At 61.5% G+C, this 55,539-nt stretch carries 57 protein-coding genes (3 of these 57 cut by a window edge); 29 read left to right on the top strand and 28 right to left on the bottom strand.

What is annotated here, in order from left to right; translation table 11 throughout:
- A protein-coding gene (locus ACQ4MM_RS22740) for a S41 family peptidase (RefSeq protein ID WP_431479494.1) crosses the window boundary here: on the top strand, positions 1–19 show its 3' portion. Its footprint begins 1,325 nt before the window's first position; the window shows 19 of its 1,344 coding nt (coding positions 1,326–1,344); its start codon lies off the left edge, out of view; the stop codon is at positions 17–19.
- Here the strand turns inward: ACQ4MM_RS22740 and ACQ4MM_RS22735 are convergent.
- A protein-coding gene (locus ACQ4MM_RS22735; protein ID WP_431479493.1) for an alpha/beta hydrolase family protein crosses the window boundary here: on the bottom strand, positions 1–1,457 show its 5' portion. It extends 22 nt beyond the left edge of the window; only the first 1,457 of its 1,479 coding nucleotides appear in the window; the start codon lies at positions 1,455–1,457; the stop codon falls past the left edge of the window. The genes ACQ4MM_RS22740 and ACQ4MM_RS22735 overlap by 41 nt on opposite strands.
- 326 nt (positions 1,458–1,783) lie before the next feature.
- Between ACQ4MM_RS22735 and ACQ4MM_RS22730 the strand changes: the two genes are divergently transcribed.
- Both ACQ4MM_RS22730 and ACQ4MM_RS22725 read left to right on the top strand, forming a co-directional pair.
- Complete coding sequence (locus tag ACQ4MM_RS22730; RefSeq protein WP_431479492.1) at positions 1,784–3,475, top strand: esterase/lipase family protein; 1,692 nt, start codon at positions 1,784–1,786, stop codon at positions 3,473–3,475.
- Positions 3,476–3,569: 94 nt separating this feature from the next.
- Complete coding sequence (locus ACQ4MM_RS22725) at positions 3,570–4,556, top strand: T6SS immunity protein Tli4 family protein (protein WP_431479491.1); 987 nt, start codon at positions 3,570–3,572, stop codon at positions 4,554–4,556.
- Positions 4,557–4,570: 14 nt separating this feature from the next.
- Here ACQ4MM_RS22725 and ACQ4MM_RS22720 read toward each other — a convergent pair whose 3' ends face one another.
- The 8 genes from ACQ4MM_RS22720 to ACQ4MM_RS22685 form a co-directional block, all read right to left on the bottom strand.
- On the bottom strand, positions 4,571–5,584 hold the full coding sequence (locus tag ACQ4MM_RS22720) for an L-threonylcarbamoyladenylate synthase (RefSeq protein ID WP_431479490.1): 1,014 nt from the start codon (positions 5,582–5,584) through the stop codon (positions 4,571–4,573).
- Complete coding sequence (locus tag ACQ4MM_RS22715; protein ID WP_431479552.1) at positions 5,581–6,714, bottom strand: 5-(carboxyamino)imidazole ribonucleotide synthase; 1,134 nt, start codon at positions 6,712–6,714, stop codon at positions 5,581–5,583. The genes ACQ4MM_RS22720 and ACQ4MM_RS22715 overlap by 4 nt, the downstream gene beginning before the upstream one ends.
- 35 nt (positions 6,715–6,749) lie before the next feature.
- Positions 6,750–7,247: a 5-(carboxyamino)imidazole ribonucleotide mutase gene (gene purE / locus ACQ4MM_RS22710; protein WP_431479489.1), complete on the bottom strand. Its 498-nt coding sequence runs from the start codon at positions 7,245–7,247 to the stop codon at positions 6,750–6,752.
- A 3-nt stretch (positions 7,248–7,250) separates the two neighbouring features.
- Positions 7,251–8,147, bottom strand: a complete 897-nt coding sequence (locus ACQ4MM_RS22705; RefSeq protein WP_431479488.1) for a phosphoribosylaminoimidazolesuccinocarboxamide synthase — start codon at positions 8,145–8,147, stop codon at positions 7,251–7,253.
- Between the two features lie 123 nt (positions 8,148–8,270).
- The gene (gene fba / locus ACQ4MM_RS22700) at positions 8,271–9,335 is read right to left on the bottom strand and encodes a class II fructose-bisphosphate aldolase (RefSeq protein WP_161023760.1); all 1,065 of its coding nucleotides are present in this window, start codon (positions 9,333–9,335) and stop codon (positions 8,271–8,273) included.
- 37 nt (positions 9,336–9,372) lie between these two features.
- Complete coding sequence (pyk, locus tag ACQ4MM_RS22695) at positions 9,373–10,842, bottom strand: pyruvate kinase (protein ID WP_431479487.1); 1,470 nt, start codon at positions 10,840–10,842, stop codon at positions 9,373–9,375.
- A 64-nt stretch (positions 10,843–10,906) separates the two neighbouring features.
- Entirely contained in the window at positions 10,907–12,100 is a 1,194-nt protein-coding gene (locus ACQ4MM_RS22690) for a phosphoglycerate kinase (RefSeq protein WP_431479486.1), read from the bottom strand.
- 130 nt (positions 12,101–12,230) lie between these two features.
- Positions 12,231–13,100 (bottom strand): helix-turn-helix domain-containing protein, encoded by an 870-nt coding sequence (locus tag ACQ4MM_RS22685; RefSeq protein ID WP_431479485.1) that lies wholly within the window; start codon positions 13,098–13,100, stop codon positions 12,231–12,233.
- Between the two features lie 160 nt (positions 13,101–13,260).
- Here ACQ4MM_RS22685 and ACQ4MM_RS22680 point away from each other — a divergent pair, with 160 nt between their 5' ends.
- Positions 13,261–14,211 (top strand): alpha/beta fold hydrolase, encoded by a 951-nt coding sequence (locus ACQ4MM_RS22680; RefSeq protein WP_431479484.1) that lies wholly within the window; start codon positions 13,261–13,263, stop codon positions 14,209–14,211.
- On the opposite strand, the gene ACQ4MM_RS22675 is transcribed toward ACQ4MM_RS22680, so the two are convergent.
- From ACQ4MM_RS22675 to ACQ4MM_RS22665, 3 genes are all read right to left on the bottom strand, one after another.
- Complete coding sequence (locus ACQ4MM_RS22675; RefSeq protein ID WP_431479483.1) at positions 14,208–14,576, bottom strand: VOC family protein; 369 nt, start codon at positions 14,574–14,576, stop codon at positions 14,208–14,210. The two genes, ACQ4MM_RS22680 and ACQ4MM_RS22675, sit on opposite strands and share 4 nt — an antisense overlap.
- An 87-nt stretch (positions 14,577–14,663) precedes the next feature.
- The gene (locus tag ACQ4MM_RS22670) at positions 14,664–14,993 is read right to left on the bottom strand and encodes an AzlD domain-containing protein (protein ID WP_431479482.1); all 330 of its coding nucleotides are present in this window, start codon (positions 14,991–14,993) and stop codon (positions 14,664–14,666) included.
- On the bottom strand, positions 14,986–15,723 hold the full coding sequence (locus ACQ4MM_RS22665; protein WP_431479481.1) for an AzlC family ABC transporter permease: 738 nt from the start codon (positions 15,721–15,723) through the stop codon (positions 14,986–14,988). Before ACQ4MM_RS22665 ends, ACQ4MM_RS22670 begins: the two co-directional genes overlap by 8 nt.
- Before the next feature lie 98 nt (positions 15,724–15,821).
- Between ACQ4MM_RS22665 and ACQ4MM_RS22660 the strand changes: the two genes are divergently transcribed.
- Genes ACQ4MM_RS22660 through ACQ4MM_RS22635 form a run of 6 tightly spaced genes read left to right on the top strand, consistent with a single transcriptional unit; the run spans position 15,822 to position 20,819 of the window.
- On the top strand, positions 15,822–16,010 hold the full coding sequence (locus ACQ4MM_RS22660; RefSeq protein WP_431479480.1) for a zinc-finger domain-containing protein: 189 nt from the start codon (positions 15,822–15,824) through the stop codon (positions 16,008–16,010).
- 21 nt (positions 16,011–16,031) lie between these two features.
- Complete coding sequence (locus tag ACQ4MM_RS22655; RefSeq protein ID WP_431479479.1) at positions 16,032–16,454, top strand: YybH family protein; 423 nt, start codon at positions 16,032–16,034, stop codon at positions 16,452–16,454.
- Positions 16,455–16,497: 43 nt separating this feature from the next.
- On the top strand, positions 16,498–17,460 hold the full coding sequence (locus ACQ4MM_RS22650) for a YheT family hydrolase (RefSeq protein ID WP_431479478.1): 963 nt from the start codon (positions 16,498–16,500) through the stop codon (positions 17,458–17,460).
- A 3-nt stretch (positions 17,461–17,463) separates the two neighbouring features.
- Positions 17,464–18,069 carry a DUF2946 family protein gene (locus ACQ4MM_RS22645; protein ID WP_431479477.1) on the top strand — a complete coding sequence of 202 codons (606 nt, stop codon included), beginning with the start codon at positions 17,464–17,466 and terminating at the stop codon, positions 18,067–18,069.
- A gap of 57 nt (positions 18,070–18,126) precedes the next feature.
- Complete coding sequence (locus ACQ4MM_RS22640; RefSeq protein ID WP_431479476.1) at positions 18,127–19,941, top strand: DUF885 domain-containing protein; 1,815 nt, start codon at positions 18,127–18,129, stop codon at positions 19,939–19,941.
- A complete protein-coding gene (locus tag ACQ4MM_RS22635; protein WP_431479475.1) occupies positions 19,938–20,819 on the top strand; it encodes a tetratricopeptide repeat protein in 882 nt (293 codons plus the stop codon). Before ACQ4MM_RS22640 ends, ACQ4MM_RS22635 begins: the two co-directional genes overlap by 4 nt.
- Here ACQ4MM_RS22635 and ACQ4MM_RS22630 read toward each other — a convergent pair.
- A complete protein-coding gene (locus ACQ4MM_RS22630; protein WP_431479551.1) occupies positions 20,816–22,273 on the bottom strand; it encodes a beta-barrel assembly-enhancing protease in 1,458 nt (485 codons plus the stop codon). The two genes, ACQ4MM_RS22635 and ACQ4MM_RS22630, sit on opposite strands and share 4 nt — an antisense overlap.
- A 135-nt stretch (positions 22,274–22,408) precedes the next feature.
- Here ACQ4MM_RS22630 and moaC point away from each other — a divergent pair, with 135 nt between their 5' ends.
- From moaC to ACQ4MM_RS22615, 3 genes are read left to right on the top strand one after another with little or no spacing between them, the layout of a single operon-like run.
- Complete coding sequence (gene moaC / locus ACQ4MM_RS22625; RefSeq protein WP_431479474.1) at positions 22,409–22,885, top strand: cyclic pyranopterin monophosphate synthase MoaC; 477 nt, start codon at positions 22,409–22,411, stop codon at positions 22,883–22,885.
- On the top strand, positions 22,885–24,105 hold the full coding sequence (locus ACQ4MM_RS22620) for an AGE family epimerase/isomerase (protein WP_431479473.1): 1,221 nt from the start codon (positions 22,885–22,887) through the stop codon (positions 24,103–24,105). The genes moaC and ACQ4MM_RS22620 overlap by 1 nt, the downstream gene beginning before the upstream one ends.
- A 57-nt stretch (positions 24,106–24,162) precedes the next feature.
- Positions 24,163–24,861: a flagellar brake protein gene (locus ACQ4MM_RS22615; protein WP_431479472.1), complete on the top strand. Its 699-nt coding sequence runs from the start codon at positions 24,163–24,165 to the stop codon at positions 24,859–24,861.
- Between the two features lie 189 nt (positions 24,862–25,050).
- Here the strand turns inward: ACQ4MM_RS22615 and ACQ4MM_RS22610 are convergent, their stop codons facing one another.
- The 10 genes from ACQ4MM_RS22610 to recA form a co-directional block, all read right to left on the bottom strand.
- Positions 25,051–25,530, bottom strand: coding sequence for a pilin (locus ACQ4MM_RS22610; RefSeq protein WP_431479471.1), 480 nt, complete (start codon positions 25,528–25,530; stop codon positions 25,051–25,053).
- A gap of 323 nt (positions 25,531–25,853) precedes the next feature.
- Positions 25,854–26,342 carry a pilin gene (locus ACQ4MM_RS22605; protein WP_431479470.1) on the bottom strand — a complete coding sequence of 163 codons (489 nt, stop codon included), beginning with the start codon at positions 26,340–26,342 and terminating at the stop codon, positions 25,854–25,856.
- Positions 26,343–26,699: 357 nt separating this feature from the next.
- Complete coding sequence (locus ACQ4MM_RS22600; protein ID WP_431479469.1) at positions 26,700–27,188, bottom strand: pilin; 489 nt, start codon at positions 27,186–27,188, stop codon at positions 26,700–26,702.
- Positions 27,189–27,552: 364 nt separating this feature from the next.
- Positions 27,553–28,041 carry a pilin gene (locus ACQ4MM_RS22595; protein WP_431479468.1) on the bottom strand — a complete coding sequence of 163 codons (489 nt, stop codon included), beginning with the start codon at positions 28,039–28,041 and terminating at the stop codon, positions 27,553–27,555.
- 188 nt (positions 28,042–28,229) lie between these two features.
- Positions 28,230–28,871: an FHA domain-containing protein gene (locus tag ACQ4MM_RS22590; RefSeq protein WP_431479467.1), complete on the bottom strand. Its 642-nt coding sequence runs from the start codon at positions 28,869–28,871 to the stop codon at positions 28,230–28,232.
- A gap of 63 nt (positions 28,872–28,934) precedes the next feature.
- Positions 28,935–29,816, bottom strand: a complete 882-nt coding sequence (sucD, locus tag ACQ4MM_RS22585; RefSeq protein ID WP_055933947.1) for a succinate--CoA ligase subunit alpha — start codon at positions 29,814–29,816, stop codon at positions 28,935–28,937.
- A 13-nt stretch (positions 29,817–29,829) separates the two neighbouring features.
- The gene (gene sucC / locus ACQ4MM_RS22580) at positions 29,830–30,996 is read right to left on the bottom strand and encodes an ADP-forming succinate--CoA ligase subunit beta (RefSeq protein WP_431479466.1); all 1,167 of its coding nucleotides are present in this window, start codon (positions 30,994–30,996) and stop codon (positions 29,830–29,832) included.
- A gap of 58 nt (positions 30,997–31,054) precedes the next feature.
- Complete coding sequence (locus ACQ4MM_RS22575) at positions 31,055–31,621, bottom strand: DUF2889 domain-containing protein (RefSeq protein ID WP_431479465.1); 567 nt, start codon at positions 31,619–31,621, stop codon at positions 31,055–31,057.
- Positions 31,622–31,752: 131 nt separating this feature from the next.
- On the bottom strand, positions 31,753–32,211 hold the full coding sequence (gene recX / locus ACQ4MM_RS22570) for a recombination regulator RecX (protein WP_431479464.1): 459 nt from the start codon (positions 32,209–32,211) through the stop codon (positions 31,753–31,755).
- A 110-nt stretch (positions 32,212–32,321) separates the two neighbouring features.
- Entirely contained in the window at positions 32,322–33,398 is a 1,077-nt protein-coding gene (recA, locus tag ACQ4MM_RS22565; protein WP_431479463.1) for a recombinase RecA, read from the bottom strand.
- A 131-nt stretch (positions 33,399–33,529) separates the two neighbouring features.
- Here recA and ACQ4MM_RS22560 point away from each other — a divergent pair, with 131 nt between their 5' ends.
- From ACQ4MM_RS22560 to ACQ4MM_RS22525, 8 genes are all read left to right on the top strand, one after another.
- Positions 33,530–34,222, top strand: coding sequence for a response regulator (locus ACQ4MM_RS22560; RefSeq protein WP_431479462.1), 693 nt, complete (start codon positions 33,530–33,532; stop codon positions 34,220–34,222).
- On the top strand, positions 34,219–35,733 hold the full coding sequence (locus ACQ4MM_RS22555) for a sensor histidine kinase N-terminal domain-containing protein (protein ID WP_431479461.1): 1,515 nt from the start codon (positions 34,219–34,221) through the stop codon (positions 35,731–35,733). The genes ACQ4MM_RS22560 and ACQ4MM_RS22555 overlap by 4 nt, the downstream gene beginning before the upstream one ends.
- Positions 35,705–35,977 (top strand): DUF4212 domain-containing protein, encoded by a 273-nt coding sequence (locus ACQ4MM_RS22550; protein ID WP_431479460.1) that lies wholly within the window; start codon positions 35,705–35,707, stop codon positions 35,975–35,977. Before ACQ4MM_RS22555 ends, ACQ4MM_RS22550 begins: the two co-directional genes overlap by 29 nt.
- A complete protein-coding gene (locus ACQ4MM_RS22545) occupies positions 35,974–38,010 on the top strand; it encodes a sodium:solute symporter family protein (protein WP_431479459.1) in 2,037 nt (678 codons plus the stop codon). Before ACQ4MM_RS22550 ends, ACQ4MM_RS22545 begins: the two co-directional genes overlap by 4 nt.
- A gap of 56 nt (positions 38,011–38,066) precedes the next feature.
- Entirely contained in the window at positions 38,067–38,516 is a 450-nt protein-coding gene (locus ACQ4MM_RS22540; protein WP_431479458.1) for a DUF4124 domain-containing protein, read from the top strand.
- 119 nt (positions 38,517–38,635) lie between these two features.
- A complete protein-coding gene (locus ACQ4MM_RS22535; RefSeq protein WP_431479457.1) occupies positions 38,636–40,636 on the top strand; it encodes an alpha/beta hydrolase family protein in 2,001 nt (666 codons plus the stop codon).
- Positions 40,633–42,615 carry an alpha/beta hydrolase family protein gene (locus ACQ4MM_RS22530; RefSeq protein WP_431479456.1) on the top strand — a complete coding sequence of 661 codons (1,983 nt, stop codon included), beginning with the start codon at positions 40,633–40,635 and terminating at the stop codon, positions 42,613–42,615. Before ACQ4MM_RS22535 ends, ACQ4MM_RS22530 begins: the two co-directional genes overlap by 4 nt.
- Positions 42,616–42,657: 42 nt before the next feature.
- A complete protein-coding gene (locus ACQ4MM_RS22525; RefSeq protein WP_431479455.1) occupies positions 42,658–43,872 on the top strand; it encodes a 6-phosphofructokinase in 1,215 nt (404 codons plus the stop codon).
- Here the strand turns inward: ACQ4MM_RS22525 and ACQ4MM_RS22520 are convergent.
- On the bottom strand, positions 43,869–44,669 hold the full coding sequence (locus ACQ4MM_RS22520; RefSeq protein ID WP_431479454.1) for a sterol desaturase family protein: 801 nt from the start codon (positions 44,667–44,669) through the stop codon (positions 43,869–43,871). The genes ACQ4MM_RS22525 and ACQ4MM_RS22520 overlap by 4 nt on opposite strands.
- A gap of 161 nt (positions 44,670–44,830) precedes the next feature.
- Here ACQ4MM_RS22520 and ACQ4MM_RS22515 point away from each other — a divergent pair, with 161 nt between their 5' ends.
- On the top strand, positions 44,831–45,406 hold the full coding sequence (locus ACQ4MM_RS22515) for a hypothetical protein (protein ID WP_431479453.1): 576 nt from the start codon (positions 44,831–44,833) through the stop codon (positions 45,404–45,406).
- A 151-nt stretch (positions 45,407–45,557) separates the two neighbouring features.
- On the opposite strand, the gene purM is transcribed toward ACQ4MM_RS22515, so the two are convergent.
- Together purM and ACQ4MM_RS22505 are read right to left on the bottom strand one after the other, a co-directional pair.
- Complete coding sequence (gene purM / locus ACQ4MM_RS22510; RefSeq protein ID WP_431479452.1) at positions 45,558–46,601, bottom strand: phosphoribosylformylglycinamidine cyclo-ligase; 1,044 nt, start codon at positions 46,599–46,601, stop codon at positions 45,558–45,560.
- 95 nt (positions 46,602–46,696) lie between these two features.
- Positions 46,697–47,713 (bottom strand): hypothetical protein, encoded by a 1,017-nt coding sequence (locus tag ACQ4MM_RS22505; protein ID WP_431479451.1) that lies wholly within the window; start codon positions 47,711–47,713, stop codon positions 46,697–46,699.
- Between the two features lie 119 nt (positions 47,714–47,832).
- Here ACQ4MM_RS22505 and ACQ4MM_RS22500 point away from each other — a divergent pair, with 119 nt between their 5' ends.
- The 7 genes from ACQ4MM_RS22500 to ACQ4MM_RS22470 all read left to right on the top strand — a co-directional run bounded on the left by ACQ4MM_RS22500 (position 47,833) and on the right by ACQ4MM_RS22470 (position 53,893).
- Positions 47,833–48,918, top strand: coding sequence for an AI-2E family transporter (locus ACQ4MM_RS22500; RefSeq protein WP_431479450.1), 1,086 nt, complete (start codon positions 47,833–47,835; stop codon positions 48,916–48,918).
- 51 nt (positions 48,919–48,969) lie between these two features.
- Positions 48,970–49,638, top strand: coding sequence for a DnaA regulatory inactivator Hda (gene hda, locus ACQ4MM_RS22495; RefSeq protein ID WP_431479449.1), 669 nt, complete (start codon positions 48,970–48,972; stop codon positions 49,636–49,638).
- Positions 49,638–50,309: an HAD family hydrolase gene (locus ACQ4MM_RS22490; RefSeq protein WP_431479550.1), complete on the top strand. Its 672-nt coding sequence runs from the start codon at positions 49,638–49,640 to the stop codon at positions 50,307–50,309. Before hda ends, ACQ4MM_RS22490 begins: the two co-directional genes overlap by 1 nt.
- Positions 50,302–51,798, top strand: a complete 1,497-nt coding sequence (pcnB, locus tag ACQ4MM_RS22485) for a polynucleotide adenylyltransferase PcnB (RefSeq protein WP_431479448.1) — start codon at positions 50,302–50,304, stop codon at positions 51,796–51,798. The genes ACQ4MM_RS22490 and pcnB overlap by 8 nt, the downstream gene beginning before the upstream one ends.
- Positions 51,798–52,274, top strand: coding sequence for a 2-amino-4-hydroxy-6-hydroxymethyldihydropteridine diphosphokinase (folK, locus tag ACQ4MM_RS22480; protein WP_431479447.1), 477 nt, complete (start codon positions 51,798–51,800; stop codon positions 52,272–52,274). Before pcnB ends, folK begins: the two co-directional genes overlap by 1 nt.
- Positions 52,275–52,506: 232 nt before the next feature.
- Positions 52,507–53,349 carry a 3-methyl-2-oxobutanoate hydroxymethyltransferase gene (panB, locus tag ACQ4MM_RS22475; protein WP_431479446.1) on the top strand — a complete coding sequence of 281 codons (843 nt, stop codon included), beginning with the start codon at positions 52,507–52,509 and terminating at the stop codon, positions 53,347–53,349.
- A 4-nt stretch (positions 53,350–53,353) separates the two neighbouring features.
- Positions 53,354–53,893 (top strand): UPF0149 family protein, encoded by a 540-nt coding sequence (locus ACQ4MM_RS22470; RefSeq protein WP_431479445.1) that lies wholly within the window; start codon positions 53,354–53,356, stop codon positions 53,891–53,893.
- A gap of 1 nt (position 53,894) precedes the next feature.
- On the opposite strand, the gene ACQ4MM_RS22465 is transcribed toward ACQ4MM_RS22470, so the two are convergent.
- Positions 53,895–55,388 (bottom strand): aldehyde dehydrogenase, encoded by a 1,494-nt coding sequence (locus tag ACQ4MM_RS22465; RefSeq protein ID WP_431479444.1) that lies wholly within the window; start codon positions 55,386–55,388, stop codon positions 53,895–53,897.
- A gap of 3 nt (positions 55,389–55,391) precedes the next feature.
- Positions 55,392–55,539, bottom strand: the final stretch of a protein-coding gene (locus ACQ4MM_RS22460) for an aspartate aminotransferase family protein (protein ID WP_431479443.1). It continues 1,235 nt past the right edge of the window; 148 of the gene's 1,383 nt are visible here — the last part of the coding sequence; its start codon lies off the right edge, out of view — the gene reads right to left on this strand; its stop codon occupies positions 55,392–55,394.

Genomic DNA, 55,539 nt, shown 5'->3' with positions numbered 1-55,539 from the left:
TGCCGCAGCAGCGAATTGAAGTAGTTGCGGGCAGCCAGCAGGCAAGGGGCGCCGGCCAGACGGGAGTGATAGCTTTCCATCAGGAGTTCGCCGGCACTGCGGCCGCTCTTGGCCGCTTCCTCTTCCGCCTTCTTCATGCTCTCAATACTGATCAAGGCGAAGCTACGGCGGGCCGTGCTGAATTCGTCCTGGGCGCCCTGCTCTTCCAGGTCGACCACCGTGGGCGGCGCGCCATGCTGGCTGAAATATTCGGCCGCCGCCGTCGCGTTAAAGAAAGGCACCGAAGGGTCCTTGCTGCCGCCGCACAGCAACAAGGGGCTTCGCGGCGTGTAGTTGCGCAAGTCGTTTTTCAGCATCCATTTGCGCAGGTTGTTGGCGGGCGTGCAATCACCGTCGTCGCAGGGATGCTGGGCCAGGTCTTGCAGGTAGGCTTCCCGGTAACTGGTGCGCACCAGGTGCGGATTGCTGAAGTAGATGGTGCTGCCGCTACCCTGCGGCTGCGAGTCAAGCGCGAACAGTGCCGATTTGGGCAGCTTGCCTTGCTTGAGCAGCTCCTTGCGCGTCATCTTGGTGGGGAACAGGGTTTCGATGCCGCTGGCATACTGCAGCTCGTACAGTTCTTCCGGCTTGCTGTAGATGGCGGCGCCGGCCCGCTGGGCGGAAGTGGCAATCAGCGGCAGGTAGATGGTAATGCCGGCATTCGGCTGGCCGCTGAATACCATGTCGGAAAAACGCGCCATGGCATACGGGCCGGACAGCCCGGCAGCGGCGGTGACCTTGAACTCGCTGCCCTGCTGCATGGCGCGCTGCGTGGCCAGCGTCACATGGCCGCCTTGCGAATAACCCGCAAGGAACAGCTGCGGCCCCGGCCTGACCTTCAGCATCGTCATCGCACTGCGGGCGGCGCGCATGGCGTCGACCATGTCGGCTGACTGCTGCTCGGCGTTCAGGTAGGGGTGGTACGCCAGCGAAGAGCCTTCGTAGCCGGCATAGTTGGGCGCGACAACGATATAGCCTTGCGCGGTGAACAAGGCAGCCACCAGCTTGGCCTCGCCGCGCAGGCGGGCCATATTGTGGTCCTTTGCGGTCGAGGTGCCGTGCGCGTACAGCAGCACTGGCCGCGGCCCCTGGCAGGCGGGGTCTTTCCCGGACGGCAGGATCAGCGCGGTGCTGGCGTCGGTAGGCTCGCCGCTGCCGCCGATGGTGCTGTAGCGCAGGCTGTAAGTGGTGATGGTGCAGCGCGGCCTGCCGGCCGCTTCGGCCAACGCGCTGCCGGCCTTCTCCAGCACTTCGGCCAGCATCTCGGGCTCGATGCGCTTGGAGGTGCTGAAGACGCCAGTCTCGATGCGGGACAGGGTCGGGCCAGACAGCAGCGTGCCGCGTTCGGGGACTGACAGCATGGACCGTGCGCCGGACGATTCAGCGGCAAAAGTACAAAGCGGAGATGCGATCAGCATGGTCGCAACACAAGCTGCAACTACCGGAATGCGGCACATTTTCAGCCTCCGTACTCACGTGGGGAATGCCACTTGAGCTGAGTACGCGGCATCCATGACATAAGCATACTCCTCCGGCTCAACGGGCCGCGCCACAAATCGTCGGGCTACCGTCAGATCGCCATGCACCTGCATGACGCCTTCACAGGCGCCAAAGCGCAACGTCGTAATTGTCGCCAAGAGACAACACTGCAGGTATACCTAGCGAACGCTGGCTTGTCGCACATCAAGATTCTCGGCCCCTTGGCATGCCACGATGGCCTCTCCCCCCAATAATGGAACCGCCCATGGCCACGCACCTGGCTGTTGATTTGAATTCCGGAGGTAGACGGACTGAGGGGTACGCGACCCCGAAGCAGGACAAGGCGCCGCAAGTAATGCGGGTGCCTCCAAAGCGAGTCATCCCGATCGTGTTCTTACCCGGGATCATGGGATCGAACTTGCGCTTGAGCGCAGAACGGCAGCAGCATCTTAACAAGGGAAACAACATCGCTTGGCGGCCGGATCGGCTGAATGAAGTGACTGAGTTTCTAGAGGCTGCGCCCATCCGACGCCAGTTACAGCTAGATCCACGTACGACTGAGGTGGATACCTACGACGACGGTCTGGCTGCGACAGGTAACGCGAGGGAAAGCTCGGGTATGCGCCAAGATCATAGCAAGATCAGGGTGGCGCTACGCTTCGAAGTGGACACTCCCCTTCTGTCCGACGATCCGCCTACCCGTACACCTCGCCGAACCAAAGAAGAGAAGGCGCGGGCGCGAGGTTGGGGCGAAGTACTCTTCAGCAGTTACCGTCATATTCTGGAACGCTGCGAACAGCATTTGAACCGCCCGAAACGTGACGGCTTTTGGGAGGACATCATCGACAAAAATCCAGCGATATGGGGCGCCGCAGCAAATCCAGCGCTTACGCCACTTACCGCAGGAGAACTCGAAGCTGCCACCAAGGGCTGCATGTTCCCAGTCCATGCCATGGGATATAACTGGCTGCAATCAAATGCCAAGTCGGCAAAGGTTCTGGCAGAAAGAATTCAGCACTTGATTCTTACTTACAACGGACAAGGCTTTACCTGCGAAAAAGTCATTCTCATTACCCATTCGATGGGCGGGATGGTTGCCCGCGCGTTGATTCATCCCAAGATGGGGAATCTCAAAGACCAAGTCCTTGGCATCGTGCATGGCGTGATGCCTGCGCTCGGGGCGCCAGCTGCGTACAGGCGGATGCGATGCGGCTTCGAAGAAGGTTCGCTAAAAATGAACCCGGCGCCAAAATTCTTGGGCAATTTTGGCAACGATGTAACCGCAGTTCTCGGAAATTCACCAGGCGGTTTGCAACTTCTGCCAAGTTGCGCATATGGAAACGGTTGGTTAGAAGTCCGTAAAAACGGCATTCTGCTCGATCATTTTCCAAAGAATGGCGACCCCTATCAAGAAATTTACTGTTTGCGTGGAAAATGGTTCGGGCTGCTTCGAGAAGAATGGCTGAACCCAGCCAACAACGCATATGCCGGACTTACGGCCACCATAGATCTCTTGCAGGATGCCCGACAATTCCATCTCGATATTGCAGATACTTTCCACGAACAGAGCTACGGGCATTATGGCGCTGATACGTTGCGTGCGTCGTGGGAACGCATCGTCTGGAATTTAAGCGGTTCCTTAGCGGAGTCAGCCTGGGCGGACTATCGCATCACCGATGACAGCATGCAGGGAAAACTTACTCTTGCAGGGACGACGGCCCGTGGCGGGAAAGTAGCGGGGATCCACGTTGAACTAGGTCCGTCGCAAGGTGCCGGCAATCAAACAGTCCCGTTACGTTCATCGGACAGGCAACTCCTGAGCGGACGCTTCAAGGCAATTTTTCGTCAGATAGGATATGAGCATCAAAATAGCTATAGCAGCACCGCAGTCTTACACTCCACTCTGTTTTCCATCGTCAGGATTGCCGCCACTATGAATTGGAAAGATGATGCGTGACTCACTCCGAGCAAAGACATGCTCTCTCTTAGCGTTGCTGCTTGTATCCAACCAAACGCTCGCGGCAGATAAGCGTAAAGCAATGGAGAAAAATATGACCGTCATCACAAATCGGATTGACCAGATCAAAGCCGAAAAACGAACCGTCTGCCTGGGCAGGTTCCTGATCGACGTGCCCCAAAATGCTGAAGTCGTTTATGGACCCGCGCGTGTGCCGGTTTATCTTTCACGGTTTGAAGGCGAAGGAAGAAACATGGAGGCTACCTTAAAGCGGGCTACAGCCACAGTTTCATCCCAACTGAAATATGCGGACGAAGAGCTGAACGGTCAATATTCGATGCTAGGCAAAATACTCGCTGGGGCCGGCGAATTTCATAAGATGGTCTTCGACGTCGACAAAGCTGTTGGCTCCTACTACAACGTTCGATCCTATATTCGCATTGGAAAAGATCTTTACCTACAAGAGTATCCGGTCAGTGGCAAGGGCAGCACATACCTCGAAGCGACCGACCTCTTAACAGAAGTTGCCCGTTCCTTGCGCAGCCGTGCAGACGATGAGATTCCGAATGAACCAGGCGTTTGTCTGGATGGAGCCTTCTTGCGCGAGCCGTCGCGCTACATGCTGGAAGAAGTCACACTGGGCATCCGTTTGAAGGAATTCCCTGACGTCCACATGGCAATCGAAATGACGAAGAAGGACATCTTCATCGAATCTGACGCCTTGGAGCCAAGGATGATTCAAGCGAAACAGGCCGCAATCAAGTCCGGTATGGGGAAGTGGTACTCGCAGATCAAATTTCTACGCAGCGGCTACCGCCAGCTAGGCGGTTGGCATGGTTTCGAAGTCCTGGCGCATAAGCCAGCGCAGAAGCATGAAGGCGAGAACCACGAGTTTGCCTTCCAAAGCCACGGCGAGCCCAAGAATCCATTGCTGCCAGTACTTCAGATTGAACTTCACACCGGAGTCAAAGGCAACACAACTGGCAGCACGAAGCCTTCAATCACCGATGAGGAAGCCATATCATTGTGGGATACCATAATCGGGTCAATCAGGCCTCGACCGATGGCAGTGCGTCCCTAGCCGGCATCGCCGGCTCAGGACTTCAGGAAACGCTCAATAATGCCGGTCGATCCGAAGGCGGCGCGGCGCAGGCGGTCGTTGACGCCCAGCCAGGCATCGTCGCTCGGCGGTGCTTCCACGAGGATCAGCTCGACCTGCTGCTGGTCCATCGCGCGCAACGCGGCATACACACCATAAGCATACCCTTTTGGCTCGGCCGGGAGCGCCACATTTGGTTGAGACAGCACAAACGGCGAGTAGTGGATCAGCGCGGCACACCGCCCACGCAGCTTGAGTTCCGCAAGGGTTTTTTCGATGTCGCCAGTCGGCAACAGTGCCACCGGCGCTTTCGGTGCGTAATGCGATTCCAGCGTACCCGACGCGCGCGGCGCGGCCTGGTCGGGCTGGCGCGGCATGGTGCCGATCACGTCGGCGATCTGCTGCGCGGTGATGTGGCCGGGACGCAGCAGCACCGGGCCATGCGTGGCCAGGCGCGACATGTCGAGGATGGTTGATTCGATGCCAACCTGGCTCGAGCCGCCATCGAGGATGGCAGCCAGGCGCGGGTCGTCGCCGAATTCGTCATGCACGTGCTGGGAGGTGGTCGGGCTGACGTTGCCGAACTTGTTGGCCGATGGCGCCGCCACGCCGCCCTTGCCGTCCTTGAATGCTTGCAGCAGCTGCATCGCCACCGGGTGCGATGGGCAGCGGATGCCGACCGTATCCTGGCCGCCGGACACGGCGTCGGGAATGTGGGCGTTGCGCTTCAGGATCAGGGTCAACGGACCGGGCCAGAAAGCACGCACCAGCGCACGCGCTGCATCGGGCACCTCGGTGGTCCAGTAATCGATGTCGGCGCCGGGGGCGACGTGCACGATCACCGGATGGTCCTGCGGGCGGCCTTTGGCCGCGTAAATCTTTGCAACAGCGGCCGGGTTCTCCGCATCCGCACCGAGGCCGTACACGGTCTCGGTGGGGAATGCGACCAGGTCGCCCTTCGCCAGCGCGGCTGCTGCGCCGGCGATATCACTGGATGCTGCGTCGGTCATGCTTCGATCCCGAAGATGGCGCAGGCGGCGTTGAGGTGCTGCTGTGCTTCCGCCAGCGTCGGGGCGACAAAGGTCAGGTGACCCATCTTGCGGGCACGGCGCGGTTCTTCCTTGCCGTACAGGTGCAGGTTGGCGCCCGGCAGGGCCAGTACCTTGTCCCACGCCGGTTCACGCACATCGTCGCCTTCGCCCTGGTACCAGATGTCGCCCAGGATGTTCAGCATGACGGCCGGCGAATGCTGGCGCACGTCGCCCAGCGGCAGGCCGGCCATGGCGCGCACTTGCTGTGCGAACTGGCTGGTGACGCAGGCGTCGATGGTGTAGTGACCGCTGTTGTGCGGTCGCGGGGCCATCTCGTTGACCACCAGCGAACCGTCGGCCAGCACGAAGAACTCGATGCACAGCACGCCGACATAGCCCAGCTCCGCCACGATGGCTTGCGCTGCCGCCTGCGCCTTGCTGGCGCAATCGGCGGTGATGTTCGGACCCGGCACCGTGGTGGTGAACAGGATGCCGTCGCGGTGCACGTTTTCCGCGATCGGGTAGACCACGGAGGCGCCGTCTGCGCCGCGTGCGGTCAGCACGGATACCTCGTATGCCAGCGGCAGCATCTTCTCCAGCAGGCAGGCGACCTGGCCCATGTCTTCGAAGGCTGCACGCACGTCGTCGCGCGACTTCACACGCACCTGGCCCTTGCCGTCGTAGCCCATGCGGACTGTCTTCAGGATGCCCGGCAGCAGGTCGTCGCTGATGGCGTCGATATCGGCGTCGGTGGCGATGACCTTGTGCGGCGCCGGCATCACGCCCGACTTGGCGGCGCTGGCAACGAAGAAGCTCTTCTCCGCGATGCGGTCCTGCGCCACGGACACGCCGTGCGCATTCGGCGCCACAAAGACCGATTGCGCAAGACGCGACAGGCTGTCGGCAGGCACGTTCTCGAACTCGGTGGTGACGGCCACGCATTGCGCAGCCAGTGCATCCAGGCCGGCGGCATCGCTGTAGCCGGCGTTGATCAGGCGATTGGCAGCCTGCCCCGCAGGGCAGTCCGCTGCCGGCTCCAGCACGGCTACGCTGTAGCCCATGCTCTGCGCAGCGTGCGCGAACATGCGGCCAAGCTGGCCGCCGCCCATCACGCCCAGCCACGCTGGAGGGTTCTTCACATTACTCATACAGGCAAAACCATTGCTTTAGCGGCCGCGGTTTGGGACACGCGGAATTCTTCCAGTTTGGCGGCCAGCGCGTCGTCGGTGGTGGCGATGATCGCCACCGCGGTCAGGCCAGCGTTGGCAGCGCCAGCTTCGCCGATGGCGAAGGTCGACACCGGCACGCCTTTCGGCATCTGCACGATGGACAGCAGCGAGTCTTCGCCGCGCAGGTACTTGGACGGCACCGGCACGCCCAGCACCGGCACGATGGTCATTGCAGCGACCATGCCCGGCAGGTGGGCCGCGCCGCCGGCGCCGGCGATGATGGCGCGCAGGCCGCGAGCGCGCGCGCTCTTGGCATAGGCATACATCTCGTCCGGCATGCGGTGGGCGGAGATCACCTGCGCTTCATACGGCACGCCGAACTGCTTCAGCATGTCGACGGCGTTCTTCATCACGTCCCAGTCCGAAGACGAGCCCATGATGATGCCGACCATTGGCTTGTTTTGATCGGACATGGCTTATACCTTCAGCTTTTCGCCGGTCAGGCGCTCGATGGCTTCGAAGTACTTGGCCTGGGTCTTCTCGATCACTTCCGCTGGCAGGGCTGGCGCCGGCGGGGTCTTCTGCCAGTCCGTCAGGGTTTCCAGGTAGTCGCGCACGAACTGCTTGTCGTAGGACGGTGGCGAGATGCCTGGACGGTAGGAGTCGGCCGGCCAGAAGCGCGAGGAGTCGGCGGTCAGCACTTCGTCCATCAGGTGCAGGACGCCGTTGTCGTCCAGGCCGAATTCGAACTTAGTGTCGGCGATGATGATGCCCTTGGTCGCTGCGTAGTCGGCAGCGGTGGTGTAAAGCTTGATCGCCACTTCACGGATCTTGGCAGCCAGTTCGGCGCCGATTTTCTTTTCCATCTCTTCGAAGGAGATGTTTTCGTCGTGTTCGCCCAGGTCGGCCTTGGCGGCCGGGGTGAAGATTGGTTCTGGCAGCTTGTCAGCTTGCTGCAGGCCTTGCGGCAGCTCGATGCCGCAGATGGAGCCGCTGGCCTGGTAGTCTTTCCAGCCCGAGCCGATGATGTAGCCGCGTACCACCGCTTCCACCAGGATCGGCTTCAGGCGCTTCGCAACAACTGCGCGGCCTTTGACCTGCTCCACTTCGTCTTGTGCTACCACGGACTCTGGCGTCACGCCGGTCAGGTGGTTAGGGACGATGTGGCCCAGTTTCTCAAACCAGAAATCGGACATCTGGTTCAGGACCATGCCTTTGCCGGGGATCGGCTCGTTCATCACGACGTCGAACGCGGACAGGCGGTCGGTGGTGACGATCAGGATCTTGTCGGTGCCGACGGCGTAGTTGTCGCGCACTTTACCGTGGCCCAGCAAGGGGAGGGATTTGATGGAGGATTTGTACAGGCTGTTCATGGCGGGGACTATCTGAGATTTTAGAACCGGTAAACCTGGGTCAGACCCAAGGGTCAGACCCGACCGGCGGCTGTCGCTGACTTGGGTCAGAACCTTGGGTCTGACCCGGACCTACCGGTTTTATTACTTGACGATCTGGGCCAGCTCGCCGGCCTTGTAACGCTCAGCCATCTTCTCCAGCGAGATCGGCTTGATCATCGACGCACGGCCTTCGCAGCCGAACGACAGGAAGCGTGCCTTCACCACTTCTTCAGCTGCAGCGCGGGCTGGCTTCAGGAAGTCGCGTGGGTCGAACTTCGATGGGTTCTCGAACATGTACTTGCGCACGGCAGCGGTCATCGCCAGGCGGATATCGGTATCGATATTGATCTTGCGCACGCCGTGACGGATGCCTTCCTGGATTTCTTCCACAGGCACGCCATAGGTTTCCTTCATATCACCGCCGAATTCGCGGATGATGGCCAGCAGCTCTTGCGGCACGGAGGACGAACCGTGCATCACCAGGTGGGTGTTAGGGATGCGGGCGTGGATTTCCTTGATGCGGTCGATCGCCAGGATGTCGCCGGTTGGCTTGCGGGTGAACTTGTAGGCGCCGTGCGAGGTGCCGATGGCGATTGCCAGCGCGTCGCACTGGGTCTTTTGCACGAAATCGGCAGCTTGCGCCACGTCGGTCAGCAACTGTTCGCGGGTCATGGTGCCTTCCGCGCCGTGGCCGTCTTCCTTGTCGCCCTTCATGGTTTCCAGGGAGCCCAGCACGCCCAGTTCCGCTTCCACGGTCACGCCGATGGAGTGGGAGAACTTCACCACTTCTTTCGACACTTCCACGTTGTATTCGTAGGAAGCGACGGACTTGCCGTCAGCCATCAGGGAACCGTCCATCATCACCGACGAGAAGCCGGATTTGATTGCAGCCATGCAGACTGCCGGCGACTGGCCGTGGTCCTGGTGCATGACGACCGGGATGTGCGGGTAAGCTTCGATCGCGGCGTCGATCAGGTGGCGCAGGAAGGCTTCGCCAGCGTATTTACGGGCGCCAGCGGAAGCTTGCATGATCACCGGCGCATTGACGGCGTCGGCAGCGGCCATGATGGCCTGCACTTGTTCCAGGTTGTTGACGTTGAATGCCGGGATGCCGTAGCCGTGTTCAGCGGCGTGGTCCAGCAGTTGGCGCATGGATACGAGGGACATGGTAGAACTCCAATAACAATAAAGAAATCGTTAGCGTTTATCGTGCCGAGTCGGCGCGGTGAGTGAACTCACCTACTTTCACGATACGCAGTGCGTTCGTGCCGCCCACCTTGCCCATCGGCGCACCCCAGGTAACCACAATCATATCGCCCTTCTGGGCAATACCCTGTTTTACCAGGAGGTCTTCCGCGTTGCGCAACACGACGTCGGTCGGTGCGTCCTGCATCAGTTGGTGGGTGCAAACGTTACGGTACAAGGCCAGCTTGCGCTGGGTGGTGGTGCTCGGCGTGAGCGCAATAATCGGGGTGTCGATGTTGTGGCGGCTCATCCACAGCGCGGTGGAGCCGGACTCGGTCAGGGCCACAATCGCCTTCACGCGCAGGTGGTGCGCGGTGAACAGGGCGCCATAGGCGATCGACTGGTCGATGCGGGTGAAGCGCGCGTTCAGGAAGTCCGCATCGAGTTTGTTGTATTCGGACTGCTCGGCTTCGGTACAGATGGCCGCCATCATTTCCACAGTTTCCACCGGGTATTTACCGGAGGCGGTTTCGGCCGAGGTCATCACGGCATCGGTACCGTCCAGCACCGCGTTGGCCACGTCGGACACTTCGGCGCGGGTCGGCACCGCGTTGAAGATCATCGACTCCATCATCTGGGTCGCGGTGATGGCAATCTTGTTCGACTCGCGCGCCATGCGGATCATGCGCTTTTGCAGCGCAGGCACGGCGGCATTGCCCACCTCAACAGCCAGGTCGCCGCGGGCCACCATGATGCCGTCGGAAGCGTTCAGGATCTCCTGCAGCGCAGGAATCGCTTCCGCGCGCTCGATCTTGGCGATCATCATCGGCTTGAAGCCGAATGGCTCGCCGGCAATATTGGCCAGCTGGCGCGCCATTTCCATATCGGTGGCGTTTTTCGGGAAGGAAATTGCCAGGTAATCGGCTTGGAACGACATCGCAGTCTTGATGTCTTCCATATCCTTGGCAGTCAGCGCCGGCGCGGTCAGGCCGCCGCCCTGACGGTTGATGCCCTTGTTGTTGGACAGTTCGCCGCCGATCTTCACGGTGGTGAAGATTTCGCTGCCGATGATCTTGTCCACGGTCAGCACGATCAGGCCGTCGTTCAGCAGCAGCACGTCGGCCGGCCTCACGTCGCTCGGCAGGCTCTTGTAGTCCAGGCCCACACGCTCCTGGTTGCCCAGTTCACCGTTTTCGCCCCACTTGGCGTCCAGGATGAACTTGTCGCCCTTGGCCAATTCGATCTTGTTGTTCTCGAACTTGCCGATACGGATCTTCGGACCCTGCATGTCGGCCATGATCGCCACTTCCTTGCCGCATTCCGCTGCCGCCTTTCGCACCAGGGCCGCGCGGTCGATATGATCCTGCGCCTTGCCGTGGGAGAAATTCAGGCGGACCACGTCGACGCCAGCCTTGATCATCTGGATCAGGATGCTGAGGTCGGTCGATGCTGGGCCGATAGTTGCGACGATCTTGGTACCACGTGCCATGAAGGTTTCCTTCGTGTGAGCTTAAAAAAGTTCAAAAGGCGCCTTGCGGGCGCCTTTTACCGTGTTACTGGGCGCGTTGCGCCAGGATTTCCACTGCCGGCAGGGTCTTCCCTTCCAGGAATTCCAGGAAGGCGCCGCCGCCGGTGGAGATATAACCGATCTTGTCGGTGATCTGGTACTTGGCGATGGCAGCCAGGGTGTCGCCACCGCCGGCGATCGAGAAGCCCTTGGAGTTGGCGATTGCCATGGCCAGGGTCTTGGTGCCTTCGCCGAACTGGTCGAACTCGAACACGCCGACCGGGCCGTTCCAGACGATGGTGCCGGCTTCGGCGATCTGGGCAGCCAGCTTGGCGGCAGTCTGAGGGCCGATGTCCAGGATCATGTCGTCATCGGCCACGTCGGCCACGTCCTTGACGGTAGCCACGGCGGTCGGCGAAAACTCCTTGGCGCACACCACGTCGGTCGGGATCGGCACCTGGGCGCCGCGGGCAGCCATCATGTCGATGATGGCTTTGGCATCGGCCACCAGGTCGGCTTCCGCCAGCGACTTGCCGATCTTCAGGCCGGCAGCCAGCATGAAGGTATTGGCGATGCCGCCGCCGACGATCAGGTTGTCCACCTTGTCGGCCAGCGATTTCAAGATCGACAGCTTGGTCGACACCTTGGAGCCGGCCACAATAGCCAGCAAAGGACGTGCAGGCGCGCCCAGGGCCTTGCCCAGCGCATCGAGCTCAGCGGCCAGTAGCGGGCCGGCGCAAGCGATCGGTGCGAACTTGGCGATACCGTGGGTGGTGGCTTCGGCGCGGTGCGCGGTGCCGAAAGCATCGTTCACGTACACGTCGCACAGCTTGGCCATTTTCTCGGCCAGCTCATCGGAATTCTTCTTTTCGCCCTTGTTGACGCGGCAGTTTTCCAGCAGCACCACCTGGCCAGCGGCAACTTCCACGCCATCGACCCAGTTCTGTTTCAATTCAACCGATTGGCCCAGCAGCTCGGACATGCGCTTGGCGATCGGCGCCAGGCTGTCTTCCGCTTTGAACTCGCCTTCGATTGGACGGCCCAGATGGGAGGTAACCATGACCTTGGCGCCAGCGCCCAGGGCAGCCTTAATTGCCGGAATCGAAGCACGAATGCGCGTATCTTCGGTGATATTGCCCGCATCGTCTTGCGGCACGTTCAGATCTGCACGGATAAATACGCGCTTACCCTGCAGCGCGTTCTGCGCTACGAGGTCTTCCAGGCGGTTGAATTTCAGCATGGTTACTCAGGGGTCACAGTTGGAAAGAGCGCTATTTTACCTTAAGCCGAGGGCCCTTAGCCGCTTGTTAAACCCTGTTAAGCCCGATATTTAGTTGCCAATCAGAAAACAAAATTCGGTGCCAGGTCTGTCATTCGGACACGAGAGCCGCACTTTTGATCTTCCTCAACCCCTCTGAACGCAATTGTGCAGGTGTGAGGCCCAAGCCGTGGCGAACACTGCGGGCCATATGGCTGGGGTGGGCGAAGCCGGCCTCCAGAGCGATCTCGGTGTTAGTCAACTTACCGGCCTGCAAAAGCTGCCGCGCGCGTTCGACACGGCGAGCCAGGACGAAACGGTGCACGGGCATGCCGGCCCCGTGGCGGAACAGCTCCTTGAAGTGTGACACGCTGAAACCGGTCACCGCAGCCAGTTCGGCCAGCGTCAACTCCTGGTCAAGGTTGGCCTCGATGTAGTCTTGCACGGCGCGTAGCAGCCAAGCCGGCAAGGCGCGGACTGGCGCAGCGGCGGGACGGCGGTAGGCAAGCGTCTGCAGCGCCAGCAACCGCGCCGCCAAGGCGCTGGCCAAGCTGTCGGCGAAGATGCGGCCGCTGGGGTGGCCGTCTTGCTCTTCGGCCTGCATCATCCAGCCGATGCGCTCGACCTGCGGGTCGCGGATGTGGATGGCGGGCGCGAGCTCGGCGGCCAGGCGCATGTGCTCGGCGGCATCCTGCAGCAAAGATGAATTCAGGCGCAGCAGCAGCGACGTGGCGGGCGCCGTCAACGTCCAGCGAGTGCTCGATCCGGCGGGAACTACGCAGAATTGACCGTGCAACCGGGTGCCCTGCCGTTCGTTCCGCCCCGCGCGGTAGCTGACCGGCACGGGGGCACCCAAATGCAGGCACAACACGTGGCGCCCATCCACCGGCGAGTCGAAGCGGCCGTGCGGAACGGGCGAAGTCAACACATCCAGCAGCGGCACCGCGTCCCGCACTGGGTAACACGAAGGTCTGGCAATCATTGCGTCCTCTCACGCAGGAAATGGGAGAGTGCGCCATTTCTGGCCAGGGCGCAATAAAAAATCAGCCGAATGTGCTCGCCAGCGGCTGTTTATGCGCGCGGCCGGCAGACTGCGCCGATAGCATGGCTCCACCACAACGCCACCTTCATGGAGACTGCAATTGAAACGCCGACACTTCCTTTCGCTGACCGGCGCTGCACTGGCCGCGAGCGCCTTCCCTCAGCTGTCCAGCGCCGCCTCAGGCGCCACCAACGAGGTCGCGAAGTTTCGCGCCGCCCGGCGGTCCGTCGAGCTCCCCTGCGGCCGGATCGCATACGTCGAGCGCGGCGCCGGCCCGGCGGCAGCCTTGTTCCTGCACGGTGCGCCGCTGAACAGCTTCCAGTGGCGCGGTGCGCTCGACCGCCTGTCGCTTTACCGCCGCTGCATTGCGCCTGATTTCATGGGCCTCGGCTATTCGGAAGTGCCGGCCGGCCAGCCGCTGGCCGCATCTGCGCAGGCCGAGATGCTGGCAGCCCTGCTCGACAAGCTCGGGGCCGGCACCGTGGACATCGTGGCCAGCGACAGCGGCGGCGCCGTCGCGCAACTCTTCCTGCTGCGCTACCCGCAACGCGTGCGCAGCCTGATGCTGACCAACTGCGACATCGAGCCGCACAGCCCGCCCGCTGAAATCGCGCCAGTGCTGGAGATGGCCCGCAACGGCACCCTGGCCGACGATACCGCCAAATGGCTGACCGACAAGGCAATGGCCCGCGCCACCTTTGGCGCCGCCGTTTTCCACAACCCCGCGCAATTGACCGACGAAATCATCGAATACTACGCAGCTCCGCTGATCAGCTCACCGTTGCGACGCGCGCAGTATCACGAATTCCACAATGCGCTGTCGCCAAATCCGCTGGCCGGCATTGAAGCCCAACTGCGTCGCAGTACGGTGCCGGTAAAAATGGTGTGGGGCGCCAGCGATACCATCTTCACCCTGGCAGATGCGCGCTACCTCGACCAGCTCTTCCCACGCTCGCAAGGCATCCGCGCCATCCCGGAAGGCAAGCTGTTCTTCCAGGAAGAATTCCCCGACATCATTGCGGAAGAAGCCCGCAAGCTGTGGAAGGCTTAGTAGCGGATTTCGAGGTTGTGTCCGTCAGGGTCTTCGAAGTAGCAAGCCAGCGCCAGCCCACGCGCGCCGTACTGGGGTTGGGGCTGGCTGCCCGTACGGTCCATATGGTTGCCGCCAAAGGGGATACGGCGCTCGCGCAGTTGCACCATCACGCGCTCGAAATGGTCTGGCTCGACGCGGAAGGCCAGGTGCAGGTGCATGGTTGGCGGCTCCGCCAGCAAGTCCAGCGTAAAGCCCTCGCTGACACGCACGACCTCAAACAGCCCGGCCCTGCCCTCGTGCTTAAAGCCAAGCACTTCTTCATAGAAGCGGATTGACTGCACTGGATTGCTAACGCGCAAGATCATGTGATCAATTTCTGCCATTTGCCCCTCCCATAGATTGGACAAATTATCTTTGAAATTTATCAAAGGTGTGCGGGGCATGTCCGAATGACAGACCTGGCACCGAATTTAAGACAACAGTAGACGCAGCGCGGTGAAGCACGCCATGCCGAACAGAATGGTCTCCAGCATATTGCGGCGAGCGAGGTAGTAGGCGATGGCGGCGGCGCCGGCAATCAGCTTGTAGTTGTGGAAGCTGAATTCAACCGTGCCTTGCGGGTCGAGCAGCAAGTCGGGCCCGATGATGGCAGCCAGGGCGCAGGCCGGTGCGTAGCGCAGCATTTCCTGCACGCGGGTCGGGATCGAGACGTGCTCGCCGATTACCCAGAACGAGGAGCGCGTGATCGCGGTGGCGCAGACCAAGGCGGCAATCGTCAGCCAGATTTCAAGATCAGACATTGGCGGCCTTTCGTCGTTCGATGATTCCTTCCACTACCATGGCAGTCACCATGCCGACCAGGACGGCGGCCAACAGGCCCAGTTTGTAGGGAAAGCTATGCGCCAGCACTGCGGTCACGCCGGCGACCAGCGCGCCGCACAAGGCCGGCCGGCTGGCCACCATCGGCACGGTGATGCAGACAATCGCCAGCGTGCCGGCAAAGCCCAGGCCCCATTCGGCCGGCACAGCACTGCCAAGGAGAATGCCGGCGATGGAACCGGACTGCCAGGCGAGAAAGTTCGGGTATAGCAGGCCGCGCAGGTAAGACACCTTGCCTTCTGCCGGTTTTTCGGTCGGGTAGCGCTGCAGGAACATGGCAGTCGTCATGTCGCCGGCGCCGTAGCCAAGCAGGAAGCGGCGCCACAGCGGCAGCTTGGCAAAGTGCGGCGCCAGCAAAGCGGCGAAGATCACGAAACGGAGATTGACCACCACCGCGGTCAGGAAGATCACCCAGATCGGTGCGGCAGCCGCAATCAGGGGCAGCGAGGCCAGTTGCGCTGAGCCGGCAAACACCAGCAGGGTCATGCCCAGTGCCTGCGCCACCGTCAGGCCGGACTTGACCATGGCAACGCCCACCACCAAGCCCCAGGCGGCGATGCCAAACAGGGTCGGGGTGCCGTCTTTCAGCCCGGCGCGCCAGGAAGGCTCGTGGTGGGCCGCGACGTCGGGCAGGCTATCTGGAGAACTCATTTGCAACCGCAGGGGAAAGCCGACATTCTACCGACGAATGCTTTTCGCTGCCCGGATGCATTAAAATCTTGGTTTTTGATCTTGCGGAGTGTTATAAGATGAGCAACACCACCCAGCCAGTAGAACTCGATGGCAAAGACCTGCCGGCCTACTGCCCGAATCCAGCCATGCCGCTGTGGTCCTCGCACCCGCGCGTGTTCCTGGACTTCAAGCATGGTGAAGCGAAATGCCCTTATTGCGGCACCCAGTACCAGCTGAAACCGGGCGCCGACGTCGGCCACCATTAATCACCGTTCCCCGGAGCCCGGATGGCAGCGCGTAAACACCAGAATGGCAGTGCCGCAGAAGTCGAAGCGGCCTTTTACGACGCCTTGAACCGGGCCGACCTGGAAGCCCTGATGGCGCTGTGGGCGGACGACGAAGAAATCGTCTGCATCCATCCCGGCGGCCCGCGCCTGATCGGGTATGGCGCCATCCGCGATTCCTGGAGTGCACTTTTGGAACACGGCGGGTTGCAAATTCGCCCGTCCCAGCTGCATGAGACACACAACCTGATGAGTTCGGTGCATACTGTGATCGAGGGCGTCACAGCGGCAAGCGGCGAGCCGGCGCACCTGATTGCAACCAATGTGTACGTTAAGACACCGAAGGGTTGGCGCATTGTGTTGCATCATGTGTCTGTAGCGCCGGGACCTGTTCCCGTCGATCCGCGCGCTCAAATACTGCACTAAAAAAAAGGGGGATCTGGCCCGCTGTGCCGGTCCCAGCCGCGCCATGAACTACATCGCCCCATTCTGGCTGCCCAGCGGCCATTTGCAGACCATCTATCCGGCTACCTGCATAGCCAGGCCCGACGTCCGTTTCCGCCGCGAGCGGTGGCATACGCCGGATGCGGATTTCATCGATGTCGATTTCGTCGACGGCACACCGGGCAAGCCCTTCGTGGTGCTATTCCATGGGCTGGAAGGCTCGTCGGACAGCCATTACTCGCGCGCCCTGATGGCGGAGATCACGCGCCGCGGCTGGTCCGGCGCGGTGCCGCATTTCCGCGGCTGCTCCGGCGAACCGAACCTGGCGCCGCGCTTCTACCATTCCGGCGACTCCGGTGAACTGGACTGGATCATCCGCCGCCTGCATCCGCACGCCACCGGCAAGTTCTACGCTTGCGGCGTGTCGCTGGGCGGCAATGTGCTGCTGCGCTGGCTGGGCGAGTCGCAGCACCAGGCCGAGTTTGTCGACGCCGCCTGCGCGGTGTCGGCGCCGCTCGACCTGGCGCAAGGCGGCAGCGCCCTGTCGCGCGGCCTGAGCCGCCTGTACACGCGCATGTTCCTGCAGACGCTGAAGCCGAAATGCGTCGCCAAGCTGCAGCAATTCCCCGGCCTGTTCGACCTCGATGTGCTGATGGCGGCGCAGGATCTGCATGCATTCGACAATGTGGTGACGGCGCCGCTGCACGGCTACCGCGATGCGGACGATTACTGGGACCGCGCCAGCGCCAAGCACGTGCTGACCGACATCACGGTGCCGACCCTGGTGCTGAATGCACAAAATGATCCCTTCATGCCGGGCGCGTATTTGCCGCGCCAGGCTTCGCAGCAGGTGGTGCTGGATTATCCGGAGCAAGGCGGCCATGTGGGCTTTGCCACCGGCCGCATGCCGGGCAGCCTCGATTGGCTGCCGCTGCGCATGCTGAACTTCCTCACCGCCGTCGAAGCGCCCGAGATGGCCGAGGCTTGAACCATGGATGAAATAGTCAAACAGGCGATGGCCAAGTGGCCCAATGTGCCGCATTGCTACGGCTGGCTGGCGCTCGATGCGCGCGGCAACTGGCGCATGCGCGATGAACGCGCGCAGCACTTCAACCAGGCGGGCGACAAGCTGACCAACCCGGCGCTGGTCGGCTTCATCACGCGCAATTACCAGAGCGATGAGCAGGGCCGCTGGTATTTCCAGAACGGGCCGCAGCGCGTCTACCTGAACCTGGAGACCACGCCCTTCATCGCGCGCACCGATCCGGTCCACGGCTTCATGCTGCATACCGGCGAGCCGCTGGGCGAGATCGATGCGGCCTGGCTGACCGAGGCCGGCGAACTGCTGCTGCGCAGCGGCAGCGTGCTGGCCCAGCTCGACGACCGCGACTTCGCGCAGGTGCTGCCACAACTGGAGTTGAACGGACGCCCGGTGGGCGACAACGCCCTGCTGGCGTGGCTGGATGCCGCGGCCAGCGATCCCGCCAGCCTGTCGCCGCTCACCTTGCGCGTCGGCGCGCGCGCAGTGCCGCTGGCAGCCATCGCGCGCGACAGCGTGCCGCAAGCATTCAGTTTCGAACGCCTGCCGCAACCTTGACCGGCCGCCCGCTCCGGGGCATGATGTTACGAGAAAAACAACCCCGGAGATCTCCTGATGAAACGTGCAGCAAAGTGGCTGGGTGGTATTACGCTCGGCCTGGTCGTACTGGTACTGGCCCTGGTCGCCCACACCTGGTACTTCAAACCCATCAAGCTGGACTGGTTCTACGCGCGCGTATTTGCCGCCTTTGCGATCGACAGCCCCGAGATGCTGTCGAGCATGCGCATCCTGCCTGGCTGGCTGGACTTCTACAGCAAGAAGCTGGATGACGCCTCCCCTGCCCACAGCGCCAAACAACTGGCCCAACTCAAACAAGACCTGGCCGTGCTGGAGAGCTACAGCACCGAGGGCCTGGATGCCGAGGCCAAGCTGTCCTACGACACACTGCGCTTCTTCCTGAAAAGCCAGGTAGAAGGCGAACCGTTCGTCGACCACGGCTTCCCGGTCAACCAGATGATGGGCGTGCAGAGCATGCAGCCGCAATTCATGACCGACGTGCACCAGGTCACCGACAAGGGCGAGGCGCAAGCCTATATCACGCGCCTGAACCTGTTCCCCGCGAAGTTCGGCCAGGTGGTGGAATCAATCCGCCAGAGCGAAAGCAAAGGCATCGTGCCGCCCAAATTCACCGTCGACAAAGTGCTGGCGGAGATGAAGGCCGTTGTCGCCGCACCGGTCAAGGAAAATGTGCTGGTGACCAATATGCGCGACAAGCTGGCCAAGGTGAACGGCTTGTCCGATGCCGAGCGCAGCGCGCTGCTGGCACAAACCGAGAAGGCGGTGCAGGAAGCTGTTTATCCCGCATACGGCAAGCTGATTGATGCTTTCACCGCCCTGCAGTCCAAGGCGACTGCCAACAACGGCGCCTGGAGCCTGCCGAACGGCGAGGCTTACTACGCTTGGGCCGTGCGCTCGCATACCACCTCGGACATGACGCCGCAGCAGGTGCATGAGCTGGGCCTGGCGGAAGTGGCGCGCGTTGGCGCGGAGATGGATGCCATCCTCAAAGGCGAAGGCCTGAGCGAAGGCTCGATCGGCAAGCGTGTGCAAATCCTGGCCTCGCGCCCGGAACAGCAATACCCGAATACCGACGAAGGCAAGAAAGCCATGCTGGCGCAGTACCAGGCCATCCTGGATGAAGTAAACAAGGGCCTCGGCCCGGTGTTCGACGTGCGCCCGAAACTGGGCGTTGAAGTGCAGGCGGTGCCGGTTGCATCGCAGGCGACTGCGCCGGGCGCCTACTACATGCAGGGTTCCTTTGACGGCAGCCGCCCGGGCGTGTTCTACGCCAATATGCGCGCGCCGGGCGAGACGCCGAAGTTCGCCATGCGCACGCTGGCTTACCACGAAGGCATTCCGGGCCACCATTTCCAGATCGCGATCCAGCAGGAGATGACGGGCGTGCCGTTCTTCCGCAAGATCATTCCATTCACCGCCTATCACGAAGGCTGGGCGCTGTACGCGGAACGCCTGGCGGCGGAGCAAGGCTTCCAGAAGACCCCGCTGGATAACCTGGGCCGCCTGCGCGACGAGATGATGCGCGCCACCCGGCTGGTGGTCGATACCGGCATCCACTACAAGCGCTGGACGCGGGAACAGGCGATCGATTACATGATGAACACCACCGGCATGGCCGAAGGCGACGTGACGGCGGAGATCGAGCGCTACTTCGTCATTCCTGGCCAGGCGCTGGCGTACAAGGTGGGCATGCTGAAGATTCTCGCGCTGCGCGAACAGGCGAAGAAGGAACTCGGCGACAAGTTCGACCTGAAGCAGTTCCACAACGAAGTGCTGGTGCACGGCGCCCTGCCAATGACCTTGCTGGAAGGCGTGGTCAATGGCTGGGTGGCTAAACGGAAAGCCGCATGAACGACTTTGAACGTGCAGAAGAACTGAACGAGCAAGGCATCGCTCACCGTGAGGCGGGTGATGACGAGCTCGCACTCCAGGCCTATGAAGAAGCATTGCGCCTTAACCCGGACGCAGCTAAAACGCTTTACAACATTGGCCTGGTCTACAAGTATCGCAACGACTGGGTCAAATCCCTCGACTACAACCAGCGAGCCTATGCGCTGCGGCCGGAAGATGAAGCGAGCCGCTGGAACTTGGCCATCGCAGCGACTGCGCTGCGCGACTGGGCCACGGCGCGCAAGGCCTGGGCCGATAACGGCATCAAGCTTGAGGGAGCGGATGGGCCGATTGAAATGGACTTCGGTCCAACGCCGGTCCGCCTGAACCCGGACGGCGACGGCGAAGTGGTCTGGGCCACCCGTATCGATCCGGTACGCGCTGTGCTGCGCAACATCCCATACCCAGACTCCGGATTCCGTTGTGGGGACATCGTCCTGCACGACGGCGCCGGCGTCGGCAAACGCGAATCGCGCGGCCGGGAATACTCGGTGTTTAATGTGCTGGAGTTGTTTGAGGCATCGAAGCTCAGCACGTTCTGCATGGAAGTGCAGGAAGCCACCGAGCAGCAAATGGCGACGCTGGAAGCAGCATTCGATGCAGCCGGGATGCCGTTTGAAGACTGGACGTCCAACGTGCGTACGCTATGCAAAGCGTGCAGCGAAGGCGTTCCTCACGAGCATGCCGACAACGACGACCAGGCGCCGGAGTGGAATCCGACGCGCCTGGTAGGGGTTGCCGCGGTATCGTATGAGGAAATCGCGGCGATCCTCGACCAGGTTGCGGGGGGCGAGCAGATGAAAATCGAGATTTCCATCGAACTGGAAGCGCCAGCCTAGTCCTTGTCTTTCTTCTTATCGCCCATCATTTCGCGACGCTTCGCCTGCAGTTCCCGCTCGCGGGCGTCGATCACCGACTGGTCGTAGTAGGTCGCGTCCGGGGCTTTGCGGGCCAGCGCAAGCTGGTCCAGCGCCGCCAGCACACCACCCAGCAGCACATACGATTCCGCCAGCGAGATGTGTTGCAGGGCGATCTTGCCCTGCTTGGCGTAGGCCTGCGCCATGTAGTCGTGCAGTTCCGGCTCGCGGCGGTACATCTGCAACTGGTCGCGCAGGAAGCGCGTGGCTTCGTCATACTTTCCGCCCTTGATCAGGGCATCGGCGTATTGCCACACCAGGCCGCGCGATAATGGATAGCGGCCCTGCGCCTGATTGGCCTCTTCAATGGCAGCAGCAATCACTTCCGGCTTGCTCTCCTGCGCCAGCTTGATCTCGAGCGACATATAGGCCAGCGCCGAATCCGTCGTTCCGCGCGGGATCGGGGTACTGAACGCGCCCGCGACCGGCGGTTTGTCGATGGTGGCGCGCGCCTTCTCGAGCCACTCCTGGGCGGCGGCGAATTCGGAGCGCTTGAGCGACACCATGGCCATGCCGTACTGGCCGGCGGCCACGTTCTGGCGGCCCGGCTGCTGGATCTGGTTCCTGAACACGGCTTCCGTGTCGGCCAGGCCCTTGCTGCTTTCGTCCTGCAGCACGCGGGCACGAGCGCGGATCAGGTGGAAGTCCATGCCGTCCACGCGCTGGCTGAATTTCTGCTCGCGGATGCGGGCCTGGATATCGGCGATACGTTCGGTGGTCAGCGGGTGGGTCAGCAGCCAGGGCGGCATCAGGTCGCTGTACATACGCGTGCTGTTCTGCATGCGCTGGAAGAACGACACCATGCCGCTGGCGTCATAGCCGGCGGCATTCATGATCTGGAAGCCGACGCGGTCCGCCTCGCGCTCCGCATCGCGGCCGAAATTCAATTGGCGTTGGATCGCAAGGCCCTGCCCGCCCATGAACACGCCCATGGCCGCGTCGGAGCTGGACCTGGCAGCCAGCGCGGCCAGCAGCATCGCCGCCAGGGGAATCAGGGCGTCGCTCTTCTGCGCGCCAAGCTGGCGCGCGATATGGCGCTGCGCCACGTGGCCGATTTCGTGCGACAGCACGGAGGCCAGTTCGGACTCATTCTGCGCCGCCAGCAGCAGTTGCGAGTGCACGCCGATATAGCCGCCCGGCATCGCAAAGGCATTCAGGTTCTTGTCGCGGATCGCGAAGAAGTAATATTCAAGGTTGGCATCGCCGCGTGCGCCCGGCCGGGCATCCACCAGCTTGGTGCCGAAATTATTCAGGTATTCGATGATGGGCGGATCGTCCAGGTAGTCGCGCTCGAAGCGCAGGCTTTGCATGATCTCTTCACCCAGGCGCTTCTCCATCACCGGGGACATGTCCTCGCGCGAAGCATCGCCCAGCATCGGCAATTCAGTCTGCTGCGCCCGCCCTGCCGGGGCAGCGATCAGCAGGCCGGAAATCAGTGCCGCCAGCAAGGGGCGGCGAAAATGTAGTGCATTCACAGTGCTATCATACCCGTTCAACAAGAGAGCTACGCGATGACCGAACACCTTACTCATTTTGACGCCGCCGGCCAAGCCCATATGGTCGATGTCGGCGCCAAGGAAGAAACCCACCGCATTGCGGTCGCCACCGGCAGTATCCGCATGAAGCCGGAAACGCTGGCGCTCATTCTATCGGGAACCGCCAAGAAGGGGGACGTCCTTGGCATTGCCCGCATTGCCGCCATCATGGCGTCCAAGCGCACCGCCGACCTGGTGCCCCTGTGCCACCCCTTGGCCCTGACCCGCGTCGCTGTGGACTTTACCACCGATGAACCCGGCCACACCGTCCATTGCCGTTCCCAGGTGGAAACCTACGGCAAGACCGGCGTGGAAATGGAAGCCCTGACCGCGGTGCAGGTCGGCCTCTTGACCGTGTACGACATGTGCAAAGCAGTCGACCGCGGCATGGTGATGACCGATATCCGCGTCACCGAAAAAACGGGCGGCAAGTCGGGCGACTGGAAAGCCTGATGCTGCGCCGCGCGGCCGTCGCATCGTTCCTCGCCATGTTCGCAGCGTGCGACAGCGATAACGGCGGACGCGGAGCGATGGCCGAGGTGGCGAACGCGGAATGGCACCGCAAAGACCTCAACGCGCACCTGTCACGCTGGCTGGCATTGGCCCCCACGCCTTCCGGCCTGCTGCAAGCCCAATTCGATCGCAGCTGGCAGCCGGCCAGCAAGATGAGCGGCGACCTGACCAGCCATTCCCATCTGGTGTACGCCATGCTGATCGGCTACGAGGCGACCGGCGACAAGCGTTACCTGGACGCGGGCAAGCGCGGCGCAGACTTCTTGTTAAGCTCTTTCCGCGACCCGCTGCATGGTGGCTTTTTCCAGGGCGTCGATGCGCAGGGCAAGCCGGTAAACTTGGGAAAGAACAGCTACGGGCATGCCTTTGCCCTGTTCGCTCTCTCGCATACGGCGCGCGTGACGGGCGAGCCGAAATACAAGGATGCGGCGCTGGCGGCCTGGCAGGACATCCGCCGCAACCTGCGCGAACCAGGCGGCGGCTTGCGCGGTGTGGTGCCTCGTGACTTTGCTTCGACGCCGGAAAAATTTCACACGCAAAATCCCGTCATGCATATGTTCGAAGCCTTGCTGGCCCTGATCGATGCGACCGGCGACCAGCAAGTGGTGGCCGACGCGCGCGCATTGGGCGACTTTGTGCTGAACCAGCTCATGGTCGGCCTGCCCGACGGCGGCGCCTATATTCCGGAGTGGTACGACGCGCAGTGGAAACCGCTGACGAGCGAAGACGGATATACCGACCTTGGCCACCAGTTCGAATGGAGCCACCTGTTGCGCAGCGCGGAAAAACGCGGCTTGCCGCCGCTGTACGCCGATGTGGCGGACCGCCTGCTGAAGTTTGCGGTGGCGAATGGATATGACGAACGCGATGGCGGCATCTTCAACCGTATCTACCCCAGCGGCCAGGTCGACCGCAACAAGTTCTGGTGGCAGCAGGCCGAGGGCATGAAGGCCTTCCTGGCGGCAGCGCATCGGCCGGATATGGCGCGGCGCTACCTGGAAACGCTGGAACTGGTGGATAAGGAAATCCTCGACCGCGACAACGGCGGCTGGCGCTTCGGCGCCAAGGAAACCTGCGCGCATACCGCCTGCAGCATGACGCAGCCCGACCCGTATCACCTGGTTGGACTGGACTGGATGGCCCTATCGACAAAGCAATAGTTGGTGTGCGGCCTTATCGTACAATGGGCAATTGCTCATAAATAGACAATAACGAAGATGGCGAGCGAAAACAAATTGCAGGAATATGCGTTCGAACAGATGAACCTGCAGGTTGGCGGGCGCATTCAGTTGATCACCCATCGCACCCTGCGGCCCATGCAGCATTTTTCGTCCGTGATCGGCTGGGTTCGCGACGAGTACATGATCGTCAAGATCCCGATGGAGAACAACGGACCGATCTCCATTACCGAGGGCGACAAGCTGACGGTTCGGGTGTTCTCCGGCGTGAATGTCTGCTCATTTTCGACTGTCGTGCAGCGCGTGTTCCTGCGGCCGCTGATGTATGCGCATGTGGCCTTCCCGGGCGAGATCCAGGGCACCAGCCTGCGTGCGGCGATGCGGGTGAAGGTCGAGATTCCGGCCAAGATGTCGCGCGACGATGGGAGCCATGCTTCCGTCTTTATGGTGAACCTGAGCGTATCCGGCGCGCTGATCGAATCGGCCCAGCCATTGAGCCGTGAGGGCGAGACCGTGCAACTCGACTTCACCTTGCTGGCGCCGCCCGATGACCGGCAAGTGCGCATCAATACGCCAGCGCTGGTACGCAACGCAACAGTGGTGCAATCACAGAAGATGGACGGGAGGGATGTGTTCAGCTATGGCGTGCAATTCACCGGCCTCGACCCAGCGCACTTCACCTTGCTGCAAAACCTGACCTATGAAGCCATGCTGGCCGATCGGCAGAAAATCGTTTGATTTCCAGTCAACTGCCATGTACAGAATGGCACGGTGGCGCGGTTGCAGAAAAGGGTGGGAAAGTTGTGTTCAGCCATGGAGTGCAATTTCCCCAAGCTGGCTCCGTCGCATTTCGCCTTGCTGCAAAATCTGTCTTTTATATATAAAAAACCGGGCAACGGCCCGGTTTTCTATTAGTGCGCAGCTAAATTATGGAGCTACGTTGTTCTTCACGACTGCAGCGTAGACAGCTGGTGCATCTGCCTCAACGATATCGGTGGTGTTTTTCCACTTCATGCTCGAATCTTTAGTATCCAGGGACGGGGTGAAGGTAATGGTCTTGCCGTCAGCTGCGGGGAAGATCCCGATAGCCAGCTTGATCTTGATTTCGCCGTTGTTAACCGATTCCAGCGAAGCAACTTCCTTGGTGGCCTTGAAGTCGGCGATTTTGGTGATGCCATTGGAGCCAGCGTCGCAGCTGTCGAACACGCCGCCTGCTTCTTGAACGCACACTGCAACTGTGGTCTTGATCGAGTCGACGGCGGTGAGCGCGTTGGCGATCTTCGCTTTGCCGGTGTAGTCCGAGTAAGCTGGGATTGCTACAGCAGCCAGAATACCGATAATGGCCACAACGATCATCAGTTCGATCAGGGTGAAACCGGCTTGTGTTTGACGCCGAATGGATTGCATTTGGTGCTCCTTCAAGTAAATTGAGTCTGATACCGGGGTAATAGCAATCGCCGTGCCAGCTCAATTTTTTTGAATAGTTGCCATGATTCGGTGCTAGGTCTGTCATTCAGACAGCTAGCGCCATCATTTGACGTATCTCAATACGTGAATTTAGCCATTTTCGCGTATTGAGATCCATCAAGGGTGGTGTTTGAGTGTCCGAATGACAGACCAGGCACTGATTGCGAAGCACTGATTGCGCTGATTGCGTGGCTGACTGGCAGAATATCGGCTGAGCAAAAAAAAAACCGGGCCGAAGCCCGGTTTTTTTCTACTTGGATAGATTAGGTACCTACATTGTTCTTGGTAATTGCAGCGTAGACGGCTGGTGCATTCGCCTGAGCGATATTGGTGGTGGTGGCCCACTTCACGGTCGAATCTTTAGGATCCAGGGTTGGGGTGAAGGTGATGGTCTTGCCATCAGCTTCCGAGGAAATGCCGGTGGCCAGGGTGATGGTGATAGCGCCGTCGGTAACCGAAGCCAGGCTTGCCACTTCTTTGGTTGCCTTGAAGTCAGCAGTTGCGGTGATGCCGTTCGAGCCTGCATCGCAGGTGTCTTTCACGCCACCAGCTTCTTGGATGCACACCGAAACTGCGGTTTTGATCGAATCAGCTGCGGTGATCGCGTTGGCGATCTTAGCTTTGGCGGTGTAGTCGGAGTAGGCTGGGATTGCGACAGCAGCCAGAATACCGATAATGGCCACGACGATCATCAGTTCGATCAGGGTGAAGCCGGCTTGTGCCTGGCGCTTAATCATTTTCACGGATTTCATTTTCAACTCCTTCAGAGGGGAAAGAACAAAATTGGGTGAGACACATGATTACGAGCAATGTGTGTGCCATCTCAAATTGTCAACAAAAATCACCGATTTCCGCCAAAAATTGTCAAGTCTTCCTGCTGGGATGACGTTTTTGGTCAGCCGTTTCCGAAATTTGTCAGCTCTTCAGGTGACGGCTGCCAAAATTTGGATTCCCAGCAAATGAACAATTGCAGAGTCATCGACCGCAATGTGCTCTAAAGGCTGATCCAGCCGTCGCTAGAAAAGAAAATGCCCCGCATTTGCGGGGCATCAAAGTCTTGCTACGCCGGCTTCGCGGGCTGTTTCCAGCGTTGCGAAGCCCGGTTTAGATTAGGTGCCTACGTTGTTCTTGGTGATTGCGGAGTAGACTGCTGGTGCGTTGGCCTGGGTGATGTTGGTGGTGGTGTTCCACTTCACGGTCGAGTCTTTAGCAGCGATAACTGGGGTGAAGGTGATGGTCTTGCCGTCAGCTTCGGAGGAAATGCCGGTGCCCAGAGTGATAGTGATCGCGCCGTCGGTAACCGAAGCCAGGCTAGCGACTTCTTTGGTTGCCTTGAAGTCTGCGGTTGCGGTGATGCCGTTCGAGCCAGCGTCACAAGTGTCTTTTACGCCGCCTGCTTCTTGGATGCACACGGAAACTGCGGTCTTGATGGAGTCAGCCGCGGTGATTGCGTTGGCGATCTTAGCTTTAGCGGTGTAGTCCGAGTAAGCCGGGATTGCCACAGCAGCCAGAATACCAATAATGGCGACAACGATCATCAGTTCGATCAGCGTGAAGCCGGCTTGTGCCTGGCGCTTAATCATTTTCACGGATTTCATGTGCAACTCCTTCAGAGGGGAAAGAAAAAAATTGGGTGAGACACAGGAGTAAAAGCAATGCGTGTGCCATCTCAAATCATCAACAAAAATCACCGTTTTTTGCCAAAAACTGTCACATTTCTCCTGCTGTGATGACGTTTTTGGTCAGCGGCTTCCGAAATTTGTCAGCTCTTCAGGCGTCGGGCTCCAAAATTTGCATCCCCAGAAAATGAGCAATTGCAGAGACATCGACCGTCCGAGAGGATGATCTTACTGTTGCTAGAAAAGAAAATGCCCCGCATCTGCGGGGCATCATCGTCTTTGCTATGCGGGCTTCACAGGCTGTTTCCAGCGTTGCGAAGCCCGGTTTTACTACATAGCTAGATTAGGTACCTACGTTGTTCTTCACGATTGCCGAGTGAACAGCTGGTGCATTTGCTTGAACGATGTTGGTGGTGGTGTTCCACTTAACGGTCGAATCTTTAGCAGTGATAACTGGGGTGAAGGTGATGGTCTTGCCGTCAGCTTCGGAGGAAATGCCGGTTGCCAGGGTGATGGTGATCGCGCCGTCGGTAACCGATGCCAGGCTAGCGACTTCTTTGGTTGCCTTGAAGTCAGCGGTTGCGGTGATGCCGTTCGAGCCTGCATCGCAGGTGTCTTTCACGCCGCCTGCTTCTTGGATGCAAACGGAAACTGCGGTCTTGATCGAGTCAGCAGCGGTGATCGCGTTGGCGATCTTAGCTTTAGCGGTGTAGTCCGAGTAAGCTGGGATTGCTACAGCAGCCAGAATACCGATAATGGCCACAACGATCATCAGTTCGATCAGGGTGAAGCCAGCTTGTGCTTGTTTCTTAATCATCTTCATCGATTTCATTTTCTAGTCCCTAAGATTTTAAAAATTGCTCAGTGTATTGAGGCAAAGATAGTAGAGCAATAGCCGTGCCAGCCCGCTATAGTGCAAAATCCAGTGAAAATCGACCAATTTTTGTCAACTTAAGGTCGACTAGTTGACGGTTTTTGTCAAAGGGCAACTAAAAATTGTCCAAGGTCTGACAAAAATCGTCAGCCGACACGGAATGCCATCAGGATTCCGCTAAGGTCGAGGATGTCGCCGGCACTCAGCGGGTGCGGTTGGCGCGGCATCGGGTCGCCGTTCAGCAAGGGCGATTTCTCGCCTTCCACGTGGGCGACGGAATAGCCCTCGGGAGCGCGGGCGATCACCACTACTTGTACGCCAGGGCGGCCAAGGCTGGTGACGGCCTTGGTCAGGCTCAGGGTTTTGCCGGCATTCGTGCCGTTCAGGACTTCTATATGGGCCAGCGGCAGTTCCGCGAACTGGGTGTGCGGCGAAGACGATTCCGAAGGCGGAACCGGCATGGCAGGGATGGTCGCGGCGGCGGCGGCCAATGGGCGGATGCCGTCGCTGACGAATTCGAGGTGGTACTTGGCCATCTTGATCACGTCCTTGTGCTGCAGGAAGTGCTTGCCGATGCGGTGGCCATTCACAAATGTACCATTTGTGCTTTGCAGGTCTTCCAGGAAGGAGTCGTCCAGGATGGTCGTGATGAGGGCATGCTCGCCACTCACAGCGCCGTGGTTCAGGACAATGTCGTTATGCTTATGGCGGCCGACGGTCATGCGCTCTTTGGTGAGCTGCACCGTCTGCTCGATAACACCTTCTCGCATCACGAGTAGTTTTGCCAAATCAATATCCTCCTGGTAAACGCAAACGGGGAGCCGAAGCTCCCCGTTATCATACAGCTACTATTACAGCATTGCCTTCAACAGACGAGCCATTTCGGAAGGGTTCTTGGTAACCTTGATACCGCAGGCTTCCATGATTTCCAGTTTGGCTTGTGCGGTGTCGGCGCCGCCCGAGATCAGCGCGCCGGCGTGGCCCATGCGCTTGCCTGGAGGAGCGGTGACACCGGCGATGAAGCCAACTACCGGCTTCTTCATGTTGTCCTTGATCCAACGGGCTGCGTTGGCTTCGTCTGGACCGCCGATTTCGCCGATCATGATCACAGCGTCGGTGTCAGGATCGTCGTTGAACATGCGCATCACGTCGATGTGCTTCAGGCCGTTGATCGGGTCGCCGCCGATACCAACTGCGGAAGACTGGCCCAGGCCCAGTGCGGTCAGCTGGCCGACTGCTTCATAGGTCAGGGTGCCGGAACGCGAAACCACGCCGATACGGCCCTTCTTGTGGATGTGGCCAGGCATGATGCCGATCTTGATTTCGTCCGGGGTGATCAGGCCTGGGCAGTTAGGGCCCAGCAGCAGGGTCTTGGAACCGGCCTTCGCCATGCGGTCCTTGATTTCCATCATGTCGCGGACTGGGATGCCTTCGGTGATGCAGATGGCCAGGTCCAGGTCAGCTTCCACGGCTTCCCAGATCGCGGCGGCTGCGCCTGCTGGTGGAACGTAGATCACGGAAACGGTCGCGCCGGTTTCCGAAGCCGCTTCCTTGACGGAGGCGTAGATTGGGATGCCTTCGAAGTCTTCGCCGGCTTTCTTCGGGTTCACGCCAGCAACGAAAGCTTCACGGCCGTTCGCGTAGTCGCGGCACATGCGGGTGTGGAACTGGCCGGTTTTGCCGGTGATGCCCTGGGTGATGACTTTGGTGTCTTTATTGATCAGGATAGACATAGTGATTCCTTAATTATTTACCGGCAGCGGCAGCGACAACGGCCTTGGCTGCATCTTCCATGGTGTCAGCGGCGATGATTGGCAGGCCGGAGTCGGCCAGCATCTTCTTGCCCAGGTCTTCGTTGGTGCCCTTCATGCGGACCACCAGCGGAACTTGCAGGGACACGGCTTTGGATGCGGTGATCACGCCTTCGGCGATCACGTCGCAGCGCATGATGCCGCCGAAGATGTTCACCAGGATCGCTTTCAGGTCCGGGTTTTTCAGCATGATCTTGAACGCTTCGGTCACTTTCTCAGCCGTTGCGCCGCCGCCCACGTCCAGGAAGTTGGCAGGCTCGCCGCCGAACAGCTTGATGGTGTCCATGGTTGCCATGGCCAGGCCAGCGCCGTTAACCAGGCAGCCGATGTTGCCATCCAGCGAGATGTAGGCCAGGTCGAATTTCGATGCTTCGACTTCAGCTGGATCTTCTTCGTCCAGGTCGCGGTAAGCGACGATTTCCGGACGGCGGAACAGGGCGTTCGCGTCGAAGTTGAACTTGGCGTCCAGGGCGATGATCTTGCCGGAACCGGTCACGATCAGCGGGTTGATTTCGGCCAGCGATGCGTCGGTTTCCCAGTAGGCTTTGTACAGGCCTTGCAGGTTGGTCACGGCGTCAGCGATGGAGCCTTCCGGCACGCCGATCTTGCGGGCCACGTCGGCAGCATCAGCGGCGGTCAGGCCAACAGCTGGATCGATCACGACGTTGTGGATCAGTTCTGGATGCTTTTCAGCGACTTCTTCGATGTCCATGCCGCCTTCGGAGGAAGCCATCAGGACAACGCGCTGGGTGACGCGGTCGGTCACCAGGGAAACGTACAGTTCCTTCTTGATGTCGGCGCCTTCTTCGATCATCAGGCGGCGGACTTTCTGGCCTTCAGGGCCGGTCTGGTGGGTCACCAGTTGCATGCCCATGATCTGGTCGGAGTATTCCTTGACCTGTTCCAGCGACTTGGCTACTTTCACGCCGCCGCCTTTACCACGGCCACCGGCATGGATCTGTGCCTTTACGACCCACACTGGGCCGCCCAGGGTTTCGGCAGCTTTCACTGCTTCTTCCACGGACACGCACGGGATGCCGCGCGGTACGGTCACTCCGAAGTTTCGGAGGATCTCTTTGCCTTGATACTCATGGATTTTCATGCTGGCTTTCCCTTCTTTCGAATACCTGTTTGTTGGTTAGATGTATTTTGTACAGCACCTAGGCTGCTTCCGTCTTGTTGACGTACCAGCGCGGGTAGAACTCGGCAACTGCCCCGCCATCGGTCTTGAGGGCGTGGCACTTATCAAGTTGGAACGGTTTCTCTGTCGCAGTGCTGGAGCGCTCGTTCACCGGCCAGACATCATTGGCAAAGGCTTGCATGGCTGCCGTCGGCAGCACCAGGGCCAATTCTGTCAGGTGGGTACAACCATGTACGCCGGCCAGCCTTTCCTTGACTGCATGGCGAAAACCCTTCGTCAGGTTCAGGCCGATCAAGGCTTTATAGGCTGGGCCAATCGTGTCGCAATGGCCAGGATAAGGAACGGCGTCCGAACTTGCTTCGGCATCGACGATGGTCAGCTGCTTGTCGACGGTCACACGCAGCCACAGGTCGTGCAGGGCTTCATTGCCCTTGCGCGGACCGGATGCCAGCATGGTGTCGAATGATTTGATGTCCGTGATATGGGCGTCAAGATCCCACAAGCCATCCTCGCGTGAATACGCCTGGATGTCTATGGCGCGCGTATGCCGCAGCGCACGTCGAGAGACTGGATTTGACAGGGACATAAGACCGATGCCACTCAAAAGTGGCCAAAATTATAAGCAGCTAATCAGTACGCCGCAGCTTCTACGGACAACCACCGCACCCGCGGTGCTGCATAAAACTATCGAAGTGTAGCACACCTTATCAGGCCAATTTAAAAGTCCTCGTCGGGCATGGTGCCCTTCATGGCGGTGCGGATGGCTTTCTGCGAGAAGCCGCGCGACATCAGGAAGCGCAATTGTTTCTGGCGGCCTTCGGGATCGGCGGCGACTTCGCCGAATTTGCGGCGCCAGACCTCGCAGCAGCGCTCGACTTCGTCCTCTTTCAGGCTTTCCTTGACTTCGGCCAGCGTGTCGCCGCCGATGCCGTGGTGCTGCAGTTCAGCCACAATGCGGCTGTTGCCGTAGCGGGCGGAGCGGCGGTGCACCAGGTTTTCGGAAAAGCGCTCTTCAGAGAGCCATTTATTTTGTTCGAGTAAATTGAGGAGGGCTTCGACGTCGTCGCCCTCTTCCGCGTGGCGCTGCAGCTTGCGGGCGAGTTCGAGGCGGCTGTGCTCGCGCTGACTGAGCAGGCGGAGGGCACGGGCTTTGAGGGTGGGTTTGGGGAGGGGCATCTTTTAAACCGGTAAACCAGGGTCTGACCCAAGGGTCAGACCCGCGTGCCGGAGTCACGGGCCGAGGATCAGACGGGTCAGACCCTCGGGTCTGACCCAGACTTACCGGTTTAGTCGACTGCCTTCAGCTTAGGCGCAGGAGCTTCCTCGCCATCAGGCACCGCAGGCAACTCACGCACGCCCAGCGCGGCACGCACCTTGTTCTCGATTTCGCGCGCCAGGGCTGGGCGCTCTTTGAGGAAGGTACGGGCATTGTCCTTGCCCTGACCGATACGCTCGCCGCCGTAGCTGTACCAGGAACCCGACTTCTCAACGATCTTGGCGTCCACGCCCAGGTCGATGATCTCGCCTTCGCGCGAAGTGCCTTCTCCATACAGGATGTCGAAGTGGGCTTCCTTGAATGGAGGCGCAATCTTGTTCTTGACGACCTTGACCTTGGTCTCATTACCGATCACCTCGTCGCCCGACTTGATGGAGCCGGTACGGCGGATGTCGAGGCGCACGGATGCGTAAAATTTCAGCGCGTTACCGCCGGTGGTGGTTTCCGGCGAACCGAACATCACGCCGATCTTCATACGGATCTGGTTAATGAAGATTACCAGGGTGTTGGTGCGGTTGATGGTGCCGGTCAGCTTGCGCAGCGCCTGGGACATCAGTCGCGCCTGCAGGCCCGGCAGCGAGTCGCCCATATCGCCTTCGATTTCAGCTTTCGGGGTCAGCGCGGCAACCGAGTCGACCACGATCAGGTCCACGGAACCGGAGCGCACCAGCGCGTCGCAGATTTCCAGGGCTTGCTCGCCGGTGTCCGGCTGCGAGATCAGCAGTTCGTGCAGGTTGACGCCCAGCTTCTGTGCGTAGGTCACGTCCAGCGCGTGTTCCGCATCGATGAAGGCGCAGGTGCCGCCCAGCTTCTGCATTTCAGCGATGGCTTGCAGGGTCAGGGTGGTCTTGCCGGAGGATTCAGGACCGTAGATTTCCACGACACGGCCGCGTGGCAGGCCGCCTACGCCCAGCGCGATATCCAGACCCAGGGAGCCGGTGGAGACAGTCTGCACTTCCTCGATCGGGGCCGATGCATCCATGCGCATCACGGAGCCTTTACCAAACTGCTTTTCAATCTGGGCCAGCGCCGCGGCCAGGGCCTTGGCTTTTTCCGATGCCGGTACTGCTCCTTTTTTGTCGTCCATGATGTTCTTTCGCGCTAGATAAGTTGGGTCACTACGTATGTACAGGTGATACTGTATAAAATTACAGTGCTTTTGACAAGCCCCTTTTTGCAAACTTTGCGATTTATCAAAGAGGTGGTTACAGTTAGCTTATGCGTATCCTATTAGCCGAAGATGACAGCGTCCTCGCGGACGGCCTGACGCGCTCCCTGCGCCAGTCCGGCTATGCGATCGACTGCGTAAAAAATGGGCAGGAGGCGGACACGGCCTTGTCCACCCAGGAGTTCGACCTGCTGATCCTGGACCTGGGCCTGCCCAAGATGTCCGGCCTGGAAGTGCTGCGCCGCCTGCGCACGCGCGGCTCGCTGCTGCCGGTGCTGATCCTGACCGCCGCCGATTCGGTCGAGCAGCGGGTCAACGGCCTCGACCTGGGCGCCGACGATTACATGGCCAAGCCTTTCGCACTGTCCGAGCTGGAAGCGCGGGTCCGCGCCCTGACCCGGCGCGGCCAGGGCGGCGGCTCCACCGTCGTCAAGCATGGGCCCCTCACTTACGACCAGGTCGGGCGCAGCGCCTATATCAATGAGCAGATGCTGGACCTGTCGGCGCGCGAGCTGGGCTTGCTGGAAATCCTGCTGGCGCGCACCGGCCGCCTGGTGTCGAAGGAGCAGTTGGTGGACCACCTGTGCGAATGGGGCGAAGAGGTCAGCAACAACGCCATTGAAGTGTACGTGCACCGCCTGCGCAAGAAGATTGAAGTGGGCGGCATCCGCATCGCCACCGTGCGCGGCCTCGGCTACTGCCTGGAGAAATTCAACCCGCCGCAAGCGCCGGCTGCCACGTGAACGGCGAGCGGCAGGCCGCCGACTGGGAGCACGCCCCGGCCGCCGAAGAGAACGAGATCCAGCACTCGCTGTTCGGCGAGATCCTCGACTGGATGCTCGCTCCCCTGCTGCTGCTATGGCCAATGAGCATCGCCATCACCTACCTGGTGGCGAAGTCGATCGCCAACCAGCCCTTCGACCATGCGCTGGAAGACACCGTCACCGTGCTGACGCAGCAGGTGCGCGAGGTGGCCGGCGCGATTCCCCGCCTGCCCGGCCCGGCGCGCGACATCCTGCGCGCCGATGACATCGACAATATCTATTACCAGATCAGCGCCCCTAACGGCAGCTACGTGGATGGCGACCGCGACCTGCCGCCGCCCAAGCAGGACCCGGAGCTGCAGGAGATACGCTCCGGCGAAGTCATTTTCCGCAGCGCCAACCTGCACGGCACGCCGATCCGCATCGCCTACACCTGGGTCAACCTGGAAGAAGACAAGGCGCTGCCACCGCGCCTCGCCCTGGTGCAGGTCGGTGAAACGCTGGATAAGCGCGCCAAGCTGGCCAATGAAATCATCAAGGGCGTGATCCTGCCGCAGTTCATCATCCTGCCCATCGTGCTGGCCCTGGTGTGGTTTGCCCTGTCGCGCGGACTGCTGCCGCTGCGCGAGCTGCAGGAGCGCATCCGCGCCCGCCCTTCCGACGACCTGAGCCCGATCCCGCCGCGCCAGGTACCGGAAGAAATCACACCACTGGTCAAGTCGCTCAATGAAATGCTGGAGCGCCTGAAGCTGTCCATCGATTCGCAGAAGCGCTTCATTGCCGATGCGGCGCACCAGATGAAAACCCCGCTGGCCGGCATGCGCACGCAATCCGAACTGGCGCTGCGCCAGACCGACCAGGCCGAGGTGCACCGCTCGCTGGAACAGCTGGCCAAGTCGTCGGAGGCAGCCACCCGCCTGGTGAACCAATTGCTGGCACTGGCGCGTGCTGAGAACCAGCCGCAGGCCGGCACCGCGATGGCGCCGCTGGAACTGGGCGAAGTGGCACGCAACACGGTGCACGACTGGGTGCAGGCCTCGTTCAACTACGGCATCGACCTTGGCTACGAGCCGCCGCATGAAGAGGTGCCGATTTCCGGCAACGCCATGATGCTGCGTGAAATGCTGTCCAACCTGATCGACAATGCCTTGCGCTATACGCCGCGCGGCAGTGCGGTCACGGTGCGCGTGCGCCGCACCGGCAGGCACGCCCTGCTCGAGGTGGAAGACAACGGCCCCGGCATCCCGGCGGCCGAGCGCGGCCACGTGTTCGAACGCTTCTACCGCATCCTGGGCAGCAATACCGAAGGTTCCGGCCTGGGCTTGCCGATCGTGCGCGAAGTGGCGCAGCAGCACGATGCGGAGGTCGACCTGTTCGCCAACCCGCGCACCACCGACCCGAAATATCCGGGCTGCCTGTTCCGCGTCACGTTCCCGCTGCGCGTGCCGGACACCGCGCCCGATGAAGAAGAGGTACCGCATTTTGGATAAGATCGAGCGCCACTGGCGCCGCGTACGCCGCATGACCGGCTGGCTGCTGGCCACCTGGCTGCTCACCACGTTCTGCATCATTTTCTTTGCGCGCGAGTTGAGCGGGCTGTCGATCTTCGGCTGGCCGCTTTCATTCTACCTGGCCGCGCAAGGCGCTTCGCTGATCTACCTGGCCATCATCGGCTTCTACGCCTGGCGCATGCGCGCGCTGGAGCGGCTGTACCGCAATGAGGACGCAGCATGAGGACGCCCTTCTTCCGCAAGCTGCAGCGCTACTACACGATCTTCACCGGCTGCTTCGCCATGTTCCTGCTCGCGCTGGCGATGCTGGAGAAGGAAGGCATGCCGCGCCTGTGGATCGGCTACCTGTTCATGTTCGCCACCATCATCCTGTACGCGGCGATCGGCGTGATCAGCCGCACCTCGAACGTGGCGGAATATTACGTGGCGGGGCGGCGCGTACCTTCGCTGTTCAACGGCATGGCCACGGCCGCCGACTGGATTTCCGCCGCCTCCTTCATCTCGCTGGCGGGCGGCCTGTACCTGCACGGCTTCGACGGGCTGGCCTACATCATGGGCTGGACCGGCGGCTACTGCCTGGTGGCGCTGCTGATCGGGCCTTACCTGCGCAAGTTCGGCCAATACACCATCCCCGACTTTTTCGCGGCGCGCTACGGCGGTGGCTTCAACGGGCGCGCGGTGCGGCTGATGGCGGTCGGCGCCACCATCATCGTGTCCTTCACCTATGTGGTGGCGCAGATTTACGCGGTGGGCCTGATCGCCTCGCGCTTTACCGGCGTCGATTTCTCGGTCGGCATCTTCCTCGGACTGGCGTCGATCCTGGTGTGCTCCTTCCTGGGCGGCATGCGGGCGATCACCTGGACCCAGGTGGCGCAGTACATCATCATCCTGGTAGCCTTCCTGATGCCTGCCATGTGGCTGGCGGTCAAGCACGGCGGCAACCCGGTGCCGCAAGTCGCCTACGGCAAGCTGCTGCCCAAGCTCAGTGCGCGTGAGGTGCAGCTGGCGCATGACGATAAGGAAGCCGAGGTGCGCGAAGTATTCCTGCAGCGCGCCGAGGATTTCGGCGTACGCCTGCACGGCCTGCCCGCCTCCTGGGATTCGGGCCGGGTCGAAGCGCAGCACAACCTGGACATGGTCAAGCAACGCAATGGCTCGCTGCTGGAAATCCGCGCCGCCGAACGTGCGCTGGCCGACTATCCCAAGACGGTGGAAGATGCAGCCGCCGTATGGACGGCGCAGCGCAACTACAACCTGGCGCGCGGGCGCGAACTGGTTAAGCATGCCGAGCCCTTCCCCGGCGCCGACCGCGAGCAGTCGAACCAGAAGCGCAACAACTTCCTGGCGCTGGTGTTCTGCCTGATGATGGGCACGGCAGCGCTGCCGCACATCCTGATGCGCTCCTACACCACGCCATCGGTGCAGGAGACCCGGGTATCGGTATTCTGGACCCTGTTCTTCATCCTGCTGGTGTACCTCACCATCCCGGCGCTGGCGGTGCTGGTCAAATACGATATCTACAGCTCCCTGGTGGGCAGCGATTTCGCGCACCTGCCGACCTGGGTGTCATATTGGGCGAATGTGGACAAGGCCAACCCGCTGCTGTCGATCAGCGACGTCAACCTGGACGGCATCGTGCAGCTGGCCGAAATCCAGATCGACAGCGACGTGCTGGTGCTGGCCACGCCGGAGATTGCGGGCTTGCCTTACGTGGTGTCGGGCCTGGTGGCCGCGGGCGGGCTGGCAGCTGCGCTGTCCACTGCGGACGGCCTGCTGCTGGCGATCTCCAACGCGCTGTCGCACGACGTGTACTACAAGATCGTCGACCCGGAAGCGTCAACCCAGAAGCGCGTGACAATCTCCAAGCTATTGTTGCTGGCGGTGGCCTTCATCGCAGCCTATGCGGCCTCGACCAAGCCGGGCGACATCCTGTCGCTGGTGGGCGCCGCCTTCTCGCTGGCCGCATCGACACTGTTCCCGGCCCTGGTGGCCGGCGTGTTCTGGCAGCGCGCCAACCACCAGGGCGCAATCGCCGCGATGGTGGCCGGCTTCTTCACCTGCCTGTACTACATGCTGCATGCAAATCCGGTCTTGGGTGGCAGCATCAGCGGGCAGTGGTTCGGCATCGCGGCCAATTCGGCTGGCGTGTTCGGGGTGCCGGCCGGCTTTGCAGCGCTGGTCGTGGCCAGCCTGCTCACGCCGCCCCCCGATGCGCGCGCCTTGTCGCTGGTGCGCCATATCCGAACACCCGAATAGAACAGGTGACAATCCGAGAAAGTTTGCGGCCTTCCGCTACGGTAAGATACGCCCCCATGAAGAAGTTGAACCTTACTCTCTCGATCACGATGTTTGCCGCCGCGGCGGGAATCGCCGGCAGCGCCGGCGCCGATACGATGTACAAGTGCACTGGCGCAAACGGCAAAGTCACCTTCACCGACCAGCCCTGCGCCGGGCAAGGCAAAGCGAGCACGCTGGATGTCAGGTCGCCGCAACGGGACGCAGATGTCGCGCAAAAGGCGGACGCGGCGTCGGAGCGACTCGCGCGCGCCAACGAGTCGTTCAACAAACGCCTGGCGGAACGCCAGCGGGCCGAAGCCCAAGAGGAACGGCAAGCCGAGCAAGACCGCTGGAACCGGAAAATGACGGAAGAACGCCGCCGGGCCGAGAAGTTGGCGAAGGAGGAAGAGCAGGCCAGGCGATTGGCAATCGAAGGTGCCGCGATCCGGCGCGAACAGGAATCGAACAGGCGGCGCGGCTTCTGACGCGCGGCCTGGTCGCCGGGGCGCGTTGTCGCTGGCACGCCACACTCGCAGCCCGGAATCGACGTTAGTTACATTTGGCTAGTTTTTTGTTCTTGCCATTCAAGTAACATTCGATTCCCATGAAAATCTTTTCCCTTACCCTCGCGATTTCGCTCGGGCTGGCCGCCGCGCCGGCCGCCGTAGCAGCGGTGGCGCCACCATCGGTGGAAGCCTTCTTTGAAAACCCGGATTTCAGCGGCGCAATCATCTCGCCGAGCGGCAAGCACGTCGCCGCCAAAATCGGAGCCAAGGGCAAGCGCAATATGCTCGCCGTGGTCGACCTGGCCACGCAAAAGATCCAGATCGTGGCCCACTTCAGCGATACCGATATCGCCAACGTCAAATGGGTGAACGAGCAACGCCTGGTGTTCGATACCAATGACCGCCAGGCGGCCCAAGGCAATGCGATGTACGCGCCCGGCCTGTACGCGGTCGACCGCGACGGCACCCGCTTCAAGCAGCTTGCATCGCGCCGCGGACAGGGCTTCAAGCAAAGCTCGGCGCAGCGCGATATGCTGCCATGGCACACCGTGATGCACCGCCAGGCCGGCTTGCCCGATTCCGAATGGACCTATGTGCAGGATCTGCAGTACAACAGCAAGGAAACGGTCAGTGACGTCAGGCTGTTGCGCGTAAACACCGTCACCGGCCGCAGCCAACTGGTAGAGCGCCCAGGCGATGTCGTGGCCTGGCTGCTGGACCAGGAAGGCCGCGCGCGCCTCGCCTACATGCTCGACAAGGACGTCGTTGAAATCAAGGTGCGCGATGATGAAAGCGCGCCATGGCGCACGCTCACCAGCTTCAAGGCCTTCGCGCCCGACGCCAACGCCATGGACGCGGTGGCCTTCGGGGCCGACAACACCCTGTACGTCAGGACCAATCGAGGCGCCGACAAAGCCTCCATTTTCCGTCTCGACCTGGCAAGCGGCAAGATGGACGACAGGCCCCTGATCACGCTGGAAGGCTTCGACTTCGGCGGCCGCCTGGTCATGCGCGGTGGAAAACTGGTCGGCGTGCACTACCTGCAGGATGGCGAAGGCACGCAATGGTTCGACCCTGCGCTGCAGGCGCTGCAAGCCGACATCGACAAGCTGCTGCCGCAGACCGTCAACATGCTAGACCTGCCAACCGACCTGCAAGCCCAGAACGTGCTGGTGCGCGCCTTCTCCGACATCCGCCCAGCCAGTTACTACGTGTTCGATCGCAGCACCAAAAAACTGAACAAGGTCGGTGACACCTACTCTGGCATCGTTCCCGACTACATGGGCCAGCAGGAACAGGTGCGCATCGTGGCGCGCGATGGCCAGGAAGTACCGACCATGCTGACGCTGCCGCCACAAAAGGAAGCCAAGAAACTGCCGATGGTGGTGCTGGTGCATGGCGGGCCGTACACGCGCGGCACGAGCAGGGGCTGGAAGCCTGAAGTGCAATTCCTGGCTTCGCGCGGCTATGCCGTGCTGGAGCCGGAATTCCGCGGCAGCACCGGCTATGGCCAACGCCACTTCCTCTCGGGCTGGAAGCAGTGGGGCCTGAAGATGCAGGACGATATCGCCGACGCCACCAAATGGGCCATCGCCAAGGGCTATGCGGACCCGCAACGCATCTGCATCGCCGGCGCCAGCTACGGCGGCTACGCCACGCTGATGGGGCTGGTCAACGACCCGGGCCTGTACCGCTGCGGCATCGACTGGGTTGGCGTCACCGACATCAAGCTGCTGTTCACCGGGCACTGGATGTACCGCGACGACGCCAGCGAAACCTGGCGCCGTTACGGCATGCCCGAGCTGATCGGCGACCCGGACAAGGATGCCGAGCGTTTCAAGGCCACTTCACCGATCGAGCAGGCCCACCGCATCACCCAGCCGCTGCTGATGGCATACGGCGGCGCCGACCTGCGCGTGCCGCTGGTGCACGGTACCCGCCTGCGCGATGCGATACGCGCTAACAACCGGCAGGTCGAGTGGGTGGAGTACGAGACGGAAGGCCACGGCTTCCATGTGCCAGCCAACCGCATCGACTTCTGGAACCGCGTGGAGCGCTTCCTCGACCGCCAAATCGGACAACAACAAGGACCAAAATGATCAAGTACTTCCTGGCCGGACTGGCCACCGTGGCCGGACTGGCCCATGCCGCACCGCCGGTACAGCAATTCTTCGAATCCGCCCATTACAAGGATGCCAAACTGTCGCCGAGCGGCCGCTACCTGGCCTTGCGTGTGGGTAGCAACGACACCCGCGACTCGGTGCTGGTGTTCGATACCGAGTCGCTGAAAGTGGTGGGCGGAGGACGCCTGGCAGACTATGACGTCGGCACCATCCGCTGGGTCAACGATAACCGCCTGCTGTACACGGTGGCCGACAGCACGGTGGCCACGGGGGACACACGCTTTGCGCCGGGCCTGTACGCGATGAGCCGCGACGGCAAGGAAATCAGGCAACTGGCCGAGCACCGGCAGAGCGGCTCCGGCACCGGCACCCATATCAAGTCGCGCCTCGAGCCGTGGAACACCTTCCTGATGGACGAAGAAGGTGCGCAGGATTCCGACACGGTCTATGTTGAACGCCCCATCTGGACCAAGCTGGCCGGCTTTGAAATTGAGCACACGGAGCTGGTCAAGCTGAATACCGCCACGGGGCAAGGGGTCACGCTCAGCCATCCAGGCAACGCCCAAGGCTGGATGCTGGACCACAAGGGCGAGCCGACGATCCTGATTTCCACCAAGGACGGCAAGGAAACCATCCATTTCCGCAACGCCAACGGCGAATGGCGCGACATCGTCACGCAGGCCGCCTATGGCAGCGACATGGAAGCCATTTCCCCGATCGGCTTCTATGACGACAAGCACCTGCTGGTCAAAACGCGGATGAAGGGCGACAAGGCTGCGCTGTACCTGATGGACCTGGCCAGCGGCAAGCTCGATCCAAATCCGCTGGTGGCCATGGCGGACTTCGACTTCACCGGCAGCATGGTGTACTCGAAGAAGCGCCTGGTGGGCCTGCACTATCTGGCCGACGCCCGCTCCAGCGCCTGGTTCGACCCGGCGCTGAAGGCGGCCCAGGCGGAAGTGGACAAGCAGCTCGGCGGCATGATCAATATCATTACCCCGCCAACGCAACCGGAAACCGACTGGCTGCTGGTCGTGAGCTACTCGGACCGCCAGCCACGTTTCTATTCCGTGTACAACAGCAAGACTCACGAACTGAAGGGCCTGGGCAGCGCACGTCCTGACATCAAGTCCAGCGAGATGGGCCGCCAGGACTTCGTCAAGTACCGCGCCCGCGATGGCCTGGAAGTGCCGGCCTGGCTGACCCTGCCGGCCAAGGAGGGCAAGAAGCTGCCGATGGTGGTGCTGGTGCATGGCGGCCCATATGTGCGCGGCAACGAATGGGGCTGGGATGCCGAGAGCCAGTTCCTGGCTTCGCGCGGCTACGCCGTGCTGGAGCCGGAATTCCGCGGCTCGACCGGCTACGGCATGAAGCTGTTCGACGCCGGCCTGAAACAATGGGGCCTGAAGATGCAGGACGATATCGCCGATAGCGTGAAGTGGGCGGTGGAAAAGGGCATCGCCGATCCTGGCCGCATCTGCATCATGGGCGGCAGCTATGGCGGCTATGCAACCCTGATGGGCCTGGTCAACGATCCAAGCCTGTACCGTTGCGGCATCGCCTACGCTGCTGTCACCGACATCCCGCTGCAGTACTCCAGCGGCATGGCCGTCCTGTCCGACCTGCCTTCCGACTACAAGGCTTACGGCGTGCCATTGCTGGTGGGCGACCTGGAAAAGGACGCCGCGCAATTCATCGCCACTTCGCCGCTCCAGCAAGCGGCCCGCATCAAGCGCCCGCTGCTGCTGGCTCACGGCACCGATGACCGCCGCGTGGCATACCCGCATTACACCAAGCTGCGCAGCGCGTTGAAGGATGCCAAGGCCGATGCCGAATTCGTCGAATACATCGGCGAAGGCCACGGCTGGAGCACGCTGAAGACCCGCCTCGACTTCTGGGGCCGGGTCGAGAAATTCCTCGACAAGCATATCGGCACAGGCGCAAAAACGGAGTAAGCTGGCGGCTCGTCCGTCACTCACTTCGAAGGAGGCAGCGCGATGTCGTCTGGCAAGATCCTGGTCGCACAAGGGGGCGGTCCCACCGCCGTGATCAACCAGTCGCTGGTCGGCGTCGTGCTCGAGGCGCGCCGCTTCCGCAATGTGACGCGCATCTACGGTGCGCTGCACGGCGTGCGCGGCATCGTCAACGAGGAATTCGTCGACCTGACGCAGGAGACCAGCCATAACCTGGAACTGGTCGCCGCCACGCCCTCCTCCGCCCTCGGTTCGACGCGCGACAAGCCGGACCTGAAGTACTGCGAAGAGATCTTCAAGGTGCTGAAGGCGCACGAGATCGAGCATTTCTTCTACATCGGCGGCAACGATTCATCGGACACGGTGCGCATCGTGGCCGAACAGGCGCAGGCTGCCGGCTATCCGCTGCGCGCCATCCACATTCCCAAGACCATCGACAACGACCTGGTGGGCAACGACCACACGCCCGGCTTCCCTTCGGCAGCGCGCTTCGTGGCGCAAGCCTTTGCCGGCGCCAACCTCGATAATGCTTCGCTGCCGGGCGTGTACGTGGGCGTGGTGATGGGGCGCCACGCGGGCTTCCTGACTGCCGCTTCTGCTCTCGGCAAGAAATTCCCTGACGATGGACCGCACCTGATCTACCTGCCGGAGCGCGTATTCTCGATCGAGCAGTTCCTGGCCGATGTGAAGGACACTTATGCGCGCTACGGCCGCTGCGTGATCGCGGTTTCGGAAGGCATTCACGATGCCTCCGGCGAACCGATTGCCGCCTTGCTGGCGAAGGAAGTGGAGCGCGATGCGCATGGCAATGTGCAACTGTCCGGCACCGGTGCGCTGGCCGACCTGCTCTGCGACGAAATCAAGGACAAGCTGGGCATCAAGCGCGTGCGCGGCGACACCTTCGGCTACCTGCAGCGCTCCTTCATCGGCTGCGTGTCGGACGTGGACCAGCGCGAAGCGCGCGAGGTCGGCGAGAAGGCGGTGCAATTCGCCATGTGGGGCGACCGCAACGGCTCGGTGGCGATCAAGCGCACAGGTTTCTATTCGGCCGATTACGAGCTGCTGCCGCTGGAAGCAGTGGCCGGCAAGACGCGCACCATGGAAGATGAATTCATCGACGAGAAAGGCACCGGAGTGACCGATGCCTTCCGCATGTACCTGCGCCCCTTGCTCGGTTCCGGCATGCCGGATGCTTACCGCCTGCGGCCGGCTCCTGTACCGAAGATCCTCAAACGCTAGAACAGCACCGGCAGTTCAGCCGCCAGGAAAATCGTACAAAGCGCTGATGTGGCTGATCGCGCTGCCGCTGCGCGGATCACTCCTGGTGCACGTCGCGGTAAGCCCAGCATGTCCGCGAGGCGCTCTTCCTTGTCGGGATCGAAGCCGCAGGTGGCTTCGAATTTTTCCGGGTTCTCATAAGTACCGAACAGCATGTCCCACCATACGATGTCGCCGTAGTTGTTCTTGTGGCGGCCGTACTGGTGGTGGATGCGATGCATCTCGGGGCGCTGGAAGAACCAGCCGACCCAGCGCGGCGTGGTGACGCTGGTGTGGTAGAAGAATTCACCAAGCGCGGTGCACAGGGTGTACACCGCGCCCGCTTCCGGCGACAGGCCAAGGAAGGCATATACCAGCACGCTGCCGATGATCGAGTTGACGATCATTTCGCCCGGGTGCTTGTAAAACGAGGTGATGACCTCGATACGCTGCGGGCTGTGGTGGATCTGGTGGAACAGGCGCCACAGAAGGTCCGATTCGTGGCGCACCCGGTGCCACCAGTAGAACACGAAGGTGGCGATGAAGTAGGCCAGCAGGCCGCCGGCCACCGGTCCCATGTGGTCGGACAGATGCAGCAGCGAGGCTTGCGAGGCCCAGCGTTCCCAACTCACGCCGGCCAGCAGGACCACGCCGAGTTGGATGGCATTGATGGCCAACACGCGCACCGGCCAGGTGCGGACCTGGGGTAGTTTCCATCCGGGCCGCAGGCGCTCCAATACAAAGCAGGCGGCGAAGACGATGAAGATGGTGGCGAGCATGGCGTGTCCTTTCGTTTGGCAAGGACGAATCATCGCGCCGGGTTGCAGCGTGGGCCTAAGAAAATCCCCTTGGTATCGGATTTAGATACGGCCGGCATATAGGGCGGGTTCTCGCCTGTAGGCGGCCTAGCATGGCAGCTCTTACAACCAAGGAGACAAGCATGAAGAAACTGATTGGGGCGCTGGCCCTGGCGGCAAGCGGTGCTGCAGCGGCGGCAGGCGGAACGCCTTCAACCGCCGACATCGAGCGTGCGCGGCACGGCTTCGACTTCCTGCACGGCGACTGGACGGTGCAGAACCGCCGCCAGTCCGATTACGCCAATCCGGACAGCCCATGGGAAACCTTCAGCGCCAGCAATCTGGTGCACGCGCTACCCGCCGGCATCGGCAACTATGACGAGTACCGGCCACTGGGCGACTGGCGTCCCGGCTTTGTAGCGATGACGCTGCGCGTGTTCGATCCGGCCACCGGGCGCTGGAGCATCTACTGGCTGACCAACCGTGACGGCGGGCTCGATCCGGCAACCGGCAGCTTGCTGCCGCCAGTAGTGGGCCGCTTCGGTGCCGATGGCGTCGGCCGCTTCGAGGGCGAGGAAGTCTACAAAGGCCGCACGGCTCGCGTGCGCTTTACCTGGACCCGCAGCAGCGAGCGCCAGGCACGCTGGGAGCAAGCCTATTCCTGGGATGACGGCACCAGCTGGCAAACCAACTGGATCATGGATTTCACGCGGAAATAGTCCACTTTGGGGTCAGGAACGAAGGTGGACATTTTCCGGCGGAAATGTCCACATTGGTTCCTGCCGGACCGCCGTACCGCCCCAAAGTGGACAAAAAAAAACGGAGCCGCTTGGGCTCCGTTCATCGAAAAATGGGGTACGTCCCTATTTTTTATACGACGATGGTCTGGTGTTCGCCTTCCGCGCGGGCGCGGATCTTGCCGATGCGGGATACGGTCTCGCCGGCAGCAGTCAGCTGGGCCACGGCTGCATCGGCGTTTTCAGCCGATACGATCACGGTCATGCCGATGCCGCAGTTGAAGACGCGGTGCATTTCCGCGTCGGCGACGCCGCCGTGCTGCTGCAGCCACTTGAACAGCGGTGGCATGGTCCAGGACGAACCATCCAGTTCGGCAGTCAGGTTTTCGGCCAGCACGCGTGGGATGTTTTCCACCAGGCCGCCGCCGGTGATGTGCACCAGGCCTTTTACTTCCATCGATTCCATCAGCGCCAGCAGCGGCTTGACGTAGATGCGGGTTGGTTCCATCAGCACGTCGGCCAGCTTGCGGCCGTGGAAGTCGGCTTCCAGGTCCGGCTTGGCCACTTCGATGATCTTGCGCACCAGGGAGTAACCGTTGGAGTGAGCGCCGGAAGAGGCCAGGCCCAGCACCACGTCGCCCGGCTTGATCTTGGAGCCGTCGATCAGCTTGGACTTTTCTACCGCGCCGACTGCGAAGCCGGCCAGGTCGTATTCGCCGTCCGGGTACATGGATGGCATTTCAGCGGTTTCGCCGCCGATCAGTGCGCAACCGGAGTACTCGCAACCTTTGGCGATGCCCTTGATCACGTCGGTGGCGGTCGCCACGTTCAGCTTGCCGCAGGCGAAGTAGTCGAGGAAGAACAGCGGCTCGGCGCCCTGCACCAGGATGTCGTTCACGCTCATGGCCACCAGGTCGATGCCCACGGTGTCGTGGCGGTTCAGCTCAAACGCCAGTTTCAGCTTGGTGCCGACGCCGTCGGTACCGGAAACCAGCACCGGCTCCTTGTATTTCTTGCTGATCTCGAACAGCGCGCCGAAGCCGCCGATGCCGCCCATCACGCCTTCGCGCATGGTGCGCTTGGCGAATGGCTTGATCGCTTCAACTAGGGCGTCGCCGGCGTCAATATCGACACCTGCGTCACGGTAGGACAGGGAAACATTCGAAGGTTGGCTCATGGTGTTGTCGCAACTGAGGCGGAAGAATGGAAAAGCGGTGGCCGAATACGGCAAGTCCGCTATTTTAGCATTTTTACCCCTCGAACCTTCGATTTTCAGCCCCCGGAGCGGCAAACTTCCCCAAATCTGGAGCGTGCGCCGAGCTTCAGCAGGCGTGCGGCCAGCTCGTCGTTCTTCTTTTCCAAGGCCACCTCGTAGGGCGTCAGGCAGCCGTTGTCCGGGTTGGCTTTGCCATTCGGGTCGGCGCCCTGTTCGATGGCGAAGTTGACGCGGGTTGTCACCGCAGCCACGCATTTCTCCCATTCCGCCTCGAAGCGATCGGACGGCACCAGATTGCGCGTCAGGTCCTTGTCGCATTCGCTGACCAGGCGCACCAGCATGCTGCGCTGGCCCCAGGTGCTGCCGTTGGGGTCGGCGCCCAGGGCGACCAGGCGCTTGGCGGCGTCGAACTGGTCCTTGCGGATAAAGCGGTTGAGCAGGGCCGAATAGGTGGTCGATTGCACGTTCGGGTTGGCGCCGGCCTGGATCAGCAGCGCGAGGAATTCATTATCCGTTTCGCAATGGTCGCAGGTGGACAGGTTGATGCCCTTGGCGCTGGCGCCGCGCTCGACCAGCAGATGGGCCAGTGCCAGGCGGCGCGGCCAGCTTTCCTGCGCGGGATTGCGGGCGAAGTAGGCCTGGCTTACGGTCTCCTGCAGCAGCACAGTGCCCAGTTCGCCGGAGATATCGGCCTTCTCGACCAGGTATTCGAGGACGGCGAAACGCTTGGCGTCCTTGGCCGGGTCGGGCTTGGTCAGGTAGGTGTTGACCGCCACGCCGAGCATGGTTTCCGGCTCAAAACTGGGGTCTTTCCTGGGATCGAAACGCTTGATGCGGGCCAGGTCGCCCTCGTCCGTCGCGTCGATGACCTTGGTGGATGGCTTCTTGAAGTTCACCATTTCAGCCACGCCGGCAGCGGCGTCGGCCACGCTGGCTGCGGCAGCGATGGGCATGCACAACAAACGGTTGAAGCCTTCGCATTTTTCGCCATCGTCCGCTGCCATGGCAGGGGAATGGGCGGCAAATGCCAGGGACAGGGCCGCTACGGCGGCATGGGTGCGGACAGACAGCATGACATCACATCGAAGTTGATTTATGGAAATATTAAACTACTGCAAGGCCCAGCGCATGGTGTTTTTAACAGCAGAGGCGTTAGAATAGCCCTTCCTTCGTCCCGATAGCGCCCGCGCAGATGCCCCTTCCCCTCTCGGCAGAACAAAAACAAACGTTATTCTGGGTGTCTGTCTGGGCCGCCTTTTTCTTCCTGCTCTGGATACTGGGGCCGGTACTGACACCCTTCCTGGCGGCCGCCATTTTCGCCTATGCGCTGAATCCTGCGGTCGACAAGCTATGCCGCCTGCGCCTGTTCCGCCGCTGGAAAATGCCGCGCGCGCTGGCCGTCTCCATTGTCATCACCCTGTTTGGCGCCGCCGTGCTGGCGCTGCTGCTGATTGTGGTGCCGGTGCTGCAAAAGGAAATCCCGCTACTGCAGGCAGCCATCCCCGCTTCGCTGGCCAAGCTGAATGACACGCTGGGCCCGCGCCTGCAGCAACTGGGCGTGGAGTTCACCCTCGACGGCGCCAGCATCAAGGCCCTGGTGGCGGAGAAAATGGCTGAAAGCGGCAACCAGATCTGGGCCGCCGTGCTGAATTCCGTGCGCACCGGCGGCAGCGCCGTGCTGGGCTGGCTGGCCACGCTGGTGCTGATCCCGGTCGTGCTGTTCTACCTGTTGCTGGACTGGCAGCAACTGCTGGCCCGCATCGCCGCTGCCGTACCGCGCCGCTATATCGGCGCTACCATGGAGATGGCGCGCGAATCCGACGCATTGCTGGCGCAGTACCTGCGCGGCCAGTTGCTGGTGATGCTAGTGTTGTCAGTTTATTACTCCACTGCGCTGGCGGTGGCCGGCTTCGACGTGGCGCTGCCGGTTGGCATCCTGTCCGGCGTGCTGGTGTTCATCCCCTATCTCGGCTTTGGCCTCGGCCTGCTGCTGGCGCTGATGGCAGCGGTGCTGCAATTTTCGGACTGGAGCGGGCTGGTGGCGGTGGCCATCATCTACGGCCTGGGCCAGGTGATCGAAGGATTCATCCTGACGCCGCGCCTGGTGGGCGAGCGTATCGGCCTTGATCCGCTGGCCGTGATTTTCGCGTTGTTGGCCTTCGGCCAGCTGTTCGGCTTTGTCGGTGTGCTGCTGGCTTTACCCGCGTCCGCCCTCTTAATGGTCGGTTTTAAGCATCTGCGCCGCCACTACATGCGCAGCAGCTTTTATAATGCGTAGTGTGAAGATCGATTACGTTAGCAAAAAGTCCACGATACCGGGACAAGTCCAATGAAACAGCTGGTGCTTGACCTGGGTGCGGAGCCGGTGTGCACCCTCGAATCGTTCGAGGTGGGCCGCAATGCGGAGGTGGCGGCGCTGATGCGCCAGTTCGCCGAACGCAGCTCCCGCGAGCATTTCGCCTACCTGTGGGGGGAAATTGGCGCAGGCAAGTCGCACCTGCTGAAGGCGCTCGCCTCGAGCGAACGCGCGCGCTTTATTTCGCCGTTTTCGATTGAAACCGAGTTCCTGTATTCGCCGGACGTGGACCTGTACCTGCTGGACGACTGCGAAAAGCTGTCGCCAGTGGCCCAGATCGATGCCTTTGCCCTGTTCAACGAGATCCGCGCCAACAATGCCTTCATGGTGAGCGCGGGCTCGGTCGCCCCGGCCGTGCTGCCGGTGCGCGAGGACTTGCGCACGCGCATGGGCTGGGGCCTGGTGTACCAGATCCATGGCCTGACCGATGATGAAAAGCTTGCAACGCTGACGCAAATGGCGGAAGCGCGCGGTTTGATCCTCTCACCCGGTGTGCTACCTTACCTGCTGTCGCACTTCCAGCGCGACATGGTATCGCTGTCCTCGATGCTCGACTCGCTCGACCAGTATTCCCTGGAAACCAAACGCCCGATCACCCTGCCCCTGCTGCGCGAATGGCTGCAGGAGGAAGCGAAAGAATGATGAAACTCGCCCTGTTCGACCTTGACCATACCCTGCTGCCGATCGATTCCGATTTCGAGTGGGGCCAGTTCCTGTGCCGCGTGGGCGCCGTCGATGCCGTTGAATTCAAGCGCCGCAACGAGGAATTCTTCGCGCAGTACCAGGCGGGCACCCTGGACCCGGTGGAATACCTGGAATTTTCGCTCGGGACCCTGGCCTCCTTCGAGCCCGGGCACCTGGCCGGACTGCAGCAGCAGTACATGACCGAAGTGGTGATGCCGAACATCCTGCCATCCGCCCGCACGCTGCTGCAGCAGCACCTCGATGCCGGCGACCTGGTGGCGATTGTCACGGCGACCAACCACTTTGTCGTGGCGCCGATCGCCAAGGCTTTCGGCGTGGAGCATGTGATTGCCGCGATGCCGGAGCGCGATGCCGCCGGCCGCATCACCGGCAAGCTGCTCGGCACTCCAACCCAGGGCGAAGGCAAGATCGTGCACACCAAAGCATGGCTCGAAAAGTTGGGACATTCCCTGGACAGCTTTGACAGCGTCCACTTCTACAGCGATTCCCATAACGACCTGCCGCTGCTGTCGATCGTCAGCCACCCGATTGCGACCAACCCGAACGCCAAGCTGTCCGAGCACGCGACCGCGCAAGGCTGGCCACTAATTCACCTGTTCAATGATTAAGAAATTCATCCGCAAGATCCTGGGCGTCAAGAGCGCGAGACCCAGCAACGAGCCTGTCGTACTTGGGGCAAAGGACCATGGCATCGACGTGCGCATGGTGTCGAACAACGCGATCCGCGTGACCAGCACGCTGCAGGAGGCCGGCTATGAAGCCTTCGTAGTCGGCGGCGCCGTGCGCGACCTGCTGCTGGGCGTAAAGCCGAAAGACTTCGACGTCGCCACCAATGCCACGCCCGAGCAAGTGAAGCGCCTGTTCCGGCGCGCCTTCATCATCGGCCGCCGTTTCCAGATCGTGCACGTGATGTTCGGCCAGGACCTGCTGGAGGTGACCACCTTCCGCGGCACGGCAACCGACAATGCGCCGAAAGACGAACATGGCCGCGTGCTGCGCGATAACACCTTCGGCTCGCAGGCGGAAGACGCGGAGCGCCGCGACTTCACCATCAATGCTATGTACTACAACCCTGCCACGCAGGAAGTGCTGGACTACCACGGTGGTATCGAAGACATCCGCGCCAAGACGCTGCGCATCATCGGCCAGCCGGAAGCGCGTTTCCGTGAAGACCCGGTACGCATGCTGCGCGTGGTGCGCTTTGCCGCCAAGCTGAAATTCTCCATCGAGCGTTCGACCGCCGAGCCGATCGGCGTGATGGCGCCTCTGATCGACAACGTGCCTGCGGCGCGCGTGTTCGACGAAATGCTCAAGCTGCTCACTTCCGGCCAGGCCCTGGCCTGCCTGCAGCAGCTGCGCAAGGAAGGCCTGCACCATGGCCTGCTGCCGATGCTGGACGTGGTGCTGGAACAGCCGATGGGAACCAAGTTCGTGACGCTGGCGCTGGATTCCACCGACAAGCGCGTGATGGCCGGCAAGACCGTATCGCCGGGCTTCCTGTTTGCATCGCTGCTGTGGCACCAGGTGCTGGAGAAGTGGCAGGCGTACCAGGCGGCGGGCGAACTCCCGATTCCTGCGCTGCACCTGGCGGCGGACGAAGTACTGGAGTCGCAGACCGAAAAGCTGGCGATCCAGCGCAAGATCGGTTCCGACATGCGCGATATCTGGGCCATGCAGCCGCGCTTTGAGCGCCGCAATGGCAAGAACCCCTACAAGCTGCTGGAACACCTGCGCTTCCGCGCCGGCTACGATTTCCTGCTGCTGCGCTGCGCTTCCGGCGAGATCGACCGCGAGCTGGGCGACTGGTGGACGGCCTTCTACGAGGCCGACGAGACCATGCGCGCCGAACTGGTGTCGATCGCATCGTCTGGCGGCGGCAAGAAGAAGAAACCTGCGCCACGCCGCGGCCGCGCTGCTTCGCAGGACGACGCTGCTGCCGATGTTCAGGCTGATCCTGACGAAGGCGACGAGTCCGATGACGACGAATTCCTGAATCCGAGCCCGGAGGGCGAGGCTCCGGCCCGCAAGCGCCGGCGCCGTCCGCGCCGTGGCCGCCGTAGTGGCGGTGGCGGCAACGCGCCTGCCGGCGAAGCTTGATGCCGGTTACCGCCTTCATCGGCATCGGCGCCAACCTCGGTGACGCGCGCGCCAATGTGCTGGATGCGCTGGAGCGCTTGCGCAAGCTGCCGGGCGCTACGCTGGAGGCGGTGTCTTCGCTGTACCGCACCGCGCCGGTTGATTCTTCGGGCGACGACTATATCAACGCTGTTGCCCGTGTCAGCACTGACCTGCCTGCGCTGGCTTTGCTGGAGGCGCTGTTCGATATCGAACAGGCGCATGGACGCGAGCGGCCGTATTTCAACGCCCCGCGCACCCTGGATCTCGACCTGCTGCTGTATGGTGATGAGCAGATTTCCACGGCCACGCTGACCGTGCCGCATCCGCGCATGCATTTGCGGGCGTTTGTCTTGATGCCGCTTCTTGAACTGGCGCCTCACGTGGTGCTGCCGGGGCTAGGCGTCGCTGCCGATTTCGCGCCTTCGGTTTCCGATCAAGGTATCATCCGCCTTTAAAACCGGTAAACCTGGGTCTGACCCAAGGGGCAGACCCCCAACGGTCTTGCGGCCTCGGGGTTGGTTCCAGGCCACCTGCGGCAGTTGAGCTGACTGGGTCTGACCCTTGGGTCAGACCCGGGTTTACCGGTTCAAAAGTCTGGAGGGACTGCTCTAAGTCCTTAGCCTAGCATCCGCTGTGCACTTCATTTTCCGCAGTTAGAATATCGTTTTTCGAATTTAAGGACATACCATGTCTGGCAACCTGCAAAACCCTTACCCGGCGCCTGCGCGTGCCGTCCCTACCAAGGCGGTCACGATCCCTTCGATCAACACCTTGAAGGCAGCCGGCGAGAAGATCACCATGCTGACCTGCTATGACGCCAGCTTTGCCTCCCTGATGGACGGTTGCGGCGTGGAAGTGCTGCTGATCGGTGATTCGCTGGGCATGGTGTGCAACGGCCACCAGTCCACACTGCCGGTAACTGTGCAGGAAATCGCCTACCACACCGCTGCGGTAGCCCGCGGTGCGAAGAATGCGCTGATCCTGGCCGACATGCCGTTCGGTTCCTACGCCACGCCGGAGCAGGCATTCCACAACGCTGTGCAATTGATCCAGGCCGGCGCGCATATGGTGAAAATCGAAGGCGGCGCCTGGGTTGCTGAAACCGTGCGCTTCCTGGTCGAGCGTTCGATCCCGGTTTGCGCCCACCTGGGCCTGACCCCGCAATCCGTGCACACGCTGGGCGGCTACAAGGTGCAGGGCAAGACCATTGAAAGCGCCGAGCTGCTGAAGCAGGATGCGCTCAAGCTGCAGGCCGCCGGTGCAGCCATGGTGGTGCTGGAGGCGATTCCGACCGCATTGGGCAAGGAAGTGACCGACCTGCTGTCGATGCCGACCATCGGCATCGGCGCCGGTCCGGATTGCTCGGGCCAGGTGCTGGTGATGCACGATATGCTGGGCGTGTTCCCAGGCCGTAAAGCGCGCTTCGTGAAGAACTTCATGGAAGGCCAGGTGTCGATCCAGGCTGCGGTGTCGGACTACATCGATGCGGTCAAGGGCGGCACCTTCCCGGCAGTTGAACATTGCTTCTGAAGCCATGAACAATCCGCTTAACGACGACGAATACGACCAACTCGATGACCTGCTGGCTGCAATGGGCCCGCAGAGCATGGACGTCGCCAAGCTGGAAGGTTTCCTGACCGCGCTGGTGATCGGCCCGGCCGACGTGGCGCCAGAAACCTGGCTGCCCATGGTCTGCGGCGGCGCGGCCGGCAGCGACGAAGCGACCGCGCTGATCTTGCGTCATCACGACTACATGAGCGTGTGGATGCAGAAAGATCCGGGCAGCTTCGAGCCGATCTACGAGTGCGGCGGCAGCTGGACTGTGGAGGCGTGGTGCGATGGCTTTATGGCGGGCGTCGCCATGACCCCGGATGCCTGGGCTCCCCTGCGCGCCCAGCAGCCCGCGTTACTGGTGCCATTCCAGGCGCCGTTGAACGCCACCAAAGTGCCGCAGGCTGTCATCAAGATCAACGAATTCTTCCACGCGCCGCAGGCCAAGGTAGCCAAGGCCGGCCGCAACGATCCTTGCCCTTGCGGCAGCGGCAAGAAATTCAAGAAGTGCTGCGGCGCTTAGTTCAGCCGATCTGAATCCAGGTCGTTTTCAGCTCGGTGTACTTGTCGAAAGCATGCAGCGACTTGTCGCGGCCATTGCCTGACTGCTTGTAGCCGCCGAACGGAACCGTGATGTCGTCGCCATCGTACTGGTTGACGTGCACGGTGCCCGCTTTCAGCGCGCGCGAAGTGCGGATCGCCTTCGAAATATCCGATGTCCACACCGCCGCGTGCAAGCCGTATGGCGTATCGTTCGCCTGCTTCACGGCCTCGTCGAGATCCTTGAACGACAGCACCGACAACACCGGCCCGAAAATCTCTTCCCGCGCAATCTTCATGCTGTTCTGCACGCCGTCGAACAGCGTCGGCTCCACGTAGAAGCCACCCGTCTCCTTGCGCACCGCATTGCCGCCAGCGAGCAGTTTCGCCCCCTCGTCGCGGCCGGCGTCGATATAACCCATCACGGTTTTCATCTGGATCGAATCGACAATCGCGCCCATGACGGTCTTTTCGTCGAGCGGGTCGCCAGGCGCATACGACGGCACCATTGCCAGCGCTTTCTCCAGGAACTTGTCCTTGATCGATTCTTCCACGAACAGGCGTGAAGGCGCATTACAGCTCTCGCCCTGGTTGAAGTAGATCGACCCGACCGCCGCGGCAACGGCGGCGTCGAGATCAGGGCAATCCGCGCACACGATATTGGCCGACTTGCCGCCTAACTCCGTCCACGCTCGCTTGAGGTTCGACTGCCCCGCCATCTGGATGATCTGCTTGCCGGTGCGGGTGGAGCCGGTGAAGCCGATGCAGTCCACGTCCATATGCATCGCCAGGGCGGCGCCAGCCTCGTTACCATAGCCAGGAAGCACATTGAACACGCCGGGAGGGATGCCTGCCTCCACCGCCAACTCCGCCAGCCGCAGCGCCGACAGCGGCGACTTCTCCGACGGCTTCAGCACCACGCTGTTGCCGGCGGCCAGCGCCGGCGCAATCTTCCACGCTGCCATCAGCAGCGGATAGTTCCACGGCACGATGGCCGCCACCACGCCAACCGGCTCGCGCGTGATCAGGGCCAGCGAGTTGCCAGGCGTCGGCGCAATCTCGCCGTACACCTTGTCGATTGCCTCGCCATACCAGCGGATGCAGTTCGCAGCGAGCGAAACATCGACCACTTGGCTGTACTTGATCGGCTTGCCCATATCGAGCGTTTCGAGCAACGCCAATTCATCCTTGTTCTGCATCATCAGGTCGGCGAATTTCACCAGCACGCGTTTGCGTTGTGCCGGCGCCTGGCTCACCCAGCGGCCGCTGTCGAAGGCGCGGCGTGCCACGGCAACCGCCTGGTCGACGTCGGCAGCGTCGCAACGCGCCGTCTGCGACAGGTAGCGGCCGTCAACAGGCGAAAGGTTATCGAACTTGCGCTCGCCGCGCGCCCAGGTGCGCTCACCGTTGACGAAAGCGCGCCCATCGAGGGTCAGCAGCTTTGCGCGGTCATGCCAGTTGATCGCTTCTTTTGCCATGGCTTACATCCATCCTCTCTGCTGCAGGTCCGCATAAGTATCGTCAAGGCAGCGCCGGATCAGGTCCACCATTTCGTCGATCTGTTCGCGCGTCATCACCAGCGGTGGTGCGATGATCATGCGGTCGCCTACGGCGCGCATGATCATGCCG

The organism is Massilia eburnea (genome assembly GCF_050709955.1).
Classification (GTDB): domain Bacteria; phylum Pseudomonadota; class Gammaproteobacteria; order Burkholderiales; family Burkholderiaceae_D; genus Rugamonas; species Rugamonas eburnea_A.
This window is presented reverse-complemented; position numbering and strand designations above follow the sequence as displayed.

Bases quoted from the DNA above. Each gene is read 5' to 3' on its own strand.
- ACQ4MM_RS22655 (WP_431479479.1), top strand. From the start codon at position 16,032: ATGGCAGCGCGTAAACACCAGAATGGCAGTGCCGCAGAAGTCGAAGCG.
- ACQ4MM_RS22660 (WP_431479480.1), top strand. From the start codon at position 15,822: ATGAGCAACACCACCCAGCCAGTAGAACTCGATGGCAAAGACCTGCCG.
- ACQ4MM_RS22720 (WP_431479490.1), bottom strand. From the start codon at position 5,584: ATGACCGACGCAGCATCCAGTGATATCGCCGGCGCAGCAGCCGCGCTG.
- ACQ4MM_RS22545 (WP_431479459.1), top strand. From the start codon at position 35,974: ATGAGGACGCCCTTCTTCCGCAAGCTGCAGCGCTACTACACGATCTTC.
- sucC (WP_431479466.1), bottom strand. From the start codon at position 30,996: ATGAAAATCCATGAGTATCAAGGCAAAGAGATCCTCCGAAACTTCGGA.
- folK (WP_431479447.1), top strand. From the start codon at position 51,798: ATGCCGGTTACCGCCTTCATCGGCATCGGCGCCAACCTCGGTGACGCG.
- hda (WP_431479449.1), top strand. From the start codon at position 48,970: ATGAAACAGCTGGTGCTTGACCTGGGTGCGGAGCCGGTGTGCACCCTC.
- ACQ4MM_RS22595 (WP_431479468.1), bottom strand. From the start codon at position 28,041: ATGAAATCGATGAAGATGATTAAGAAACAAGCACAAGCTGGCTTCACC.
- ACQ4MM_RS22705 (WP_431479488.1), bottom strand. From the start codon at position 8,147: ATGAACAGCCTGTACAAATCCTCCATCAAATCCCTCCCCTTGCTGGGC.
- panB (WP_431479446.1), top strand. From the start codon at position 52,507: ATGTCTGGCAACCTGCAAAACCCTTACCCGGCGCCTGCGCGTGCCGTC.
- ACQ4MM_RS22560 (WP_431479462.1), top strand. From the start codon at position 33,530: ATGCGTATCCTATTAGCCGAAGATGACAGCGTCCTCGCGGACGGCCTG.
- ACQ4MM_RS22690 (WP_431479486.1), bottom strand. From the start codon at position 12,100: ATGCTGAAATTCAACCGCCTGGAAGACCTCGTAGCGCAGAACGCGCTG.
- ACQ4MM_RS22520 (WP_431479454.1), bottom strand. From the start codon at position 44,669: ATGCTCGCCACCATCTTCATCGTCTTCGCCGCCTGCTTTGTATTGGAG.
- ACQ4MM_RS22525 (WP_431479455.1), top strand. From the start codon at position 42,658: ATGTCGTCTGGCAAGATCCTGGTCGCACAAGGGGGCGGTCCCACCGCC.
- pyk (WP_431479487.1), bottom strand. From the start codon at position 10,842: ATGGCACGTGGTACCAAGATCGTCGCAACTATCGGCCCAGCATCGACC.
- ACQ4MM_RS22640 (WP_431479476.1), top strand. From the start codon at position 18,127: ATGAAACGTGCAGCAAAGTGGCTGGGTGGTATTACGCTCGGCCTGGTC.
- ACQ4MM_RS22635 (WP_431479475.1), top strand. From the start codon at position 19,938: ATGAACGACTTTGAACGTGCAGAAGAACTGAACGAGCAAGGCATCGCT.
- ACQ4MM_RS22500 (WP_431479450.1), top strand. From the start codon at position 47,833: ATGCCCCTTCCCCTCTCGGCAGAACAAAAACAAACGTTATTCTGGGTG.
- ACQ4MM_RS22515 (WP_431479453.1), top strand. From the start codon at position 44,831: ATGAAGAAACTGATTGGGGCGCTGGCCCTGGCGGCAAGCGGTGCTGCA.
- ACQ4MM_RS22620 (WP_431479473.1), top strand. From the start codon at position 22,885: ATGCTGCGCCGCGCGGCCGTCGCATCGTTCCTCGCCATGTTCGCAGCG.
- ACQ4MM_RS22575 (WP_431479465.1), bottom strand. From the start codon at position 31,621: ATGTCCCTGTCAAATCCAGTCTCTCGACGTGCGCTGCGGCATACGCGC.
- ACQ4MM_RS22685 (WP_431479485.1), bottom strand. From the start codon at position 13,100: ATGATTGCCAGACCTTCGTGTTACCCAGTGCGGGACGCGGTGCCGCTG.
- recA (WP_431479463.1), bottom strand. From the start codon at position 33,398: ATGGACGACAAAAAAGGAGCAGTACCGGCATCGGAAAAAGCCAAGGCC.
- ACQ4MM_RS22645 (WP_431479477.1), top strand. From the start codon at position 17,464: ATGGATGAAATAGTCAAACAGGCGATGGCCAAGTGGCCCAATGTGCCG.
- fba (WP_161023760.1), bottom strand. From the start codon at position 9,335: ATGTCCCTCGTATCCATGCGCCAACTGCTGGACCACGCCGCTGAACAC.
- ACQ4MM_RS22715 (WP_431479552.1), bottom strand. From the start codon at position 6,714: ATGGGCGGCGGCCAGCTTGGCCGCATGTTCGCGCACGCTGCGCAGAGC.
- ACQ4MM_RS22465 (WP_431479444.1), bottom strand. From the start codon at position 55,388: ATGGCAAAAGAAGCGATCAACTGGCATGACCGCGCAAAGCTGCTGACC.
- ACQ4MM_RS22730 (WP_431479492.1), top strand. From the start codon at position 1,784: ATGGCCACGCACCTGGCTGTTGATTTGAATTCCGGAGGTAGACGGACT.
- ACQ4MM_RS22540 (WP_431479458.1), top strand. From the start codon at position 38,067: ATGAAGAAGTTGAACCTTACTCTCTCGATCACGATGTTTGCCGCCGCG.
- ACQ4MM_RS22630 (WP_431479551.1), bottom strand. From the start codon at position 22,273: ATGCTGGGCGATGCTTCGCGCGAGGACATGTCCCCGGTGATGGAGAAG.
- ACQ4MM_RS22675 (WP_431479483.1), bottom strand. From the start codon at position 14,576: ATGGCAGAAATTGATCACATGATCTTGCGCGTTAGCAATCCAGTGCAG.
- ACQ4MM_RS22605 (WP_431479470.1), bottom strand. From the start codon at position 26,342: ATGAAATCCGTGAAAATGATTAAGCGCCAGGCACAAGCCGGCTTCACC.
- ACQ4MM_RS22670 (WP_431479482.1), bottom strand. From the start codon at position 14,993: ATGTCTGATCTTGAAATCTGGCTGACGATTGCCGCCTTGGTCTGCGCC.
- ACQ4MM_RS22550 (WP_431479460.1), top strand. From the start codon at position 35,705: ATGAAGAAGAGGTACCGCATTTTGGATAAGATCGAGCGCCACTGGCGC.
- ACQ4MM_RS22535 (WP_431479457.1), top strand. From the start codon at position 38,636: ATGAAAATCTTTTCCCTTACCCTCGCGATTTCGCTCGGGCTGGCCGCC.
- ACQ4MM_RS22490 (WP_431479550.1), top strand. From the start codon at position 49,638: ATGAAACTCGCCCTGTTCGACCTTGACCATACCCTGCTGCCGATCGAT.
- ACQ4MM_RS22610 (WP_431479471.1), bottom strand. From the start codon at position 25,530: ATGCAATCCATTCGGCGTCAAACACAAGCCGGTTTCACCCTGATCGAA.
- ACQ4MM_RS22665 (WP_431479481.1), bottom strand. From the start codon at position 15,723: ATGAGTTCTCCAGATAGCCTGCCCGACGTCGCGGCCCACCACGAGCCT.
- recX (WP_431479464.1), bottom strand. From the start codon at position 32,211: ATGCCCCTCCCCAAACCCACCCTCAAAGCCCGTGCCCTCCGCCTGCTC.
- sucD (WP_055933947.1), bottom strand. From the start codon at position 29,816: ATGTCTATCCTGATCAATAAAGACACCAAAGTCATCACCCAGGGCATC.
- pcnB (WP_431479448.1), top strand. From the start codon at position 50,302: ATGATTAAGAAATTCATCCGCAAGATCCTGGGCGTCAAGAGCGCGAGA.
- ACQ4MM_RS22470 (WP_431479445.1), top strand. From the start codon at position 53,354: ATGAACAATCCGCTTAACGACGACGAATACGACCAACTCGATGACCTG.
- ACQ4MM_RS22505 (WP_431479451.1), bottom strand. From the start codon at position 47,713: ATGCTGTCTGTCCGCACCCATGCCGCCGTAGCGGCCCTGTCCCTGGCA.
- purM (WP_431479452.1), bottom strand. From the start codon at position 46,601: ATGAGCCAACCTTCGAATGTTTCCCTGTCCTACCGTGACGCAGGTGTC.
- ACQ4MM_RS22530 (WP_431479456.1), top strand. From the start codon at position 40,633: ATGATCAAGTACTTCCTGGCCGGACTGGCCACCGTGGCCGGACTGGCC.
- purE (WP_431479489.1), bottom strand. From the start codon at position 7,247: ATGTCCGATCAAAACAAGCCAATGGTCGGCATCATCATGGGCTCGTCT.
- moaC (WP_431479474.1), top strand. From the start codon at position 22,409: ATGACCGAACACCTTACTCATTTTGACGCCGCCGGCCAAGCCCATATG.
- ACQ4MM_RS22650 (WP_431479478.1), top strand. From the start codon at position 16,498: ATGAACTACATCGCCCCATTCTGGCTGCCCAGCGGCCATTTGCAGACC.
- ACQ4MM_RS22615 (WP_431479472.1), top strand. From the start codon at position 24,163: ATGGCGAGCGAAAACAAATTGCAGGAATATGCGTTCGAACAGATGAAC.
- ACQ4MM_RS22600 (WP_431479469.1), bottom strand. From the start codon at position 27,188: ATGAAATCCGTGAAAATGATTAAGCGCCAGGCACAAGCCGGCTTCACG.
- ACQ4MM_RS22725 (WP_431479491.1), top strand. From the start codon at position 3,570: ATGACCGTCATCACAAATCGGATTGACCAGATCAAAGCCGAAAAACGA.